Consider the following 57,671-nt stretch of genomic DNA (forward strand, 5'->3'; position numbering starts at 1 on the left):
GTCATACGACCCCCTCCGAAGCCCCGAACCCGTCCCGGACCACGCACCTGCGCGCCCACGCCCCGGCAGTCGCCCCCCGTCCGGCATGCCTCGCCCCCCGCGGGCCGTTCCCCGGGCCTCGGCTCGCCGCGCCGGACGGCCGCTTGCCGCCGCGCGGCGGGCGGTTGAGGCCCCGCCTCGACGGGGCGCGGAACCTGCGGGCCGCGCGGTGCGGCCCGGTGTCTCCTCTCCGCTTCGCTCCCGGCCCTGGCCGCCGGGCATACGGCGCTCCGCACCCCTTCGCCGGCCCGCCGCGCCGAACCTGCTCCCGATCTCGCGTCAGCGCCACGTGCCTGCTCCCTTCGCCGCCGCGATCGGCGCCCCCGCCCCCGCCACGGCCGCGGCGGCGCCCGTCAGCGGGACCGCCGCGCCGGCCGACCACGTGGTCAGCGGGCGGAAGCCCGCGTGGCCGAACTCGCCGAAGACCGTGACCGGGCCGCCCCCCGACACCGCGAGAAGCTGCCAGACGCTCGGACCGCGCCCCGCGGCCGGGTGGAACGGCAGCGCGCGGTCGCCCGTGCGCTCGGCCAACTGCCAGCCCTCGTCCCCCTCTGCCGGCACCGGGACCACGTCCGTCAGGACCGCAGGTATCCCCTCCAGCCAGGGGTCCGCCACCAGTGCCGCCCCGTACGCCGCGGCCACCTCCGCGATCCCGGCCCCCGGCGGCACGGCCCGCTCCTCCCGGCCGCCCCCCGCCGGGGCCCGCGGGCCCGCGTGAACCGTGCCCAGCGCCGCGCGCAGCGGATACGCGCCCGGGTAATAGGCCAGCTCCGCGTCCAGCACCAGTCCCGTCGGCAGCGACTGCTCCGGCGCCCGGCCCGCCGCCCCGTACGCGAGCAGCAGCGCCATCCGCTCCGTACCCACGCCCCACAGCCAGATGCGGCGCGTGACCAACTTGCCGTCGTCGGCGTCCTCCTGGGCCAGCACCAGCCAGTCGTCCCGCAGCGTGCCGCCGCGCAGCAGCCCCGCGGCGTCGACCGTCAGGCCCACCCGTGCCCGCACCGTCGCCGCCAGCGGCTCGGGCAACTCGTCCAGCCGCAGGAAGCCCTGGTCCAGCAGATGCAGCAAGCTGCACTCGGCGAGCAGCCGCGCCGGCCACCCGGGTCCCGAAGCCGGCAGCGTCCCCAACTCGCGCACCCGCGCCGCGAGACCGGGCGCCTGCGCGTCGACCATGCGCGCCGCGGTCTCCTCCCACACGGCACCCCGCGGCGCCGTCGCCAGCCCGTCGCGCAGCAGGTCCGCAAGCCGCTGCTCCAACTCCGCGGCCCCCGCCGCGATCCGCTGCCGCCGCTGCTCCGCCCGCCGCCGGGCCTCGGCCGCCGCCGCCGGATCCGGGGCCCGCTCCGCCGCGGGCCCGGCGGCGGCCTCACGCTCCGCCTTCTCCCGGCGGCTCGCCAGCCACTCGGCCGCCCACTGGGGGACCGAGGTGTCCGCCGGGGTCTCGGGCACCTCGCCCTGCGCCCAGCGCAACAGCAGCCCCAGCGCGTGCTTGCACGGGAACTTCCGGCTCGGGCAACTGCACTTGTACGCCGGGCCCTGCAGATCCACCGCCGTCTGATACGGCCTGCTCCCGCTTCCGCGGCACAGCCCCCACACCGCCTCGCCCGCGGCCCCGGACTCCGCCCACGGCCCGGCCGCGGCGAGCTTGCTTCCCGCCGTACGTGACGAGGTGTCAGGGGCCAGCCCCCACACCTGATCCACGCTCCACCGTTCGTTCAGCCCCTCCATGCCCACGACGCTACGACCCCCCACTGACAACGGCCCTGACCTGCGCTGTCCACAGGCGTGGGAGCGGTGTCAGTGCCGTGCGGCAAGGTGGTTTCCGCAGTCACCGCGGCGGTAGCGGCGGCGGCTGCGACCGAGTCGGCGAGGAGGGGACACGATGACGACCACCACAGGGGCGGGCGCGGCCATCGGGGGCAGCGGCGAGGCGGGCCGGTCCGCGGAGTCCGCGGGCACCGCAGGGTCCGCGGACGCGGACCACGCGCTGCGGCCGCACGCCGAACACGCCTTCGCGCATGAGCTGGCGGCCCTCGCCGCCGCGGACGACCGGCCCCGGCCGCCGCGCTGGCGGCTGTCGCCGTGGGCGGTGTCCACGTATCTCCTGGGCGGCACGCTCCCGGACGGCACGGCCGTCACGCCCAAGTACGTCGGCCCGCGCCGGATCGTGGAGGTGGCGGTCGCCACGCTGGCGACGGACCGGGCGCTGCTGCTCCTCGGCGTGCCCGGCACGGCGAAGACCTGGGTCTCGGAGCACCTGGCCGCCGCGGTCAGCGGCGATTCCACGCTGCTCGTGCAGGGGACGGCGGGCACGCCGGAGGAGGCCATCCGCTACGGGTGGAACTACGCGCAGTTGCTGGCCGCCGGCCCCAGCCGGGAGGCGCTGGTGCCCAGCCCGGTGATGCGGGCGATGGCGGAGGGCATGACGGCGCGGGTCGAGGAGCTGACCCGTATCCCGGCCGACGTGCAGGACTCGCTCATCACGATCCTGTCGGAGAAGACCCTGCCGATCGCGGAGCTGGGCGAAGAGGTCCAGGCGGTCCGGGGGTTCAACGTCATCGCGACGGCCAACGACCGCGACCGCGGGATCAACGAACTGTCGAGTGCCCTGCGCCGCCGCTTCAACACGGTGGTGCTCCCGCTCCCGGCGTCCCCCGAGGACGAGGTCGGCATCGTCACGCAGCGCGTCGCCCAGATCGGCGTCTCCCTCCAGCTCCCGCCGGTCCCCGAGGCGGTCGACGAGATCCGCCGGGTCGTCACGGTCTTCCGCGAACTGCGTGACGGGCAGACGGCCGACGGCCGGACGAAGGTGAAGTCCCCGTCCGGGACGCTGTCGACGGCGGAGGCGATATCGGTGGTCACCGGCGGCCTCGCGCTGGCGGCGCACTTCGGCGACGGGGTGCTCCGCGCGAGCGACGTGGCGGCGGGCATCCAGAGCGCGGTGGTCCGCGATCCGGCGGCGGACAGTGTGGTGTGGCAGGAGTACCTGGAAACGGTGGTCCGCGAGCGCGAGGGCTGGAAGGACTTCTACCGCGCCTGCCGCGAGCTCACGGCGTGATCCCACCGGAGTGCGGGACGTAGAAGAAACAAGGCGTGAGTGAGGGGGTGAGGGTGGCGGAAGAGGCGTACGTGGACGAGGAGTTCGCCGACGCGAAGCAGGACGACGCGGGAGACGTGGCCGGGGAGGCCGCGGGGCGCCTGACCGGGAGGAGCGCGGAATCCGTGGCCGGGAGAGTCACCGGGGGCGTAGCCGGGAGGGGGGCGGAGCGCTTGGGTGGGGGAGTCGCCGTCGTGGAGGGGGAGCGGTCCGTGGGCGGTGTGGAGGAGGGGCGCCGGCGGGGTACCGCGGCCGTCGAGCCGTTGCTGCTCGGCGTACGGCACCACGGGCCCGGCTCCGCGCGCGGGGTCGCCGCGGCGCTGGACGCGTACCGGCCGCGGGTCGTGCTCGTCGAGGGGCCGCCGGAGGCGGACGCGATCGTCGAGCTGGCCGCCGACGAGGACATGCGCCCGCCCGTCGCGCTGCTGGCGCACGCCGTGGACGAGCCGGCGCGGGCGGGGTTCTGGCCGCTGGCGCACTTCTCGCCGGAGTGGGTCGCGATCCGCTGGGCGCTGCGCCACGGCGTCCCGGTCCGCTTCATCGACCTCCCCGCCACCCACACCCTCGCGATGGCCGGTGCCGACCGACTGGCCCCGGGTGGGCCGGGGCCGGGCGACGAGCATGAGGCGGGGCGGCCCGGCGGCACGGACGGATCCGGAGGCGAGGAAGGGGAGGGGGCGGCGCTCGATCCCGAGGCGCTGCGCATCGACCCGCTGGCGGTCCTCGCGGAGGCCGCGGGCTACGACGACCCGGAGAGGTGGTGGGAGGACGCGATCGAGCACCGCATGCCGCACCGCGCCGAGCCCGCCGCTGCGTCGGACGCCGACGGCACCGCCGCCCTCGCGGACCCCCGCGGCCCGGACGCCTCTCCCGGCGACGCTGATGTCGCCGCGACGTTCGTGGCGTTGGCCGAGGCGATGGGCGCGCTGCGCGAGCGGTACGGGGACGGGGGGCACGACCGGGATCTGGTGCGCGAAGCGCACATGCGGCTGCGGCTGCGGGAGGCGCGGCGCGAGTTCGACGGGCGGGTCGCCGTCGTCTGCGGCGCGTGGCACGTGCCCGCGCTGCGGGCCCGTACCACCGTCACCGCCGACCGCCGGCTGCTCAAGGGCCTGCCGAAGGTCAAGACCGAGGTGGCCTGGGTGCCGTGGACCCACCGCCGGCTGGCGCGGCAGAGCGGCTACGGTGCGGGTATCGACTCCCCGGGCTGGTACGCCCATCTTTTCGAGGTCCCGGACCGGCCCATCGAGCGCTGGCTGATCAAGGTCGCCGGCCTGCTGCGCGCCGAGGGCCGGACCGTCTCGTCGGCACACGTCATCGAGGCCGTCCGGCTCGCCACCGCGCTGGCCACGATGCGGGGCCGGCCGCTCGCCGGGCTGGCCGAGACGCTGGATGCCGTACGGGCCGTGATGTGCGACGGCTCCGAGGTGCCGCTGGCGCTCGTCGCCGACCGGCTCGTCGTGGGCGACGCGCTCGGCGAGGTGCCGGAGTCGGCGCCCGCCGTGCCTCTGCAGCGGGATCTGGCCCGTACGCAGCGGGCGTTGCGGCTCAAGCCGACGGCCGAGGAGCGCGAGCTGCAGCTCGACCTGCGCAAGGAGACCGACGCGGGGCGCAGCCGCCTGCTGCACCGGCTGCGGCTGCTCGGCATCGACTGGGGCGTGCCCGCGGCCTCCCGGGCGAGCACCGGCACGTTCCGCGAGACGTGGAGCCTGCGGTGGGAGCCGGATCTGTCCGTACGCGTCGTGGAGGCGGCGCTCTGGGGCACGACGGTGGTCGCGGCGGCCACCGCGAAGGCCGAGTACGAGGCGGCGCAGGCCGGTTCGCTGGCCCAGGTGACGGCGCTGGCCGAGCAGTGCCTGCTCGCCGAGCTGACCGACGCCCTGCCGGTCGCCATGCAGGCACTCGCCGACCGCGCCGCGCTCGACACGGACGTCGGCCACCTGGCCGCGGCGCTCCCCGCGCTGGCCCGCTCCGTCCGCTACGGCGACGTCCGGGGCACGGAGACCGCGGCGCTCGCGGAGGTCGCCACGGGCCTGGCCGACCGCATCTTCGTCGGCCTCCCGGCCGCGTGCGCGGGGCTCGACACGGACGGGGCACAGGAGATGCGCACGCACGTCGACGCGGTACACGCGGCGGTGGCGTTGCTGGACGCGAGCCCGGGATCCGGGGGCGCCGGTTCGGAGGCGGACGCCTCCGGCGGTGCGGTGAACGCGGAGTCCGGAACAGCCGCCCCCGGCGATGACGGAATGACGGCAGGCGGCCGGCCCGCGGCAGCCGGTCCCGTCGCCGGTGGCGGTGCGGCGGCGGAGGAGGCGGTGCCCGCCGCGGCGGGTTCGCTGCGAACGCGGTGGGCCGGAGCGTTGCGGGTACTGGCGGGCCGGGATGCCGTGCCCGGGCTCATCCGCGGCCGGGCCGTGCGGCTGCTCCTGGACGCGGGCCGGATGCCGGCCGCCGAGGCGGAGCGGGTCATGGGCCTCGCCCTGTCCCACGCCGTGCCGCCCGCGGACGCCGCCGCATGGGTCGAGGGCTTCCTCGGCGGCGACGGCGGCATGCTCCTCGTCCACGACGAGCGGCTGCTCGCCCTGGTCGACGGCTGGCTGACCGGGCTGTCCGGCGACGCCTTCACGGACGTGCTGCCGCTGCTGCGGCGGACGTTCGCCGAGTACGAGCCGGGGGCCCGGCGCGCCATCGGCGAGTTGGTACGCCGCGGCGCCTCCACCGCGGGCCCGGCCGAGCCGGAGGGCCTGCCCGGCTTCGCCGACGAGATCGACACGGCCCGCGCCGCCGCCGTCCTGCCCACGCTCCGCGCACTGCTCGGCACCGAGGAGGAACGACCGTGACCCGGCACCAAGCCTCCCACGACCCCCAAGAGGAGCCCTCGATGTCCGCTCCCCGGCCCTCCGCGCATCGCACCGCCCCGCCCCCGCAGGCCACCGGCGCCGTCGGGTCCGGGTCCCCCTTCACCGATCCCGTGCCCTCGACTCCTGTGTCCCCGACTCCCGTGTTCCCGGCGCCCTCTGCGTCCGTGCCTCCCCATCCCCCCGCCCCCGTGTATCCCGCCTCGTCCGCCGTCCGCTCCGCGGACGCGACCCCGCCCGCCCAAGGCGACCCCGGCCCCACGACCCCGGCCCCCGCCCCCGCTGCCGCCTCCGTCCCCGGTCCGCCCGCCCCCGCCGCCCCCGGAGGGGAGCGGTTGCGGCGGTGGCGGCTGGTGCTGGGGGGCGAAGGCGGCGGGGACGGGACCGGGGCGGCGCTGGCCGGGGACGACGCCGGGATGGATCAGGTCCTGGCCGCTCTCTACGGGGGCGCCGACCAACCCGGAAACAGCGGTCGGCGGCGGGCCGGGCTCGGCGGGTCCGCGCCGCAGGTGGCCCGGTGGCTCGGGGATGTGCGGGAGTACTTTCCGACGCCCGTCGTCCAGGTCATGCAGCGCGACGCCATCGACCGTCTCGGCATCGCCTCGCTCCTCCTGGAGCCCGAGATGCTCGCCGCCGTCGAGCCCGACGTGCATCTCGTCGGCACGCTGCTCTCCCTCGCCAAGGCCATGCCCGACGAGGCCCGCGAGACCGCCCGTACCGTCGTCCGGCAGGTCACCGACGACCTGGAGCGCAAACTCGCCGCCCGCACCCGCGCCACCCTCACCGGCGCCCTCGACCGGGCCGCCCGCGTGCAGCGGCCCCGGCACCGCGACATCGACTGGGACCGCACCATCCGCGCCAACCTCAAGCACTACGTCCCCGAGCACCGCACCGTCGTCCCCGAGCGCCTCGTCGGCTACGCGCGCGCCGCGCGCTCCGTCCGCAAGGAAGTCGTCCTCGCCATCGACCAGTCCGGCTCCATGGCCGCCTCCGTCGTCTACGCCTCCGTCTTCGGCGCCGTCCTCGCCTCGATGCGCTCCCTCGCCACCCGCCTCGTCGCCTTCGACACCGCCGTCGTCGACCTCACCGACCAGCTCAGCGACCCCGTGGACGTGCTCTTCGGCACCCAACTCGGCGGCGGTACGGACATCAACAGGGCGCTCGCGTACTGCCAGCAGCGCATCACCCGCCCCGCCGACACCGTGGTCGTGCTCATCAGCGACCTGTACGAGGGCGGCATACGCCAGGAGATGCTGAAGCGGGTCGCCGCCATGAAGGCGTCGGGCGTGCAGTTCGTCGCGCTGCTCGCGCTCTCCGACGAGGGAGCGCCCGCGTACGACCGTGATCACGCGGCCGCGCTCGCCGCCCTCGGCGCACCCGCGTTCGCCTGTACGCCCGAGCTGTTCCCCGAGGTGATGGCGGCGGCGCTGGAGGGCCGCCCGCTGCCCGTCCCCGCGGCGACGTAGAGAGGCGACGCAGCGAGACCTGGAGAGCAGTCCCCCGGGCGCATCCGTACCCGCTCACACGGGAACCGCACTTGTGACCGTTCTCACCGCGCCGGTGTGACCCCGAATTTAGGCCGGGCAGTCAGGCAGGGCTAACCTGCAAGACGACCCTGCCATTACAACGCGACACGACTGAATCACAAAGGGACGGACGCGCGTGGATCTGTTCGAGTACCAGGCGAGGGATCTCTTCGCCAAGCATGGTGTACCGGTGCTGGCCGGCGAAGTCATCGACACGCCCGAAGCGGCGCGCCAGGTGACCGTGGAGCTCGGCGGTCGCGCCGTCGTCAAGGCCCAGGTCAAGACCGGCGGCCGGGGCAAGGCGGGCGGTGTCAAGCTCGCGTCCGACCCTGACGACGCCGTGGTGAAGGCCGGCCAGATTCTGGGCATGGACATCAAGGGCCACACGGTCCACAAGGTGATGCTCGCCCAGACCGCGGACATCGCCGACGAGTACTACGTGTCGTATCTCCTCGACCGCGCCAACCGCACCTTCCTGGCCATGGCCTCCGTCGAGGGCGGCATGGACATCGAGGAGGTCGCGGCCACCAAGCCGGAGGCGCTGGCCAAGATCCCCGTCGACGCCAACGACGGTGTGACCGAGGCCAAGGCCCGCGAGATCGTCGACGCCGCGCGCTTCCCCGCCGAGATCGCCGACCAGGTCGTCGAGGTCCTGCAGACGCTGTGGACCGTCTTCGTCAAGGAGGATGCCCTCCTGGTCGAGGTCAACCCGCTGGTCAAGACCGCCGACGGCACGGTCCTGGCGCTGGACGGCAAGGTGTCGCTGGACGCGAACGCCGAGTTCCGCCAGCCCGACCACGTCGCTTTCGAGGACAAGGCCGCCGCCAACCCGCTGGAGGCCGCCGCCAAGGCCAAGGGCCTCAACTACGTGAAGCTCGAAGGCCAGGTCGGCATCATCGGCAACGGCGCGGGTCTGGTCATGTCCACCCTCGACGTCGTCGCGTACGCGGGCGAGAAGCACAGCGGCGTCAAGCCCGCCAACTTCCTCGACATCGGCGGCGGCGCCTCCGCCGATGTGATGGCCAACGGCCTGGAGATCATCCTCGGCGACCCGGACGTCCGCTCCGTCTTCGTCAACGTATTCGGCGGCATCACCGCGTGCGACGCGGTCGCCAACGGCATCGTGCAGGCCCTCGAACTGCTCAAGAGCAAGGGCGAGGACGTCACCAAGCCGCTGGTCGTGCGGCTCGACGGCAACAACGCCGAGCTGGGTCGCAAGATCCTCAGCGACGCCAACCACCCGCTCGTCGAGCAGGTGGACACGATGGACGGCGCCGCCGACCGCGCCGCCGAGCTGGCCGCCAAGTAAGGACAGAGGGCAGAAGAAAACCATGGCTATCTTCCTCACCAAGGACTCCAAGGTCATCGTCCAGGGCATGACCGGCTCGGAGGGCCAGAAGCACACGCGGCGGATGCTGGCGTCCGGCGCCAACGTCGTCGGCGGGGTCAACCCCCGCAAGGCGGGCCAGAAGGTCGACTTCGACGGCACGGAGATCCCGGTCTTCGGGTCGGTCAAGGAGGCCATCGACACCACCGGCGCGGACGTCACCGTCATCTTCGTGCCGGAGAAGTTCACCAAGTCCGCCGTGATCGAGGCCATCGACGCCGAGATCCCGCTCGCGGTGGTCATCACCGAGGGCATCGCGGTCCACGACACCGCCGCCTTCTGGGCGTACGCGGGCGCCAAGGGCAACAAGACGCGCATCATCGGCCCCAACTGCCCCGGCCTGATCACCCCCGGCCAGTCCAACGCCGGCATCATCCCCGCGGACATCACCAAGCCCGGCCGGATCGGCCTGGTGTCGAAGTCCGGCACGCTGACGTACCAGATGATGTACGAGCTGCGCGACATCGGCTTCTCCACCTGCGTCGGCATCGGCGGCGACCCGGTGATCGGCACCACCCACATCGACGCGCTCGAAGCCTTCGAGGCCGACCCCGACACCGACCTGATCGTGATGATCGGCGAGATCGGCGGCGACGCCGAGGAGCGGGCCGCGGACTACATCGAGGCCCACGTGACCAAGCCGGTCGTCGGCTACGTCGCCGGCTTCACCGCCCCCGAGGGCAAGACCATGGGCCACGCCGGCGCCATCGTCTCCGGCTCCTCGGGCACCGCCCAGGCGAAGAAGGAAGCCCTGGAGGCCGCGGGCGTGAAGGTCGGCAAGACGCCGTCGGAGACGGCGCGGCTGGCCCGCGAGGTGCTGGCGGGCTGACGCGGATCACCGCGCGGGGCCCGGCAGCGGGCTCCGTGACGGAACGGGAGCGGACCCGCCCCGAGGGGCGGGTCCGCTCCCGCATGCCGGGGCGGGCGCGCGTCAACCCGGCCCCCCGCGGACGGGTCCCACGGACGGATGGTCCCGGCCGCCGGCGGGTGCGTCGGCTGGACCCGGGGCGTGGGGCACGCCGGGCGGGCGGTCGCCGGGCACGCCGGCGGGGCTCGGGGTGAGGGACCCCGGTGCGGCCGGGCCGCCCTGTCCCGGCGCGGGCGGCCAGACGGACCGGCCGGTCAGCCACGCGGGCGGCGCCGGTGACGTGGCTCTGTTGCGGGCCTGGACCTCGCCCACGACGGAGACGACCGCCGCGACCAGGAAGATGGCGGCGGCCAGCAGGGCGTAGCGGCGCAACTGCCGGTCCGTACGGCTCTCGCTGCGGTGGCGTGCCGCGCCCGGGGGCAGGGTGCGTATCGGCTGCGCGGCGGCGAACCGCCGCAGCCGGGCGCTCAGCTCCTCCGCCCGCTTGCGCTCCGGCAGCGCCCCCAGCTCCGGCACGGCCTCGGCCAGCGCCTCGTGTGCGTGGGTGACCCGCCCCGCGGCGGCCAGGGTGCTGGCCTCCAGCTCGGCGGCGGCCTCGGGCAGGTCGAGCCCGACGACGTCGTAGACGACGACGGCACTGCGGTACGACTGCGGCAGCGCCCGCAGCGCCGCGAAGACCCGCCGGTCCGCCTCCTCCCCGCACACCTCGTCGTCGGCCGGTTCCTCCCCGCGCCGCGCCCGGCGCCGCCACCGGGCGCGCAGCCACTCCCAGGGCTCCTGCACGTACGCGAACGCCGCCGCCCGCACCCAGCCCGGCGGATCCCGGTCGGAGGCCACCTCCGGCCACCGCTCCCACGCCAGGTGGAAGGCGTGCTCGACGGCCTCGCGGGTCAGGGCGTGGTCGCCGGTGAGCAGGTACGTGTGCCGGGTGACGTCGGTGGCACAGCGCTGGTAGAGCGCGTCGTACGCGGCCTCCGCGGCGGCTGCGGTGGCCTCGGCGGCCGCCGCGTAGTCCCGCGCGGCGGCGGCCCGCCGGCCGGCGCGGTACGCCCTGTTCCCGTACGCTCCGACCCGGTGCGCCCGGCCCGCCGCGGCCCGGTTCCGGGGCGTCCCGCCGGCCGGCCCCAGCCCGTAGGCTCCGGTCCCGGCATCCGTCCCCGTCCCGGCCCTGCGCACGACCGGGATCTCCTCGGTGTCGTCCAGCTCGGGCGACCACCCCCGCCCGCGCCGCCGCCGGCGTCTCTCCCGTGGCCCGAGCGGCACGGAAGGCCCAGGTGGCGGCGATATGTCAGGGTCCATATCACCATCGTGGCCAACACGACGGACAAACGCCCGTTACCAGGGCGAAACGGGTGTATTTGGCAGCATGGCGGCCGTGAGCCAATTGACCGACCTCGCCCCGTCGTTCTCGCCCCGGCCCCGGTCGCAGCGCGCCCGCAGCGCCGCCGTCGTCGCCGCGCTGGCGAGCGGGTTCCTCGCCGCCGGCCTCGGCCTCGGCCTCCTCGCCGTGCTCGTGCTGCTGCTGTGGATCACGTCCCCGTACCCCGACAGCGGCCCGGGCGGCGCCCTGCACCTCGTCGCCGACCTGTGGCTTCTCGCCCACGGGGCCGATCTCGTACGCACCGGGACACGCACCGGCGCACCCGCCCCCCTCGGCCTCACCCCGCTGCTGCTCACGGCGCTGCCCGTCTTCCTGCTGCACCGCGGCGCGCGCGACGCGCTCACCCCGCAGGACGGCAGGCCGCCGCTCACGCCGCTGGCCACCGGTGCGTGGGTGGCCTGCGCCTATCTCGCCGTCGCCGCCGGGGTCACCGGCTACGCGCTGGCCGGGCCGCTGCGGCCCGCGCCGCTCAGCGCCGCGGTCGTGGTGCCGCTGACCGTGGCGGCGGCCACCGCCGCCGGGGTGTGGTCCGCGGCCGGGACGCCCGCCGTGCTGCTGCCCCGGCGCTGGCACCCGGGCGCGGCCGACGCCCGGGCCGGGGCGGCGCCGCGCGCGGAGGCCGCCGCGCGGGCCGGCGCGGCGGGGGTCGTCGCGCTGCTCGGCGGCGGCGCGCTGCTGTGCGCGGTCGCCCTGGTCGCGCACGCGGCCGTCGCGCAGCAGAGCTTCCTCTCCCTGTCCACGACGGTCTCCGGCCGGTTCGGCGTCTTCCTGCTCGCGGTCGCGCTGCTGCCGAACGCCGCGATGTGGGCGGCGGTGTACGGGCTCGGGCCGGGGTTCGCCGTCGGGCCGGGGAGCACGGTGACGCCGCTGGGCGCCGCCGACCACCCCGTGCAGCCCGTCTTCCCGCTGCTCGCCGCGGTACCGGGCGAGGACCCGGGCGGAGGGCTGACCTGGGCCGCCGCGGCGGTTCCCGTGGTGGCGGGAATCGTCGTCGGGTGCTTCGCGGGACGCGCCGCGGCGCCGGTGGCGAGGGAGCGGGAGCGGAGTTGGCGGTGGTGGCCGACGGCGGGGGTGACGGCGCTGGCGGCGTTCGGCTGCGGCGCGGGCACGGCGGCGGTGGCGTGGCTCGCCGGCGGACCGCTCGGCACAAAGACGCTGGCGGCCTTCGGACCGGTGTGGTGGCAGGCCGGTGGTGCGGCGGTGGCGTGGACGGCGGTAGTGGGGGTGCCCGTGGCGCTCACGGTACGGGCCGTCCGGCTGCGCGGCGCGCCGCCGCTGCCGGTGTCCACGTCGGTGGCGGCGCCCGGCGGGCGTATGCGGGCGCGGCGGTGGACGTGGGGGCGGCAGGGCTGGCCGGTGTGGGAGCCGCGTTCGCGGCTGGCGGAGGAGTGGGAGGAGGAGCCGGGCGGCGACTGACGCCGTCCGCGAGGGAAGGGCGCCGTACGCACCGTGCCCGGGCGCACCGCAGGGGGCGCCCGGGCACGTACGCGACCGCTCTGCCGCCGGTGCCGCTAGCGCTCGATGAACGTCCGCAGCGGCTTGGGCAGTTCGTTGCTGCAGTGTTCCTTCGACGCCTCGGTGAGCGCGTCGCTGCGGCAGTTGAAGTAGTCGCGGTACGCGATCTGCACCGAGAACCCGACGAGCACGATGGACAGCGTGATGCCCGCCGCCACGATGCCGGTGATCGCCGCCGTGGTGTGCGGGCGGCCGCCCCGCGCCTGGCGCTGCACGGGCTGGCCGAAGGCGTCCGTGCCGCCGCCGTTGGCGCCTCCGTTGGCGCGGCCGTTGCCGCCCGACCCGTTGCCCGGCGTCCGGGACTTGCCGCGGAGCGCGTCGATGCCCCAGTAGAGGGCGAGCGAGCCGAGGAGCAGCGCCAGCGGCCACCAGTTGAACAGGGCGAAGAAGAAGCCCCACATGCCGGCGAGCAGCGCGTACCGCGAGCGGCGCTGCACCGGGTCGGTCGGGTCCCAGCGGAGGTTCTTTCCGGGGCCGCCGCCGTTGTCCCGGCCGTTGTCGCGGCCCGGTCCCGACCCGTCGCCGGAGCCGCCGGGGCCAGGGTCCTGTCCCGGGCCCTGCGGGCCGCCGGGACCCGGCTGGCCCTGGTCGCCGCCGCCCCAACCGCCGTGCCCGGGAGGCGGCTGGTGGCTGCTCCACTGGTTGCCCCACGGGGGCGGCGGCTGGTCCTGACCGCCGTTCTGCCCGTTGCCCTGCCCGTCCTGTCCGCCCTGGCCGCCGTGGTGCTGCCCGTCCTGCCCGCCACCGCCACCGGGCGACCCCTGCGGCGGCGCGTCCTGCGGCCCGGGTCCGTACTGCGGCGGACCCTGCGGCGGAGCACCGTGAGGCCCGGGCCCGTACGGCCCACCCTGCGGCTGCCCCTGGCCGCCCTGGCCGCCCTGGCCGCCTTGTCCGCCCTGGCCGTCCTGTCCGCCCTGCGCCCCCTGCCCGCCGCCCTCCGGCGGCGGCGCCGGCGCCTCGGCGTCCGACGGCGGCCGGGAGTCGCGGTACACGACGCCGCCTTGTCCGGGCACGAGCACGTCCCGGGGCGCGCCAAACCAGCCGGGGGGCTGCGAGGGGCCCCCGGCCGATGCGGGGACGGGGCGTCGGAGGGCCGCGCTGCGGCGTCGGTCCTGCTGCATCTGGACGGCGTCGTCTCCTCAGGTCGTCTGCCCGCGGGGCCGGGGCGCGTGCGCGGGCGCGCGTAACTGCTACCGGAGACGCTACCCCGCCCGGCCTGGCGCGGCCCCGCCAGGGGACGCCCGGTATGGTGGCAGACGTCCGCCGCCCCTCCCCGGGACCCCTGGCACCCCAGGGTCTCGCGGCCCGTACGGACACACAATCGCCCGCCGAAGAGAGATCCCCCGTGGTTCCGCATGCGCCCGCCCGCCTCGTCGTGCTCGTCTCCGGTTCGGGTACGAATCTCCAGGCCCTGCTCGACGCCGTCGCCGAGCAGGGGGCGGACGCCTACGGCGCCGAGGTCGTCGCGGTCGGCGCCGACCGCACCGCCGAGGCCGGCGCCGCCGGGCTGCTGCGCGCGGAGCGCGCCGGGCTGCCGACGTTCGTCTGCCGGGTCCCGGACTTCGCCACCCGCGCCGAGTGGGACCGGGCGCTCGCCGAGGCCACGGCCGCGTACGAGCCGGACCTCGTGGTCTCGGCCGGGTTCATGAAGATCGTGGGGAAGGAGTTCCTGGCCCGCTTCGGCGGCCGGTTCGTCAACACCCACCCCGCGCTGCTCCCCAGCTTCCCCGGCGCCCACGCCGTACGCGACGCGCTCGCGCACGGCGTGAAGGTCACCGGGTGCACCGTCCACTTCGTCGACGAAGGCGTCGACACCGGCCCGATCATCGCGCAGGGCGCGGTCGAGGTCCTTGAGGAGGACCACCGGGACGGGGGCGAGGCGCTGCACGAGCGCATCAAGGCAGTCGAACGGCGGCTGCTCGTCGACGTCGTGGGCCGGCTGGCCCGGGACGGGTACCGCGTCGAGGATCGAAAGGTTCGGTTCGGTGAGTGATTCAGGGTCCCCGGGCAAGGCAGGGTCCGCGTCGAACGAGGCCGCCGGGGCTGACGCCCGGCGGCCCGTTCGCCGCGCGCTGATCAGCGTCTACGACAAGACGGGCCTGGAGGAGCTGGCCCACGGACTCCACGAGGCCGGGGTCGCGCTCGTCTCCACCGGCTCGACGGCCGCGCGCATCGCGGCCGCGGGGGTGCCGGTGACGAAGGTCGAGGAGCTGACCGGCTTCCCCGAGTGCCTGGACGGCCGGGTCAAGACCCTGCACCCGCGGGTGCACGCCGGCCTCCTCGCCGACCTGCGCCTCGACGACCACCGGCGGCAGCTCGCGGAGTTGGGCGTCGAGCCCTTCGAGCTGCTGGTGAGCAACCTCTACCCGTTCGCCGAGACCGTCGCCTCCGGCGCCTCGCCCGACGAGTGTGTCGAGCAGATCGACATCGGCGGCCCGTCGATGGTCAGGGGCGCGGCGAAGAACCACCCGTCGGTCGCCGTCGTCGTCAACCCGGCGCGCTACGACGAGGTCCTCAAGGCCGTCGCGGACGGGGGCTTCGACCTGGCGCAGCGCAAGCGGCTCGCGGCGGAGGCGTTCCAGCACACGGCGGCGTACGACGTGGCCGTGGCCAACTGGTTCGCCGCGGACTACGCCCCCGCCGACGACGGCCCCCAGGACTTCGTCGGTGCCGCCTACACCCGGCTGAACCCCCTGCGCTACGGCGAGAACCCGCACCAGGCCGCGGCCCTCTACACCGACGGCTCCGGCACCGGCCTGCCCGGCGCCGAGCAGCTGCACGGCAAGGAGATGTCGTACAACAACTACGTCGACACCGAGGCCGCCCGGCGCGCCGCGTACGACCACGAGCGCCCCTGCGTCGCCGTCATCAAGCACGCCAACCCCTGCGGCATCGCCGTCGCCGACGACGTCGCCGAGGCACACCGCAAGGCGCACGCCTGCGACCCCGTGTCCGCGTACGGCGGTGTGATCGCCGTCAACCGGCCGGTGTCGAAGGAGCTGGCCGAGCAGGTCGCGGAGATCTTCACCGAGGTCATCGTGGCGCCGGAGTACGAGGACGGGGCGCTGGAGGCGCTGACGCGGAAGAAGAACATCCGCATCCTGCGCAGCGCCGGGACGCCGCAGCGGGGGCGCGAGTTCCGGCCCCTCGACGGCGGGCTGCTGGTGCAGGAGCGGGACGTCTTCCAGGCGGCGGGCGACGACCCGGCAGGCTGGCGGCTCGCCGCGGGCGCGGGCCTCGACGCGGCGGCCCTCGCGGACCTGGCGTTCGCCTGGCGTGCATGCCGCGCGGTGAAGTCCAACGCGATCCTGCTGGCGAAGGACGGCGCCACCGTGGGCGTCGGGATGGGGCAGGTCAACCGCGTCGACTCGGCGAAGCTCGCCGTGCAGCGCGCGGGCGCGGAGCGCGCGGCCGGGGCGTACGCCGCCTCGGACGCCTTCTTCCCGTTCCCCGACGGGCTGGAGGTGCTGCTCGACGCGGGGGTACGGGCCGTGGTGCAGCCGGGCGGCTCGATCCGCGACGAGCAGGTGATCGAGGCCGCGCAGAAGGCGGGCGTGACCATGTACCTCACGGGCGCGCGGCACTTCTACCACTGAGGACCCCGGGCACGGACGAAGGGAGCCCCGCCTTCGCCGGCGGGGCTCCCTTCGTGTACGAGACGAGGGTCACGGCCTGGGGCGGGAGAACCAGCGCCCGGAGTCGCGGTTCGCGACCATCACGATCGAGATGATGCCGAGCGCGACCCAGATGATGCCGAGCGGGAGCGCCAGCACACCGAAGAGGATGAGGAAACTCAGCCACACGATGCTGCCGACGCGCACGCCGCCCGCGCCCTTGCCGAACAGCGAGGCGAGGACGATGCCCAGGATCGCGTGCACCAGGTAGATGCCGGCGACCACGGCCACCGCCTCGGCCGGGACCTCGACGCCCGAGCCGTCCTGGAAGCCCTCCTCGAAGTCCTCCTTCGCCACCGCGATGCCGATGAGCAGCAGGAGGGAGAGCAGGGACTGCAGCCCGGCCGAGATGAACATCATGATGCGGGCGGCGGTCGCCTTGCCCGGGATGCTCGTCGGGTAGTCACCCCCGCCGTACGGGCCGGGGCCGCCCGGGTACGCCGGGTACGGCTGGCCGGCGCCGGGGTACTGCGGGTAGCCGTATGGCTGTTGCTGCTGCTGGGCAGGCTGCTGCGGTGCTTGCTGCGCCTGCTGTTGCTGGCCCTGGGGCCCGCCGTAGGGGTTGTTCTGGTCGGGGAGGCTCACGGTGCCCTTCTTCCGCGGTTTCGGACGTAGTGCCACACTGACCTGGCCCGAGGACGGCTGTCCAGACCGGCTGATTGGTCTGTTACCCGCGCCATCGGGGAGGATGGGCCCATGACCGCCCAGAATCTCGACGGCAGGGCCACCGCGGCCGCGATCAAGTCCGAGCTTGCCACGCGCGTGCAGGCGCTCAAGGGCCGGGGTGTCACGCCCGGCCTCGGTACTCTCCTGGTCGGCGACGACCCGGGCAGCCAGAAGTACGTCGCGGGCAAGCACCGCGACTGCGCCGAGATCGGCATCGCCTCGATCCAGCGCGAGCTGCCCGCGACGGCCACGCAGGAGCAGATCGAGGCGGTCGTCCGCGAGCTGAACGAGGACCCGGCCTGCACCGGCTACATCGTGCAGCTCCCGCTGCCCCGGGACATCGACGAGAACCGGGTGCTGGAGCTGATCGACCCGGCCAAGGACGCCGACGGGCTGCACCCCACGAACCTCGGCCGGCTCGTGCTCAACGAGCCGGCGCCGCTGCCCTGCACGCCCAACGGCGTCATCCGGCTGCTGCGCCAGTTCGGGGTGGAGCTCAACGGGGCGCACGTCGTGGTCGTCGGACGCGGTGTGACCATCGGGCGGTCGCTGCCGCTGCTGCTCACCCGCAAGTCCGAGAACGCCACGGTCACCCAGTGCCACACCGGCACCCGCGACCTCGCCGGGCACCTGCGGCAGGCCGACATCGTGGTGGCCGCGGCCGGCTCGCCGCACCTGATCAAGCCCGCGGACATCCGCCCGGGCGCGGCCGTCCTCGACGTCGGCGTGAGCCGCGACGAGCACGGCAAGATCGTCGGGGACGTGCACCCGGGCGTCGCGGACGTCGCGGGCTGGCTGTCGCCGAACCCGGGCGGGGTGGGGCCGATGACGCGGGCGATGCTGCTGGTCAACGTCGTGGAGGCGGCGGAGGCCGCGACCGGGGCGAACGGGGTCACCGGTGCCTCGGGTGCCGCCGGCCCGTCCGGGATGGGCACGGCCGCGCCGGCGGCCCCCTGATGGCCCGCCGCACGGCGTTCCCCACCCGCGGCACGGTCCGCCCCGAGGGCGGCGGCCGGGCGGCCTCCGGGCAGGCCCCGCCGCCGGTGCGGCAGTGGCCGATACTCCTGGTGCTGGCGATAGCGGCGGCCGGGCTGATCACGGTGGCCGCGGGCCCGTTCCGCGAGGGCACGCTGATCCTCGGCGGGGCGCTGCTCGTCGGCGGCGTGCTGCGCTGGGCGGTGCCGGAGGTGGGCATGCTGGCGGTGCGGTCCCGGTTCACCGACATCGTGACGCTCGGGGTGCTGGGCCTGGCGATGGTGCTGCTGGCGCTGGTCGCGATGCCGGACCCGTGGCTCGAAGTGCCGTTCGTGGAGGACGCGGTCCACTTCTCCGTACGCTGACGGGCGGGGCCCGCGGGGGGCGGGACCGTAACCCGGGATCTCCACGTCCGCGCTGGCAGATGCGATGCTGGAGCGGGAGCGCGGCACGGGGACCATGGGGGACGAGGGAGTAGCGATGGCTCGCTGGAAGGAGCTGCCGGAGGAGCTCGACCCGCAGATACGGGACTTCGCCGCGCACCTGCGCCGGCTGGTCGACAGCAGCGGCCTGACCGTGTCGGAGGTCGCGGACCGCACCGGTTACAGCAGGTCGTCGTGGGAGCGCTACCTCAACGGACGGCTGATGCCGTCACGCGAGTCGGTGGTCGCGTTCGCGGAGGTGACGGGCGCGCGGGACGACCAGCTCGTGACCGAGTGGAGCGCGGCGGACCGCGCCTGGAGCCGGGCGGAGCTGCGGAACGAGTCGTCGCTCCGCGCGCTGCGGACGGCCCTGCCGGGCCCGGACGACCCCCCGGCCCCGGAGACCGGCCGTCAAGGGCGGGGACTGCGCGGCGTGCTGGGCCGCGGCAGGGGGCGCGGCGAGGAGATACCCGGGGCGGCGGAGACGTCGCGTCCCGGGGGGAGCGAGGGTGCGGCGCGGGGTGCGGACAGGCCCGTACGCCCGGACGCGACGGAGCGTTCGGCGGTACGCCCCGGGCCCCCGCCACCGCCGGAGCGGCGGGCGACGGGGGCGGCGGGGGAGAGCGGACCCGGAGCGGGAACCGGCGCGGGAGCGGGTGGCAGACCCGGCACCGGGGCCGTGGCCGGAAGCGGAACCGGCGCAGGCGAGGGGGACGGTTCCGGTGGCGGTGCCGGTACGGGTACCGGTCCCGGCACCGGGAACGACGCCGCCGGCCCCGCCCGGGACACCGACGAGACCACCAAACTCCGCGCCCTCGCCCGCCCCACCCCGCCGCCCACGCCGGAGCCGGCCGGCGACACGGCCCGTACCCGCGCGCTATCCACCGCCCCCACCCCGCCCGCACCCGCGCCGGCGCAGGCCCGGAAGAACTGGCCCCTGCGCCGCGTGCTCCTCGCCGGGCTCATCACCCTCCTCCTCACGGGCAGCGGTGCCGGCGTCGTCTACGTCGGCCACGGTCTGATCTCCGACCCCGGGGTCGAGGAGCAGCAGAAGCCCCGCGGCGGCACGCCGCCCGACTCCCGTCCGACCGGCACGGCGTCGGGCTCCGGGTCCGGTTCGCCGTCCGGGTCCGAGGAGTTGCCCGAGGGCGTGGAGTGCCAGGGCGACGACTGCACGGGCAAGGACGCCGACGAGATGGGCTGCGGCGGCGACTTCGCCCGTACGACCACGGAGACGACCATCGGCGACATGGTCCTGGAGATCCGCTACAGCGAACCGTGCAAGGCGGCGTGGGCCCGGATCACCGCCGCGGAGCCCGGCTCGACGGTCACCGCCCTCGCCGAGGTGCCGGGCGAGGAGCCGGTCCGCGAGGACTCGTCGGCCGGGACCAGCGAGGGCTACACGGCGATGGTCGTGGCGGAGGAGCTGGACACCGTACGGGCCTGCGCGGAGCTGCCCGACGGCACCGCGGCCTGCACGAAGGGCACGCTGCCGTCGTAGCGTCCGGGGAGGGGGCGACCGCCCCTCCCCGCCCGTACGGACGGCAGCCGCTCCGCCCCCGCCGTGACCGGGCCCACACCGGCCACCCACGGGCACTCCGTGCCAGTCCGATAGATTGACCCCCGGGGGCACGGCTGCCCTTGGCCGCCCGGGCCCCGCCCGCCCGTACGTCGCGCCCCCTCATCGGAGAGATCACCATGACCCGCACTCCCGACAGCCCCGTCACCGTCACCGTCACCGGCGCGGCCGGGCAGATCGGCTACGCGCTGCTCTTCCGTATCGCCTCCGGCCAGCTCCTCGGCCCGGACGTGCCGGTCAAGCTGCGGCTGCTGGAGATCACCCCGGCCCTCGGCGCCGCCGAGGGCACCGCGATGGAGGTCGACGACTGCGCGTTCCCGCTGCTGCGCGGGATCGACATCACCGACGACCCGAACGTCGCCTTCGCCGGCGCCAACGTCGCGCTGCTCGTCGGCGCCCGCCCGCGTACCAAGGGCATGGAGCGCGGCGACCTGCTGGAGGCCAACGGCGGCATCTTCAAGCCGCAGGGCAAGGCCATCAACGACCACGCCGCGGACGACATCAAGGTCCTGGTCGTCGGCAACCCCGCCAACACCAACGCGCTCATCGCCCGTGCCGCCGCGCCGGACGTACCGGCCGAGCGGTTCACGGCGATGACCCGCCTCGACCACAACCGCGCGCTGTCGCAGCTCGCGAAGAAGACGGGCGCCGCAGTCGGCGACATCAAGAAGCTGACGATCTGGGGCAACCACTCGGCGACCCAGTACCCGGACGTCTTCCACGCCGAGATCGCCGGGAAGAACGCAGCCGAGGTCGTCAACGACGAGAAGTGGCTGGCCGACGAGTTCATCCCGACCGTCGCCAAGCGCGGTGCGGCCATCATCGAGGCGCGCGGCGCCTCGTCGGCGGCGTCGGCGGCCAACGCGGCGGTGGACCACGTGTACTCGTGGGTCAACGGCACGGCGCAGGGCGACTGGGTGTCGATGGGCATCCCGTCGGACGGCTCGTACGGCGTGCCCGAGGGGCTGATCTCGTCGTACCCGGTGACCTGCGCGGACGGGGCGTACGAGATCGTGCAGGGGCTGGAGATCAACGAGTTCTCGCGGACCCGTATCGACGCCTCGGCGAAGGAGCTCGCGGAGGAGCGCGAGGCGGTGCGCGGCCTCGGGCTGGTCTGAGCGCTCCCGCGTCTGTCTTCTGCCTGCCGCGGCGGGTCCTCCTGGGGGAGGACCCGCCGCGGTTTTGTATGGCGTGTTCCGTCTTCCGTGTTGCGTGTGGGGGACGGGGATATTCGGTTGCGGCCCGCCGGTTCCGATCCCTACGGTCGGGCGCATGGTCTCCGAGCCGGTCGACACACCCGAGGCGCACTAGCGCCCTCGCTCCGGCCCCGCGGGTAGCGGGGCTGCTTCGGCTTGCCCTGCTCGACCATCTCGTCTCCGGGACGTTCCCGTGCCTCAGTTGCCTTTCCCCTGCGTTCTCGTGCGGACGCACGCCTGTTCGCGTACGCGCATGTGGACGCGGACGTACACGCAGGCGTGTCCGTACGTGCATCCGGACACAGCCCTGGTTCTCCGGCCCCTGGTCGGGCGGGATCCCCCGCCCGCGTTCGCCGCACCGCAGCGAACGTCCACCGGAGGAAGGAAACCAGCGTGTCCAGCTCCATGTTCAGGAAGAAGTCGCGGGCCCGGGTCCGCCACCACCGCGCGCAGTGGCGCGGCCGGGTCTCCGTGCCCGCGCTGATGACGTGCCCGAACGCGGCGTGCGGTGAGCCCAAGCCGCTGCACACCGCGTGCCCGAACTGCGGGCAGTACAAGGGGCGTCAGGTCTCTCGCCCGTAGTGTGTGTGGGCACCCCGTCCGGGCTTGTTCGGCCTGGGCGGGGTGCCGTCTCTTTTCGGGAGGGGCGAGAGGCGAGGGGCGAGGGGCGGTCTCGGCAGGATGCCGGGCGGCGGGGGCGCGGGGGGCCGAGACCTCGGTACGGTTCGGTGTGCCGGCGGAGGGTGCGGTGCCGGGAGGGCGGTGGCTCTCGGGGACCTGGGGGACAGGAGACTGACATGAGCAGCGGGTCGTACGGGGACGAGGACGCGCAGCAGCGGCGGCAGGGACCGGAGGTCCCGCCCCCTCCGACGATCCCGCCGCGGCCGGCGGAAGTGCCGGGGGAGTCGCGGGTGGAGGCGCCGGAGGATGAGGCTCGGGACGGGCGGGATGTGCCTGCAGACCGGGGAACTCCCGATGACGCACCGCCGCGGCCGGAGTCGGAGGAACGGGCCGTAGGAGACGGGGCAGGGGAGCGGACGACACGCGCGGACGACTCGGAGGACGAGACTCCGGGCTCCGAGGCCGACGCGTCGGACGCGCCGCCGGAGGACCGGGCCCCCGGGGACAGGGTCCCCGAGGACCGGATCCCCGACTCGGCGGAGGAGCCGCGGGACCGGCGGGCGGACGACGGGGACGACGCGGACGAAGAGCCGACGGACTCCGTTACGGATGAGGCCCCTTCTCCGTCGACGGCGCGCGAGTGGTGGGAGGACCGGGCTGCGGACAGGTCGTCGGCGGCGCCGGACTGGGCGGCGGGAGCGAAGGCAGACGTACCCCCGCGGCCCACGGTGGCACCGGACGGGCCGGCGGACCCCGGTGCGGAGGCGGCGGCGTCGGCGGAGCGGGAGGTGCCGGCGGAGCCCGACGCCGCGGGGCCGACTGCCGCGGTGTCGGACCGGCCGGTGGATTCCGGAGCGGAGTTGCCGCGGTCGCGGGCGCCGGAGGAGCCGGTGGATTCCGGGGCGGAGCCGCGGGAGCCGAAGGTGTCGGGAGAGCAGGCGGGTTCCGGGGCCGAGCCGCCGGCGCTGAAGGTGCCGGAAGCGCCGGCGGGGCCCGAGATGGAGCCACCGGCGTTGAAGGTGCCCGACTGGTGGGCGGGGGCCGGGAGTCCGGTACCCCCGCCGACCGCGCCCGACTGGTCCGGAGCCCCCGGGCCCATCCCGCCGCCACCCGCCACCGCACCGGATTGGAGCGCGGAGCGCGGCCCCGCCGCGATGCCCCCGCCCCCCGAGGTTCCGACGCAAGCCGCCCACCCGCCGCCGCCCAACGCACCCGGCTGGGGCCCGGAACCCGTGCCCGGAGCGGTCCCGCCGCCTCCCGACCTGCCCACGCAGTCCGCGACCCCGCCACCGGGGCAGGCGTACCCGGCGCCGCCCGGGCAAGGGCACGGTCAGGCGTACGCACCGGCGCCCGGCCAGGCGCCCGAGCAGGCCCCCGGCCACGGGCATGACCCCTCGTACGACCACTACGCCGCCCCCTACACCCCGTACCCCGGCTTCGAACTCGGCGTCGAGCCCGAGCGCCCGCAGCGGCGCGGCGGGGTCATCGCCGCGGTGGTGGGGCTCGTCGTGATCGTGGCCAGCGGGCTCGTCGCGGGCGGCTGGCTGCTGTTCGGCGGGGACGACGACGGCGAGCAGGCAGCGAAACCGCAGCGCAGCGCCGCGGCGGAGCCCAAGTCGCCGAGGGAGGACCCGTCCCCGTCGTCCGAGCCCCCGTCGCCTTCGCCGTCGGAGCCTGCCGTACCGCCCGGTTACGTCCTCGCGACGGAGGACGGCTACCGGCTCGCCGTACCGGAGGACTGGGAGCGGCGTGTCGACGGGGTGTCCGTGTTCTACGAAGAACCGGTCGCGGGGGGTGCGTTCATCCAGGTGTACGAGGTGACCGAGCAGGTCAGTCCGTTTGAGGCGGTGCAGATCATCGAAAGCACCAAGGAGAACGCCGAAGGCTACCGGCGCAACGAAATGGCGGATCTGGGCTACGCCGCGGAGTACGACTACTCGTACACCGACGAACAACTCGGCCCGAGGCGCGTCTTGCTGCACGACCGGGAGACCGAGGACGGAAGGATGTACGCGCTGCTGGCGTCAGGCCCGGAAACGGACTGGCCTCGACAGCGGGAGGTCGTGGACGAGATGACGGCGTCGTTCTGCACGGGGCCGGATTGCGGAGACCTGGGCGGGGCCTGAGGCGGGGGCTTTGGGCTCTCGCTGCGGTTTGCCCTGAAGGCGGGCGGCCTGTGGGGTGGCCGGGTGGTTCGACGGGGCAGCGTCGTTCCGCGCGAGCGGCATCAGGGCTGCCGTGATGCACGGGCTGGGCCCGGCGCCGGTGTCGCCGCCGCCGGGTCCGGTGCCGGTGTCGCTGCGGGTCCGGTGCCGGTGTCGCTGCGGGTCCGGTGCCGGTGTCGCTGCGGGTCCGGTGCCGGCGTCGCCGCGCCCTCCCCGCTCCGCCAGCCACCCTCATCCCCCTCACGCCCGCCCAAGGGTAGGCGGGTGGTCTGACAGTGCGGGTGCGGCGGGGTGTTGAGCTGGTACGTCGCGTGGGTGGGGCGGGTGCGGGGGTACGGCGTCGGGCGGGCGATGGTGCGTGGGGCTGGCCCGCGTACGGGGGGTGCGGCGTCGGGGTGGGCGGTGGTGCGTGGGGTGGGGTCGCGTACGGGGGGTCCGTGAAGGGAGAAGGGTGTCGTGGGGGCTCCCCCCGGGCCACCCCGCTTTTGAGTGTGCGGGCCTGCGTCCGCCGTCAAGGGCGTCCCTCTCCGCTGCGCTGCGAGGGGCGTCGCTGCGCGATGGGGCTTCGCCCCACCCTTGACTGCGGACTCCGGCCCGTGACAGACCGGCGGCTATGGGTGGCCCGGAGGGAGCGGGCGCCCTCGACCGGCACTACGGAGGCGGAGCCCCGCGGACGGGGGCCGGACCGTCGCGAGTTGGATCCACCCCGATCCCGGATGGGCGCCGCACCGGGCAGGGGGGCCGGGCCCGGCCGGCTCGCGGACGGCCCCGGTGGACGGGGGTCGGGCCGGCGGGTCTGGGCTGGCGTGGTCGCCGATGTCTCCGGTGGGCGGGGTCGGGATGGCGGGTCTGGGCTGGCGTGATCCTTTGTCCGCGGGGTGGTCCGCCTTCGGGGGAGCGGCATCGGGGTGCCGGCGCGGCGCCGTGCGGGCGGGCGTAGTTCGGCGTCGGCCGGCCGGTGCGTGCGTGTCGATGGGCAGAAGTCGGCCTCCGGGGTCCGATTCGGGCCGGATCCAGGGGCGTTACCGCGAGTTAGGGCGTGCAGATCAATAACATGCTTCTTTACGCCTTGGTAGCGCCGACCTCGGTGCTTGCTGGATGCCACGTCGCTGCTGGCCAGTCGGTCGTAGCACAAGTCGCTGGCATAGAACCGGAATCGGCGTGTTGTTGATCTGCACGTCCTTACGGCCCAATCTCTCCGCTGGGGCGTTGCGAACGTGGTGACCGGGCTTCCGGGCGCCAGGTGCGTGTCGATGGGCGAAAGTCGGCCCGTGAGGGTGTTTTGCCCCGATTTCTTGAGGGTGTTGGCGTGAGTTTGCGGCAGTGGCGTTCATGCGGAGTGGCCGGGAGGCGGTTGGTGTGTCCGGGTGGGCGAATGTCGGGCCTGGTGGGTGTTTTGGGATGGTTTCGGGGGTGGGCTGCCGTGAGTTTGTCTCAGCGGCATTCGTCCGGGGCCGCCCGGGCGGCTGTTGGCGCGCGTGGCGGCCGGTCCGTGCGCCCCAGTGCGCGAAAGTCGGTGCGCGTGGGCGTTTTGGGGTGGTTTTGGGGATGGGTTACCGCCAGTTCGTCTCGGTGGCGACCATTCCGCGTGGCCGAGGCCGGGTGGCCGAGGCCGGGTGGGTGCGGCTGAGGGGGCGAAAGTCGGCGATCTTGGCCTGATTCGGCCCGGATCCAGGGGTGTTACCGCGGGTTGCGACCGATTTCCTCCGCGGGGGCAGCGGGTCGGCGGGTGATCGCCGGGCGGATGTACGTGGTGCGGTGGGGAGTTGGGCCTTGTGTCCCCGGGGGGTCTGGTGCCGGGGTGCGGGCCGGCCGGGGTTGTCGTGGGTGATCGCCGGTGGGTCGGCGCCCGGTTGTTCCGCGGAGCCGGCCTGCGTTCGAGGGGGGACCGATGCTCCAAAACCCACGTCGAGCGGTTCCCATCGGAGACCGCCCACCCCGACTCCGCACCCCCGGAGCCGGGACCATCCACCCGCCGGGCCCACTGCGTACCGGCCTGCCTCCCCGTCGTCCCGGGGCGCCTCCGTAGTCCGGGCCGCTCGGCTCCGGTTCCCGGCTCCCGTCGTCCGGCTCCGGTTTCCACCCCCCGCCCGGCTCCGGTTCCCGCCCCCGTCGTCCGGCTCCGGTTCCCGCCCCGCCCGGCTCCGGGTTTCGCCCCCCGACGCCGGTCCCTCTGCCGACCGGGCCCGCCCTCCGCCTAGCGCGGCCCTTCCGCCCAGCGCGGCCCCGTCGTCCCGACGCTTCCGTCGTCGAGTTCGGCCGACTCCGGCTTCTCCCCCCGCGCCCGGGGCTGTTCGTCCCCGGGCCCGCCTCTCGGGTGTCGGAGTTCGGCCCGACTCCGGCTCCCCGCCCCGAGCCCCGGGCTGTTTCCCCCTCCCCGGCCCGCCTCTGCGTCGGGGTCCCACCCCGGTTGCCCAGTGGACATACATGCATCCGGTCGGTCTACCTCCGGTCGGTCTACCTCCGGTCGGTCTACCTCCGGTCCCCCGGCCCTACCCCCTCCGCAGCTCCCTCGCCAACTCCCCCACCCCCCGCAGCGTCCTCTCCAGCAACCCGCCCCCGAACGTGATCCTGCTCGCCCCCAGCCTCCCCAGTTCCCCCGGCCCCGGGCCGTCCGGCACCGCCAGTGCGTTGACCGGCAAGCCGATCTCCTCCGCCAGCAGGCCCAAGTGCTCCGGCGGCGCCCCGATCGGGTACACCCCGTCCGCCCCCGCCGCCGCGTACAGCCTGCCCCGTTCCACCGCCGCCCCCGGGTCCGCCACCCCTCGTACGAACGTGTCCACCCGGGCGTTGATGAACAGCCCGTCCCCCGCCTCCGCCCTGACCTCCGCGAGGAACTCCGCCTGTTCCTCCGCGTCCCTCAGGGTCTTGCCCGGGTGCACCGTGTCCTCCAGGTTGCAGCCCACCGCTCCCGCCGCCAGCAGCCGTTCGACCAGTTCCCGCGGCGGCAGGCCGTATCCCGCCTCCACGTCCGCCGTGACCGGCACGTCCACGGCGCGGGTGATCCGCGTGATCGCCGCGAACATCTCGGCCACGGGCGTCGCCTCGCCGTCTCCGTAGCCCAGGGCCTTCGCGATGCCCGCGCTCGGCGTGGCCAGGGCCGCGAAGCCCGCGTCCGCGAAGACGCGGGCGCTCGCCGCGTCCCAGGGGCCCGGCAGCACCAGCGGGTCCGCCGCCTGTCTGCCGTGGTGCAGCGCTCGGAACTCCTCCACGCCTCCGGTCACTCCCTCACGCCCCCTGCTCGTACTGACCCGGCCGGTAGTCCCCCGCCTTCACCCTGCTCGTCACACACCACCGGTTCCACGCGTTGATCACCGTCAGCACCCCGATCAGCCGCGCCAGCTCCTGCTCCCCGAAGTGCTTCGCCGCCCGCTCGTAGACCTCATCCGGTACGAACCCGTCCGTCAGCACCGTCACCGCCTCCGTCAGCGCCAGCGCCGCCTGCTCCTTCTCCGTGTACAGGTGCGGCACTTCCTCCCAGGCGTTCAGGAGGTACAGCCGCTGCTCCGTCTCGCCGGCGGCGCGCGCGTCCTTCGCGTGCATGTCGATGCAGTACGCGCAGTGGTTGATCTGGGAGGCCCGGAGCTTCACCAGTTCGAAAACGACCGGGTCGAGGCCCTTCTTGGCCGCTTGCTCCACCCTGACCAGGGCGCGGTGGACATCGGGGGCGAGTGCGAAGAGGTCGAGACGCTGTGTCATGCCTCCCACGCTAGAACTTCATATCCCAGATGTATGGTCCATTTCCATGGCGGATTCCTGGGCCACTTCAACGGAGCTGCGTGACTTCCACCGCTCCCTCGACCTGCACGTCGACGTACGCGCCGGCACCCGCGGCGCCGGTGCCGCGCTCACCGGATCGCTGCGCGACGCGGTACGTACCGGCCGGCTCGCGCCCGGCACCCGGCTGCCATCGTCGCGGGCGCTGGCCGCCGATCTGGGCGTGGCGCGCAACACGGTGGCCGACGCGTACACCGAGCTGGTCGCCGAGGGCTGGCTGACCGCCCGGCAGGGCTCCGGCACCCGCGTCGCCGCCCGCAGCGAGCCGCGCAGGACCGGCGCGCGGGCGAAGGCCCAGACGCACGCCGGAGCCCGGACGCGAGCCCCGGCGCACGAGCCGCCGCCGCACCCCCTCGCCCCGCAGGTCACGTACAACCTCCTGCCCGGCGCCCCCGACGCCGCCCGCTTCCCCCGAGCCGCCTGGGCCGCCGCCGCGCGGCGGGCGCTGACCGCCGCGCCCTCGGCGGCCTTCGGGCACCAGGGGCCCGGCGGGCGGGGGGAGTTGCGGCGAGCGCTGGCCGGGTATCTGGCGCGGGCGCGCGGGGTGTACGCGGAGCCGGAGCGGATCGTGGTCTGCGCCGGGTTCACCGGCGGGGTGCGACTGCTGGCGGAGGTGCTGCGGGCCGAGGGCGTCCGGCGGGTCGCGGTCGAGCCGTACGGGCTCGGGCTGCACCGCCGCCTCCTCACCGACGCCGGGCTGCGGACGGTGCCGCTGCCGTACGACGACGAGGGCATCGCCACCGCCGCCCTGCCCGCGACCGGCGCCGGCGCCGTCCTCCTCACCCCGGCGCACCAGTTCCCCACCGGCGTCCCCCTCGCCCCGGACCGGCGCGCGGCGGCCGTCGACTGGGCGCGGGCGACCGGCGGGGTGGTGCTGGACGACGACTACGACGGCGAGTTCCGCTACGACCGGCAGCCGGTGGGGGCGCTGCAGTCCCTCGACCCGGAGCACGTCGCGCACCTGGGTACGGTCAGCAAGAGCCTGTCGCCCGCGTTGCGGCTGGGCTGGATGGTGCTGCCGGAGCGGCTGTTGCGCGGGGTGCACGGCGTGCAGTCGCTGAGCCGGACGCCGCCGGGGGTGGTCGATCAGCTCACCCTCGCCGAGTTCCTCGACTCCGGCGGCTACGACCGCCACGTACGCGCCGCCCGCCAGCGCTACCGCCGCCGCCGCGACCGCCTCGTCGCCGAACTCGCCCGGCGGGCGCCCCGGGTGACGGTCACCGGGATCGCCGCGGGCCTGCACGCCGTCGTTCGGCTTCCGCCGGGCACCGAGCGGCGGGTGCTGGCGCGCGCGGCGCGGGAAGGGCTGGCGGTGACCCGGCTGGGGGCGTACGAGTACGGCAACGCGGCGTGGGAGGAGGGCGGCGACTTCACGGCGCCGCGGCCGGCGGGGGAGGCGCCGGGGACGCAGGGGGAGGCGCTGGTGGTGGGGTACGGAACGCCGCCGGACCACCTGTACCCCGGTGCGCTGGAGGCGCTGTGCCGGGTACTGGAGACGGAGACGTAGGGGGTACGTGCCCTCCGGCGCCCGGCGCCCGGCGCTCCGCGTACAAGGCAGGGCAGGGCAGGCAGGCGCCGGCGTCCCTCGTACGCGTACGAGGGATCCCTCCCTCACGCCCCAGGCGACGCCAGCCGCACCATCGTGATGTCCGACGGCGCCCCCACCCGCACCGGCGGCCCCCACGCCCCCGCCCCGCGCGTGACGTACAACTGCGTGTCCCCGTAGCGCTCCAGCCCCGCCAGCGTCGGGTTCGCCGCCTCCGCGATGTACGTCACCGGCCACATCTGCCCGCCGTGCGTGTGGCCCGACAACTGCAGGTCGACGCCGTGGTCCACCGCGTCGTGGATCACGACCGGCTGGTGCGCCAGCAGCACCGAGGCGCGGGAGGTGTCGCGGTCGCCGAGGGCGCGCGCGAAGTCCGGCGCCCTGCCGACGTCCTCGCCGGAGACGTCGTTGACGCCGGCGAGGTCGAAGCCGGCCAGTTCGGTACGGGCGTTCTCCAGCGGGTGCAGGCCGAGTTCGCGGAGGTGGTCGAGCCACTCGGCGGCGCCGTCGGCGCCGGTGAAGTACTCGTGGTTGCCGGTGACGAAGTACGAGCCGTCGCGGGCCTCCAACTGCCCCAGCGGCTCCGCGGCCGTGCCGAGGTGGTCGACGGAGCCGTCGACGAGATCGCCGACGATGGCGACGAGGTCGGGACGCCGGGCGTTGATGGTGTCCACGATCCGCTGGGTGTGCCCGCGGCCGAGGACGGGGCCGAGGTGGATGTCGCTGACGACGGCGATGCGGTAGCCGTGGGCGGACGCGGGCAGCTTGGTCAGGGGGACGGTGACGTTCTTCACCCGGGGCGCGCGGCCCAGCACGCCGTACGCGCCGTACGCGACGGTCCCGGCGGCGACGGCGGTGGCGCCGATCGCGACCGTACGGGCGACGAAGAGCCGCCGCGACACGTCGGCGTCGGCCGGCGCCGCGGCGGGCTCACCGCTCCCGGCGGCACCGCCGTCCGCGGACGCCTCGGAAGCCGCGCCCCCGGCACCCCCGTCCCCGGCCGCGACGGCCGGGCCCAGCCGCAGCGGCGCCTTCGTCCCCGTACCGCCCCCGCCGCCACCGGCCTCCGCGGCCGACTCGTCCGCCGCCTCCGCCGTCGCGACCTGCTGCGCCAGGGCGGCGACGGCCGCCTCGCGCTCCGCCTCGGCCACCGGCGCCGGGGCCCCCGAACCACCTGCGGCACCCTGCGCCCGCCGCTCCAGCACCCGCAGCAGCACCGGCCGTACCAACTCGCCCACCGCCAGCGCCAGCAGCAGATACAGCAGCAACGCCAGCCACATCAGCCCCGGCCACCCCAGCGCCTGCTGCACCGGCATCGGCGCCCCGGCCCGCTCCGAGGCCACCGCCGCGAACGCCATCAGCGGCAGCAGCACCACCGCCGGCGTCGCGAGCCGCCGCGGCCAACCGCCGCGCCGCATGGTGTCCCGGACCAGCCGCCGCCACACGTACCAGTGCGCCCCGGCGACGAGCAGCAGCATCCCGATCGCGATCGGCACGAAGACCACGGCCCTACCTCCCGGCCCCGGCCGCCGCCTCGCGCACGTCCCCGCCCGCGCCTGCCGCTCCGCCGCCCCCGTCGTCGGCCCGACCACCGTCCGCCGGAGCCCCGTCGGCGCGCCGCGCCGCCCGTACGCCCCGCAGGCCCAGCCACCCGATCGTCGTCCCCAGTGCGAAGGACGTCACGGCCAGCGTGAGGTGCACCCAGAAGTACCCCGTGGGGTCGCCGTCCTCGAAGGCCAGCCCGCTGGAGTCCTTCCACAGATTCCGGACGAACGTGATCCAGATGAACCAGGACCACCCGCCGAAGGCGAGCAGAAACCAGGAGGCGCGGCGTGAGAGGTGCATGCGCCTAGCCTCGCACCCCTCCGCGAGCGGCGGCGTCCGGGGTTCCGAGGGGGCCCGGCGGGCCCCGGGTGCCGACCGCGTTTCGGGTACAGGGTCCCCGGTGACGCCGGGCGGAGCCCGGCCCGCCGTGTGAGGCTGCGGCTGGGGGGTGAGGGCATGCGGGCCGGACGTGCGGAGGCGATGTGGGTACCGGGAGGCAGGAGACGCCGCCGCACGGCGGAGATGACGGGCGGGTGCTGCGCCGGAGGACCTTGCTGAAGGCGGGTGCGGGGCTGGTCCCGGTGATCGCCGGTGCGTGTGATGGTCCTGCCCCGGACGAGGGGGGCGCGGGGGCCGCGCAGCGGCCCGAGGCGGAGCGGGAGCGGTCGGGGACGTCCGACTGGCGTATTCGCTCCCGGGGGTCCGCGGCGGCTGTGGCCGCGTATGCCGACCGGGTGAGCGTGACCCCGGGCGAGGAGTGCGGCCTGTATGTGTCGACGACCGCCCCGTCCTTCCGGGTGTCGGCCTTTCGTATCGGGTGGTACGGCGGGGCCGGGGCCCGGCGGGTGTGGTCGTCCGGGCAGGTGCGGGGCCGGGCCCAGTCCGGGCCGCGGCTGCTGGACGCCACCCGTACGGTGCGCACGCGGTGGCGGCGCACCCTGAGCCTCGACACCGAGGGCTGGCCGGAGGGCGCGTACCTGCTGCGGCTGGACACCCGCGACGGCCACCAGCGGTACGTGCCGCTGATCGTGCGTTCGGAGCAGGGCGAGGGCCGGACGGTGCTGATGCATGCGCCGGCGACCTGGCAGGCGTACAACCGGTGGGGCGGCTACAACCTGTACACGGGCCCTTCCGGTTCGTACGGGAAGCGGTCCCTGGCGGTGAGCTTCGACCGGCCTTACGACCGAGACGGTGCGGAGAAGTTCATGGTGTACGAGCGGCCGGTGGTGGTGCTGGCCGAACGGCTGGGCATCAAGCTGGCCTACACCACCGGGAACGACGTGCACCGCGACCCGCGGGTGCTGCACGGCGCCGCCGCCGCCATCTGCCTGGGCCATGACGAGTACTGGACGCCGCGGCAGCGCCGGCATCTCACCCAGGCCCGTGACGCGGGCACCAATGTGGCGTTCCTGGGGGCCAACACCTGCTACCGCCGTGTGCGCCTGGAACAGGACGGGCCGCGGCCCGACCGCACGGTGGTCTGCTACAAGTCCTCCTTCAAAGACGACCCCCTCTACGCCACCCACCCCTCCGCGGTCACCACCGACTTCCGCCGGTCCCCGGCCCCCGACCCGGAGTCCACGCTGACGGGCGTGCTCTACGAGGGCTACCCGACCGACGCCCCCTACGTCGTCCACGCGGCCGGGCACTGGCTGTACGAGGGAACCGGCGTACGCCACGGCGACAGCTTCGACCACCTGGTCGGCGTCGAATACGACCGGGTCGCCCCGGAAGCGCCCCACCCCGGGCCGATGGAGATCACCGCGCACTCCCCGCTGGTGTGCAACGGGCGCCGCAGCAGCAGCGACTCGGCGTACTACACCGCCCCGGGCGGCGCCGGGGTCTTCGCGACCGGCACCATGCGATGGGTCGAAGCCCTGACGGCCAGGACCCCCCACGCCGGCCGCGTCCACGGCATGGACGCCCGTACCCGCACCTTCGTCACCCGCACCACCGAGAACCTCCTCCACGCCTTCGCCGAAGGCCCCGCCGCCCGCCACCGGCCCGCACCCCACCCGAACCTCAAAGAGACGTACGAGAAGGGGAGACGCGGGACCCCCGTTCACGGCTGAGGGCCCGGCGCCGGGAGGTCGCACACCGGACGGGCGGGCAGGGATGTCCCGCGGTCCACTGGGGTCCGGACACGCGCGTGGTCGCCGCGACCAGACGATCGGCGGCCGTCCCAGCCTGGACATGCGCCACACCGTGCGCCACCGCATGGGCGTTTCCCGGCCGGCCGTGGTGTGTCGGCGGGGGGCGTCCGGGACGGGGAAGGGGCGGGTCCCGCCGGGCCTGCCGGTTCTGTCCGTTCCCCCTGTTCCGCCGGTCCCGTGGTGACGTTCCCCGGTGAGGTGGTGCCGGGGTTCCGTGCGGCCGTGGCCGGTGCCGTTGCCGGGTGCGTCGGCTCTGCCGCGTCCGCCGCGTCCGCCGCGTCCACCGGCTCCGCAGCGTCCGCCGCGGCCGGCTCCACCTCTTCCGCCGGCTGCCGGCCCGTAGCCGGCGGTGAGGGGACGTCGTGGTGGCGTGTGACCGCCTCGGGGAGCCAGGTGCCGGTACGCCGCAGCACGCCGCCCTCGGAGGCCGCCCGGCACAGGCGGATGACCTCGGCGGGCGAGGGCCGCTCGGCGGGGTCCTTGGCCAGGCAGCGGCGCAGCAGGGGCAGCAGGGCCTCGGGTACGCCCGCGGCCAGCAGCAGGACGGACGCGACGGGGAGCGTGCCGTGCCGGGAGACCGCCGCGGCGAGGGTGGGGCCCTGGACGAAGGCCATGGCGAGCCAGAGCGGAGGGTGTCGATCTCGCTGTCGATGACGGGCGCCGTGTAGAGGCCGTGCACCCGCCGCGCGGCGGCCACCTCCTGGCGGAAGCGGCGCCGGAAGTCCGGGTCGCCCGCCAGCTCCGGGCGGATCGCCTTGATGGCGACCGGCCGCCCGGCCAGGGTGTGCGAGAGGTAGACCGTCCCCATCCCCCCGGCCCCGAGCCGCGCCGTGAGGACGTAGTCACCTAACTCCGCGGGATCGTCCGCCTCCAGCGGCTGGAAGACGGAGCCCTGCGCAGACGCGCCCGGATCGGCTTCCTGTCCGGCCATGCCGATGGGTCCCCCTGGTTCGTCAACTCCACTGCGGTGCCGTGCGCGTGATCCTCACGGTCGCCCGGGGTCCCCGAGCCGCGGGCCGGGAAGCCCGACCGCGGCGGTCCACGCCCTGCGCCCGGCGCGGAAATCCGGTGGCGGGCCCGGTCCTCCCGGATGAAGATCGCAGCATGGCCACCTTCCTGGAGACCGAGCGTCTCATCCTGCGGCCGTTCACGGGGGCCGATGCCGACGATCTGGTCGCCCTGGACGGTGATCCCGCGGTCACGCGCTTCCTCAACGGCGGCCGTCCCACCAGTCGCGAGGCGGTCGAGACGCGGGTCCTGCCGCGGCTTCTCCGCGACCACCTGTGGGGGACCCGCGGGTACTGGGCCGCGCAGGAGAAGGGCACAGGGCTCTTTCTGGGCTGGTTCGAGTTCCGGCCGGTCGCGGAGGACAGCCCTGCCGTCGTCGAGCTCGGGTACCGGCTGAACCGGTCCGCCTGGGGGCGCGGTTACGCCACCGAAGGCTCCCGGGCGCTGATCCGCAAGGGGTTCACGGATCTGGGGGTCGAGCGGGTCACCGCCAACACGATGGCCGTCAACGCCGGTTCCCGGCGGGTCATGGAGAAGTCGGGGCTGTCCTTCGTACGGCACTTCACCGGCGACTGGCCGGAGGCGATCGAGGGCTCCGAGCACGGCGAGGTCGAGTACGCGCTCACCCGGGCCCAGTGGGAAGCGAGCGCCCGCCGCGGCCGGTGAGTCGACGGGGCAACCCATCAACGACGACCCGGACGGCGGCTACGCGCCGCGCGCGCTGTCGGCCGCCGAGACGAAAGAGGTCCTGCCCGGCCGGCAGAGCATGCCCGCCGGCTGGGAGGAGCGCAGCGCCCCGGCCTCGACGCGGGACTCCCCCTGCCGCCTCGGGGCGTCCGGGTACGTCCGGCGCCGGGATGGAGGACCACATGGCGGTCGTCGAGGAGCTCGTGGGAGTCTGCGTCGACGGGGCTCGCGAGGCGCAAACCGGGTAGTCGTACCCTCCAGTCACTTCCGGGGGCGCACATCGGCCGACTAGCGCACCTCGGTGTCCACATCGACGGCGACTCCAGGTAGGTTCGCGACGTGCCGACATCTCATGTGACTATCCGCGGCGCCGCGCTCGCCGCCGCCGCCACGCTCCTGTCGCTCGGGGGCGTCGCGCCCGCCGCGGCCCAGGACGACAAGCCGCGGCCGCCCGATCAGATGTCGAACGTCGGGGGCACCCTCCTCGGCCAGCCCGGCACCCACGTCGACCTCGGCACCGGCGCCCCCGAGCTGCCGAGGAAGCTCACCGGCCGGTCCTGGGTCGTCGCCGACGCCGAGAGCGGCGCGGTGCTCGCCGCGCACAACGCGCACTGGAAGCTGCCCCCGGCCAGCACGCTGAAGATGCTCTTCGCCGACACCCTGCTGCCCCTGTTCAACAAGGAGGAGAAGCACAAGGTCGCCGCCGAGGAGCTGGAGGGCATGGGCGAGGGCAGCAGCCTCGTCGGCATCAAGGAGGACCTCACCTACACCGTCCGCGAGCTGTGGCTCGGGGTCTTCCTGCGGTCGGGCAACGACGCCGTGCACGTGCTGTCGGCCATGAACGGCGGCGTCGACGCCACGGTGCAGGCCATGAACGACCGGGCGCGCGAGCTGGGCGCCGAGGACACGCACGTGGTCAGCCCCGACGGGTACGACGCGAAGGGGCAGACCTCCAGCGCGTACGACCTGACGCTCTTCGCCCGCGCCGGCATGCAGAATCCGGACTTTCGCGCGTACGCCGCCACCCCCCGGGCGAAGTTCCCCGGCGGGAAGAAGGGCAAGAAGCGCGAGTACTTCGAGATCCAGAACACCAACCGGCTGCTGACCGGCGACGTGGACGTGGACGTCTACAAGGGCATCGCCGGCATCAAGAACGGCAACACCACCAACGCCGGCGCCACCTTCACCGGGGTCGCCGAGCGGGACGGCCGGGTGCTCCTCGTCACCGTCATGCACCCCGACGAGGACGAGTCGAACGCCGTCTACAAGGAGGCCGGCAAGCTGCTGGACTGGGGCTTCAAGGCGGCGCCCGCCGTACAGCCGGTCGGCGAGCTGGTCCCGCCGGAGGGCATGCGGAACGAGGACGGCGCGGCCCGGGACTCCGGCGACAACGCCGACGGCACCGCGGGTTCCGGCTCCGGCGACCGGCCGTCCGCGTCCGACGGCGCCCGGCCCACCGCCGCGGACGACGAGGAAGGGGGCGGCGTCGGCACGGCGCTCGCCATCACGATCGGCTCAGTCGCGCTGCTTGCGATCGTCGCCTACGTCATCCACCGCCGCTGGCCCCTGCCCGACCTTGTCGGGCGTGGCCGTCCAGGCGGCGCAATAGAGCAGGAGGCGGGCCATGAAGTTGATCCAGATGACGAGCGCGACGGGGGCGCCGAAGGCGCCGTAGACGCTCCGTCCGGCGACGCCGCTGAAGTAGCCGCTGAGAAGAAGCTTGAGTAGCTCGAAGCCCACCGCCCCGGCGAGCGCCGCCTCCACCACCCGCCGCCGCGGCGGGTGGACGCCGGGCAGCCGCGTGAGGACGTAGACCAGCAGCAGGAACCCAGCGGTCACGGCGGCGCCGAACGCGGCCACCTCCAGCAGTGCGCCGCCCCAGCCGCCTTCCGTGATGCCGATCGCGCCGAGTACGGCGTCCGCGGCGGTCGTGGCCGTGATCGAGACGGTCAGCGAGACGAGCACCGTGCCGCCGAGACCGAACAGGATGAGGGCGTCCTTGCCCTTGCCGAGGAACAGGTTCTCGGAGACGTCCGATCGGTCCCACACCGCGCGCAGGGCGTCGCGCAGGGTGCTGATCCAGTTGATGCCGGTGAACGTCAGCAGGCCGAGCGAGATCAGCCCGACCGTGCCGGCGTTCTCGAAGAGGCTGCCCAGGTCGAGCCGGTCGGAGATGCCGGGCGCCTGCTCGGTGAGCCACCGCTCGATGTCCTTGCGCCGGCCGTCGCTGAGGACGGCCGCGGAGATCGCCGCGGCGGTGGTGATCAGCGGGAAGAGGGCGACGAAGCTGCTGAACGTCACGGCCCCGGCGAGCCGGCTCCAGTGCCGGGCCTGGACGTACGCGAAGGCCCGGTACGGGCGGGAGCGCATGAGCCGGGCGAGGTAGGGGCCGACGACGGGCAACCTGGTCAGCCACTCCACGTACGCTCCTGCCGTCGCGTCCCCCGAGCCGCCACCGGGCGCGCGGCGGCCGTACGAACCGGCGTCTGCCCCGGAAACGCCAGGTTATCTGTGGGGAGGGTGGGGAAAGCGGCGCGGCGCGCTGCGCCGGCCTCAGCCCGGCGACGGCGCCGGCTCGGAGCGCGTCTGCGCCGGCACCTCCAGCGGCGAGTCACCGCCGAAGCGGAACTCCCGCTGCAGCCGCCACACGCCCTCCGCGTCCTGCTCGTACAGCGAGAACCCGGCCACCGACCACGCCGCCTCGAAGTCCGCCAGCTCCGCCGCCGCCCGGTCCATCGACGCCTCGTCTATGTCGTGGGCGATCGTCACATGCGGGTGGTACGGGAACTGCAGCTCCCTGGCCAGCGGCCCGGAGGCGTCCCGGACCATCTTCTGCAGCCAGGAGCAGGCCGCCGCACCCTCCACGACCTGCACGAAGACCACCGGCGTCAGCGGCCGGAACGTGTCCGTACCGCTCAGCCGCATCGGGAAGGGCACCCCGCACTCGGCGATCTGCGCCAGGTGCCGCTCGATCCGCGGCAGCGCCCCGGCGTCGGCGGCGGTCGGCGGCAGCAGCGTGATGTGCGTCGGAATGCCGTGGGCCGCGGTGTCGCCGAAGCCGATCCGGCGCTGCTGCAGCAGGCTGCCGTACGGCTCCGGGACGGCGATCGATACACCGACCGTCACGGTCCCCACAAGCGTCTCCTTCCCGGCCCTCAGTGCTTGGCGGGCAGGAAGCCCACCTTGTCATATGCCTCGGCAAGTGTCTCCGCCGCGACCGCACGCGCCTTCTCCGCGCCCTTGGCCAGCAGCGAGTCCAGGGTCTCCGGGTCGTCCAGGTACTCCTGTGTACGGGTCCGGAAGGGCGTCACCCACTCGGTCACCACCTCGGCGAGGTCGGTCTTCAGCGCACCGTAGCCCTTGCCCGTGTACTTCTGCTCCAGTTCGGCGACGGCGGCGCCGGTGAGCGTCGAGTAGATGGTGAGCAGGTTGCTGACGCCGGGCTTGGCCTCCGGGTCGTAGCGGATCTCGGTCTCCGTGTCCGTCACCGCGCTCTTGATCTTCTTCGCGGAGGACTTCGGCTCGTCGAGGAGGTTGAGCAGGCCCTTGGGCGAGGACGCGGACTTGCTCATCTTCACGGTCGGGTCCTGCAGGTCGTAGATCCGGGCCGTCTCCTTGAGGATGTACGGCGCGGGGACGGTGAACGTCCGGCCGAAGCGGGTGTTGAAGCGCTCGGCGAGGTCGCGGGTCAGCTCGATGTGCTGACGCTGGTCCTCGCCCACGGGGACGGCGTCGGCCTGGTAGAGCAGGATGTCGGCGATCTGCAGGATCGGGTACGTGAAGAGGCCGACGGTGGTGTTGGCCGTGCCCTGCTTGGCGGCCTTGTCCTTGAACTGCGTCATGCGGGACGCCTCGCCGAACCCGGTGAGGCAGTTCATCACCCAGCCGAGCTGCGCGTGCTCGGGCACCTGGCTCTGCACGAACAGGGTGCAGCGCTCCGGGTCGAGACCGGCGGCGAGGAGCTGCGCGGCGGCCAGGCGCGTGCTCGCGCGCAGTTCCCCGGGGTCCTGGGGGACCGTGATCGCATGCAGGTCCACCACCATGTAGAACGCGTCGTGCGTCTCCTGCAGGGCCACCCACTGACGGACGGCGCCGAGGTAGTTGCCGAGGTGGAACGAGCCGGCGGTGGGCTGGATGCCGGAGAGCACGCGGGGGCGATGGGTCGGGGCTGCCATGCGGCTCATTCTCTCAGGTGCGGAACGCGTTTCGGCCCGGCGGTGTAGGGAGGGCGCGGGGTCCGGTGGCGGTGCCCCGGGCGGCGGACCCGGCGGCGGTCCGCGGGGGCGGGGCCGGTGGGCAGGGGAGGGGCGGCGATCAGCGGGGACGGTGCGGGTGAGGCGCGTCTGGTGGCGCGCGTACGCAACGGGGAGACCGAGGCGTACGCGGAGTTGGTACGCGCGCACGCGGAGACCGCACACCGGCTCGCGCTGCTGCTGGGGGCGGGCGCGGAGGCCGAGGACGTGGTGCAGAACGCTTTCATCAAGGCATATCGGGCGCTCGGCGGCTTCCGGGACGGGGCGGCTTTCCGCCCGTGGCTGCTGCGGATCGTGGCCAATGAGACCAAGAACACAGTCCGGGCCGCGGCCCGGCGCCGGGCGGCGACCGAGCGCGCGGGGGCGCTGGCGGGCGGGGCGGCGGAGGGCGGTGCCGGGGTGGCCGCGGGGGATCTGGCGGGGCTGGCGCTGGCGGCGGAGCGGCGGGAGGAGTTGGTGACGGCGCTGCGGGCGCTGCGGGAACGGCACCGGGAGGTGGTGATCCACCGGTACCTGCTGGACCTGGACGAGGCGGAGACGGCGGCGGCGCTGGGGGTGCCGCGGGGGACGGTGAAGTCCCGGCTGAGCAGGGCGCTGCGGGAGCTGGCGCGGCTGCTGGGGGAGGGGGACGGGGCGGCCCGTGAACCGGTTCGCGGGGCGCTGCGGGGCCGGGAGCGGGGGCTGCCGGGCGGGTCCGCGGCGGCGGGCGAGCGGGAGGGAGGTGGGCTCGGTGGGGCGTGAGCGCGACGGGCTGGACCGGCCGGCCGGGCTGGAGGAGGAGTTGCGGGCGCTGGGGGCGCCGCGGCGGTCGCAGGCCGGAGGCGGCGCCGGGTCGCCGGGCAGCGGCGCGGCGGCGACCGGGGGTGAGGCGGAGGGTCCGGCGGTGCCGGCCGGTGGGACCGGGCTGGACGTCGAGGGCGTCGTTGCGGGGGTGATGGGGCGCGTTGCGGGGGAGGCCGTGCCTGTTGCGGGGTGGCGGGTGCGGGTACGGCGCCGGGTGCGGGGGCGGGGCCGGGCGCTGCTCGCCGGGTTCGCGGCGGTGCTGGTCGGGCTCGTGCTGGCGCCCCCCGTACGGGCGGGGGTGGCGTCGCTGTTCGACTTCGGCGGCGTCGCGGTACGGGTCACGCCGTCGGCGACGCCGTCCGGCCCCGGCGCCCCGCCCCCCGGCGCCGTCCCGGGCTGCGGCGCGCTGAGCCTCGACGCAGCCGCCCGCCGCGCGGGTTTCCGGCCGCCGGTGCCGCGTGCATGGGGGGCGCCGGACGCGGCGGGCGTCTCGGCGGACGGCCGGATGATGTCCCTGTGCTGGGCGGCCGAGCGCGGGGCGGGGGGTCACGGCGCGGTGCGGCTGGACGCGTTCCGGGGGACTCTCGACCCGCTCGTCGGCAAGACGTCGCCGGTGCCCCCGGAGTGGGAGCAGGTCCGCACCGGCACCGCGCTGTGGTTCCCCGAGCCGCATCGCCTGGAGGTGCTCCTCCACGATCCGGCCGGCGGCACGTACACCCGTCCCGTCCGCACCGCGGGCCCCACCCTCCTGTGGCAGGGTCCGGACGCGCTGACCCTTCGCCTCGAAGGCGTCCCCGCCAAGCCGGAGGCCCTGCGCATCGCGAACTCCGTCTCGTGAAGGGGGCCGGGCGGAACCGGGGCACCGGCCGCGGTGTACGGAGGGCGGAGCCCGGTTCGTACGGGGAGCGGGGCCCGGTTCGTACGCCGCCGGCATCGGCCGGACACCGACCGGACAACGGAGCGACACCATGCGCAGACCCACCCACCGGCACACCCGCCGCCGCACCCGCCGCGTCACCACCGCCGTGGCCGCGGCCCTCGCCGCGCTCGGGCTCGCCCTGGGGCCCGCAGGACCCGCCGCCGCGGGCGGTCCGACGAGCGTCCTGATCGTCAACGGCGGCAGCGGCGACGCCGCCGCCCTCCACGCCACCGACCCCGACTACGCCGCGCTCGACAAGGCCATCGGCGGCACCGGCGCACGACTCGACCCGCTGCTCACCGAAGAAGATCTCGGCGGCGCGGACGCGCGGCAGGTCAGGGTGACGTGGCTGCAGCACGACGTCCACGTGTGGCGCGTCGACACCCTCTACCCCGACGCGCGCGGCGGCGCGGTGGTCAGCAGGGGCACCGGCGGGGACGCGGCGACGGCGCAGACCTGGCGGCGGGTGGAGCACCCGGGCCGGCTCGGTGCGCTGCTCGGCCGGCTGGGGGTCGCGGACCGGCCGGAGGAGCAGAGCGGGTGGTACATGCCGCCGCAGTTCGGCACCGGGGCAGCCGCCCCGGAGGCCGGGGGCAGCCAGCCGGAGCCTGCCTCCGGCGAGGGGGCGGACCCGGCGCGGGGACGGGCCGCCGCGGATACGGACCGGGCGGCCCACCGCGAGGCGAGCGCCGCCACCGCCCCGGGACCCGGTACCAACTGGTGGTGGACCCTGCCGGGACTGGCGGCCGGCGCCCTCCTGGCCACCGCGGCACCCCGCCTGTACCGCCGCCACCGGACGGCACCCGCCGAACGGGCCGACTCCCGCGGCGTACTCCTGGACCTCGACGACTGAGGCCCGCCGGGAACCGCGCGTGCCGGGTGCGCGAGCCCTCCGGCTCACGCACCCGGGGTGCGTACGGCCACGGGCGACGGCCGGTCCCGACGGACCGGCCACCGCCCCGTGCTCACGCCACCGCCAGCCCCGGTGCCGGGAACGCCCCCATCAGCTCCGCCACCTCGCCCCTGATCCCCTTCAGCGCCACATCCCCCTCCGTACCGCCGGTCCGCGCCGCCGCGACCCCCCGGTCGATCCACTCCGCCACCTGCGCCATCTCCGCCGTCCCCAGCCCGCGGGACGTCAGCGACGGCGTACCGAGCCGGATGCCCGACGGGTCGAACGGCTTGCGGGGGTCGTACGGGACGGTGTTGTAGTTGACCACCAGGCCCGCCCGGTCCAGGGCCTTCGCCGCCTGCTTCCCCGGGACCTCCTTGCCGGTGAGGTCGATGAGGATCAGGTGGTTGTCCGTGCCGCCGGAGACCAGCGAGAAGCCGCGCTCCGCAAGCTGCGCGGCCAGTTCCTTCGCGTTGGCGACGACCGCCGCCGCGTACTCCCGGAACGACGGCTGCGCCGCCTCGTGCAGCGCCACCGCGATGGCCGCCGTCGTGTGGTTGTGCGGGCCGCCCTGCAGGCCCGGGAAGACGGCGCGGTCGATCGCGCGCGCGTGGTCCGCGCGGGTCAGGATCATCGCCCCGCGCGGCCCGCGCAGCGTCTTGTGCGTGGTCGTCGTGACGACGTCAGCGTGCGGGACGGGCGAGGGGTGCGCGCCGCCGGCGATCAGCCCGGCGATGTGCGCCACGTCGGCGACGAGGACCGCGCCGACTTCGCGGGCGATCTCGCCGAAGGCGGCGAAGTCGATGGTCCGCGGGATGGCGGTGCCGCCGCACATGATGATCTTCGGGCGTTCGGCGCGCGCCAGGTCCCGGACCTCGTCGAAGTCGATGCGCCCGTCCTCGCGCCCCACGGTGTACTGCACGCCGCGGAACCACTTGCCGGTCACCGACACGCTCCACCCGTGGGTGAGGTGCCCGCCGTGCGGCAGGGACATGCCCATCACGGTGTCGCCGGGCTCGGCGAAGGCCAGATAGGCGGCGAGGTTCGCGGGGGAGCCGGAGTACGGCTGCACGTTGGCGTGCTCGGTGCCGAAGAGGGCGTTGGCCCGGTCCGCGGCGAGGGTCTCGATGGGGTCGATGTTCTGCTGGCCCTCGTAGTAGCGCTTGCCGGGATAGCCCTCGCTGTACTTGTTGGTCAGCACGGTGCCGGTGGCTTCGAGGACGGCGGCGGAGACGTAGTTCTCGCTGGGGATGAGCCGCAGCGTGTCGGTCTGGAGCTGCTCCTCGGCGGCGACGAGGGCGGCCAGCTCGGGGTCGGTCCGCGCGAGGGCGGGGTGGGCGGGCGCGGGGTGCGCGGGGGCCATGACGTACCTCCGGGTCGAGTCTGCGTCGGACCCGGGGCACCCAGGCGGGCGGCACCACTCGGCTGCTGCGCCGCGCGGCTCCCCCGTGGTCGGTTCCACGTTCGCCAGTCGCCGCACGTGGTTTCCACCCTAGCGGGCACGCCCGCCGGTGATGGATCCTTCGTGCATCAACCGAGCGAAGATAGAAACAGGGGCACCACCCCTGCCCCGCCCGCACCGCCCTTCACGGCGCAACGGAACGGAGATCCCGTGACGCGAACCGACGCAGCCATCGCCGCGGCCGACGCCCACAGTGCGCACAACTACCACCCCCTGCCCGTGGTCGTCGCCACCGCCGAGGGCGCGTGGATGACCGACGTCGAGGGCAACCGCTACCTGGACATGCTCGCCGGCTACTCGGCCCTCAACTTCGGCCACGGCAACCCCCGCCTCCTCGACGCCGCCCGCGCCCAGTTGGACCGGGTGACGCTCACCTCGCGCGCGTTCCACCACGACCGCTTCGCGGAGTTCTGCGCCCGGCTTGCCGAGATGTGCGGCAAGGAGATGGTGCTGCCCATGAACACGGGCGCGGAGGCCGTCGAGACCGCGGTGAAGACCGCCCGGAAGTGGGGCTACCGCGTCAAGGGCGTGCCCGAGGGGCGCGCGAAGATCGTCGTGGCGGAGAACAACTTCCACGGCCGTACGACCACCATCGTCAGCTTCTCCACCGACCCCGAGGCCCGCGCCGACTACGGTCCGTACACGCCCGGCTTCGCCGTCGTCCCGTACGGTGACCTGGCCGCCCTGGAGGCGGCCGTCGACGACGACACGGTCGCCGTGCTGCTGGAGCCGATCCAGGGTGAGGCGGGCGTGCTGGTGCCGCCGCCGGGCTATCTGGCGGGCGTACGGGAGCTGACCGCGGCCCGGAACGTGCTGTTCATGGCCGACGAGATCCAGTCGGGGCTGGGCCGCACGGGCCGTACGTTCGCGTGCGAACACGAGGGCGTGGTGCCCGACGTCTACATCCTCGGCAAGGCCCTGGGCGGCGGCGTGGTCCCGGTCTCGGCGGTCGTCGCCGACCGCGCGGTCCTGGGCGTCTTCCACCCCGGCGAGCACGGCTCCACCTTCGGCGGCAACCCGCTGGCGTGCGCGGTGGGCCTGGAGGTCATCGCGATGCTCCGCACCGGCGAGTACCAGCAGCGCGCGACGGAACTCGGCGACCACCTGCACCGCGAACTGGGCCTGCTGACGGGCACGGGTGCGGTCCGGGAGGTACGCGGCCGGGGCCTGTGGGCGGGCGTCGACATCGACCCGGCCCACGGCACGGGCCGGCAGCTCTCGGAGAAGCTGATGGCACGGCGCGTGCTGGTGAAGGACACCCACGGCTCGACGATCCGGATCGCCCCGCCCCTGGTGATCACGAAGGAAGACCTCGACTGGGGCCTGGAGCAACTCCGCGAGACCCTGGCGGGCTGACGGGGCCGCGGCGACCGCGGCGCGGGGGGCGCGGGTTCAGCCGAGGGCTTCGATGGCCTTCAGGATCAGAGCCCGCGCCTCGGGGCCGTAGACGGCGAGTTGCCGGAGTCTGTTGAATTTTTTGAGGTAGAGGGCAATCTCAGAGGGTTGAACGATGTTGACCTCTGCCGATACCAACTCAACGGACACCAGTGTGTCGTCGTAGACGTGGAAGGTTTCGGTTGGGGAGATCGGGCGGGCCGGTGTGCAAAACGGGATCACACCCAGCGATACGCCCGGTAGTGCGCCGGCTGTCAGCAGGTAGTCCAGTTGACCGGCCATGGCGCCGGTGTCTCCGATCCGGTGGCGGAGCACGCCCTCTTCGATGAGCAGGATGACCTCGTGGCCCGGCTCGTGAATCACCTGCGAACGCCGCACACGGGCGGCTGCCGCGTCGGGGCCGTCGTTCGGGATCCCATGGAACTCCGCGATTCCGGAGAGCAGGGCCGCCGCGTAACCCTCCGTCTGGACCATGCCGGGTACCAGCGTCGAGGAGTAGACGCGGAACAGCCGCGTGTCGTGGAAGAGCTGCACCAAGTCTTCTTGCAGTGGCTTGAGGCCGCCGCGCTGACCGTGCCGCCACTCGTTGTACGTCGTCTCGGTGTGTGACTTTGCCATCAGATCCTCCGACTCGCCTTCGCCTCTACGGTCTGTCCGATGTCTTTCACGTCAACGGATCTCGTCTGCCTCGTGCGGGATGGCCCGCTGCCAGACGGCTTCGAAGGCCGTGGTGCACAGTTCCGCGGCGCCCGGGTCGTCGCTCAACTCGTGGCCGCCCGATCCTCCGTCCCCGGTGAAGTGGTTCCAGCGGATCAACTGCCCGTCGAAGAGCCAGAAGTCGTTGCCCTCAGGGCGATGTCCGACGCCTGTCGGCGCGGCAGCCAGCGGACCTGCTCTCCGGCGGCGACGTTGGTGAAGGTGCCCGAGTGGTCATACCGGATGTAGTCCGTGACGGGCTCGCTGACGATACGGGCGCGGCGTACGACGACACCTCGGCCCACCGTCTCGGCGATCGGGTCGAGCCACGGCCGCCACCACGAGTCCCGGTCCGTCGGGTCGTGTCGGAAGCCGTTCTTCCAGGCGGCGAACGTCTCCTTCTCCTGGTCGATCCCGTAGACATCCCGCATCTCCAAGTGCACGGCCGACTGCCTGGCGCCGGCCATCAGCTCATTGAACGTTGGCATGGGTGCCTCCGGTTTGGTGCGGCGAGTCTCGGCCGCGTCGTCCGGCGAGGTCAGTCGAGGGCTTCGATGGCCTTGAGGATCAGTGCCCGCGCTTCGGCGCCGTAGACGGCGAGCTGCTGGAGTCGGTTGAACGCCTTGAGGTAGAGGGCGATTTCGGAAGGCTGCACAATTCTGACCCGCGCCGACACCAACTCTACGGATACCAGCTTGTCGTCGTAGACGTGGAAGGTCTCCCGGGGATGCATGGAGCGGGCGCGGGTTGCTCTCGGGATTACGCCCAGCGACACCGCGGGTAGCGCGCCGGCCGTCAGCAGGTAGCCCAGTTGACCGGCCATGGCGCCGGTGTCTCCGATCTGGTGGTGGAGGACGCCTTCTTCGACGAGGAGCGTGAATCTGTGACCTGCTTCGTTGATCACCTGCGAACGCCGCACACGGGCCGCTGCCGCCTCCGCGGCGTCGTTCGGGATCTCCTGGAAGTCCGCGATCCCGGACAGCAGCGCCGCCGCGTAACCCTCCGTCTGGAGCAGGCCGGGTACCAGCGTCGAGGAGTAGACGCGGAAGAGGCGCGTGTCCTGGAAGAGCTGAATCGAACCTTCCTGTAGGGCCTTGAGCCCTCCGCGAATCTGGTCCCGCCACTCGGTGTACATCGACTCGGCATGGAGTGACTGCGCGATCAGATCCTTGGCCTGGTCTTCCACCCCGCAGGCGAGGCACCAGGCCCTTATGTCCTTCGCGGACGGCGCCGTGTGTGCGTTCTCGATACGGGAGGTCTTGGCGTGATGCCAGTGGCATCGGGAGGCCAGCTCGACCACCGTCAGCCCGGCGCCCTTGCGCAGGTTGCGCAGCCGCTGAGCGACAGCTTCGCGCGCGGCTTGGGCGGAGGAGGACGGAGAGATAGGCAATGAGCTGGCCTGTCCGATGCCCTTCTACGTCAGCGGATCTCGTACTCGTCGTGCGGGATGCCCCGCTGCCACACGGCTTCGAACGCCGTGGCGCACAGTTTCGCAGCGGCCGGGTCGTCGCTCAACTCCGGCCCGCCCGACCCGCCGTCGCCGGTGAAGTGGTTCCAGCGGATCAACTGCCCGTCAAAGAGCCAGAAGTCGTTGCCTGGCAGGGCTAGGTCCGACGCCTGCCGACGCGGTAGCCAGCGGACTTGCTCCCCGGCGGCGACGTTGGTGAAGGTGCCCGAGTGCTCGTACCGGATGTAGTCCGTGACCGGTTCGCTGACGATACGGGCGCGGCGCACGACGACACCGCGGCCGACCGTCTCGGCGATGAGATCGTGCCATGGCCGCCACCATGAGTCTCGGTCCGCCGGGTCGTGTCGGAAGCCGTTCTTCCAGGCGGCGAACGACTCCTTCTCTTGGTCGATCCCGTAGACGTCGCGCATCTCCAGGTGGACGGCCGACTGCGTGCAGCCGGCCATCAGCTCATTGAAGGTCGGCCTGCCCGAGGGCATCGCATGCCTCCTTGACCTTGTCGACCATGCGGGCGGGGATGCGCACCACGGCCTCGCTGTCCGGGATGCCCTGCGCGTGCCCGGGGACCGTGGTCGCGGCACACTGCGCTTCGAGTTCCGGACCGGGCTTCCACCCCTGGAGGACGAGTTCCCTGGCGTCGGTGTCGACCCACACAGTAGGGCTTTCGTCCTGGCCCGTGTTGGGGTCGATGCCGACGAAGACTAATGGCATGGGTGCCTCCCGTAGTTCTCGTGCAGTTCTGTGCATCAGGGTCCTGCCCTGAAAGTAGGCCGTCAAGTCACTCTTTTGGGTCTGACATGCAGTTCGCAGAAATCTGCACATCGTTGGCCAGGTGCCCGAACGACTCCCTAGCGTCGACGCCATGGCGACCCAGCCCGGTGCCCCCACCCCGCCCCTCCGACCGCTGCTGACCCTTCGCGTCTCCCGGACCAGTGGCCGCACCTGGGGGCCGACACGGCGGTACTTCGCGGGGGACTGCGCTCCGCTGCTCACCTCCGAATGGCCGCCCTGCGGCTGTCCGCGGTGTCGCGGGGTCCGGGGGCGGGGCTGGTGAGGAACGACGGCTCCCGCCCCGGCCGCCGGGCTTGGACGGCGGGCCGCACAGGGCGGGCCAGAACCCCGGGGCGACGGGGTTCTGCGGGCAACACGGCGCGAGGAGACGCCTCGTGCCGCGGACCCGACAGGGGGTCACCATGCGGCACCTTCCCGATCCGGTCAAGGCGGAGCCGGAAGACGACGACGGCGAGTCCGCCGGCGGCTGTGGTGACGGAGACGGCTGCGGCCGTCAGTAACGCAAGACAGGTGAGGGGCGGCCGTGCCGCCCCTCACCCCGTGTACGGCGACGAGGTGTCCCGGTGAGCGACCACCACCACGGCTACGTCTGGCTCGGCAGCGGACGCGAGTTGGCCAAGGACGGCCCGCGGCGCCCCGTGCACAGGGAGTTCGCCGTGAGCCGCGTGCCGCCTCTGGAACTGGCGCACTGGCTGCTGAAGCCCGCCTCCTGCGTGGAAGGCACCTGGCGCGATCCGGACGAGGCCGCGGCCTGGTGGGGCGGACGCGTACGGGCACAGGCCGACGCGCTGCTACCGCACGACCGGCAGCAGGTGCCCGACCGCACCGAGGCCGCGGCGTGCGCGGTCGCGGGCGGAGAGGACGTCGCGGGCGGGTGGTGGCTCGCCGGGGGACGCTTCCTCTCCGTCTGCCTGATCGGCTGCTCCCCGCATCGGTTCCGACCCGAGTGCCGCTGCCCGATCGGCTGACCGGGTCGCCTGCTGGGGTTGCGGGCGTGACCTACCGCCGCGTCACGCGGCGGCGTTGCGGGCGTAGGCGACGAAGGCGGCCCAGGCGTCCGGGGTGAAGGTGAGGTGGGGGCCGGTCTTGTCCTTGGAGTCGCGGACGTGGACGGCCTCGGGGCAGGCGGCGACCTCGACGCAGTCGCCCGACTCGCTGCTGCTGTAGCTGGACTTGTGCCAGTCCACGGCTACTTCGATGCAGTCGCCAGAACTGCCGCTGCTGTAGCCGGACTTGTGCCAGGTCAGGTTCGAAGTGCTCATAGCGCTCCTCGCATCCGTTGCAGCAGGCTCGCGGAATCCTCGGGGCTGAGAGCCTGTGCGCACATCCTGGCATAGCGCCGCTGGAGCACACTGACCACTTTCGGATCGGTGATCAACTGGCCGCTTTCCTGGCTCTCGTTGTAGCCGTACCAGCAATTCTCCGGGGTTTCCAGTAGCTGCATGGGACCGGCCGTTCCAGCGTGCGTCTCCCGTACCAGCGGCATCACCTGCACCTCCACGTTCCGCAGCCGCGAGACCTCCAGCACATGGTCGATCAGGCCCCTCGTCACCTCCTCGCCGCCCATCCTCCGCACGAACTGGTGCTCCTCCACCACGAAGCTGAACGCCGTGTGCGTCCGTTCCGCGAGCATCCGTTGGCGTTCCGACCGGGCCGCCCACTGGGCCTCGATCTCCTCGTCGTCCAGCGGCGGCAGCCGGTGCCCGAACAGCGTCCGCGCGTACGCCTCCGTCTGCAACAGCCCCGGGATCAACCGACACTCGTACGTATAGAGGCTGATCGCCTCCCTCTCCAGCCGCGCCCACTCCCGGAACCACCGCGCCAGCCCCGGCTTCCGCACCACATGCGGCACCGACCGGCGCAGCACACCCGTGTCCCCCAGCACCGGGTCCGCCCGCTCCACGAAGTCCGGCGGCGGCAGCCGGCGGCCGACCTCGATCGACGCCACCATGTGTTTCGAGTACCGCACATGCTCCCCGAGCTGCTCCCGGCTCAACCCCGTGTGTTCCCGCAGCGCTTGGACCATCGCGCCGAACGTCCGCATGCTGTCCGACGGTTCCGGCTCACCCACACCACCCGTACCCGCGACCATCTCCGCCACCTCCCGTTGCGTGCGCTCCATGCTTACGGAAGGTGATGAGTACTGTCCACTCTCTGTGTATGTACGCATACAGTTTGTACACGTCCCGCTTCTCACAGGGAACTCGCAGAATCGCGCCCGCCGTGGGCCTGACCGCCGCCCGATACTGGGGCCATGGGCGGTGCGGCGGAGCGAAGTGCGGTGGGGCAGTCCGTTCTCGTGGTCGAGGACGATCCCGGGATCGCCGACATCCTCCAGATCACCCTGCGCTTCCACGGCTTCGCCGTGCGCGCCGCCCCCACCGCCCGGCGCGCCCTCGAACTCGCCCGCGCCCACGCCCCCGACCTCGTCCTCCTCGACGTCATGCTCCCCGACGGCAGCGGCTGGCAGGTCTGCCGGGAGCTGCGCGCGTACGGGGACGAGCCCGCCGTCATCTTCCTTACTGCCCGCGACGCGCCCGCCGACGTGCTCGGCGGACTCGCGCTCGGCGGGGACGACTACATCACCAAGCCGTTCAACGTCGACGAGGTCGTCGCCCGCGTACGCGCCGTGCTGCGCCGGACCCGGGGGCGTGCGCCCGCGGGCGGGGTGCTGCGGCACGGGGACGTGGAGCTGGACGAGGCGACGTTCACCGTACGGCGCGGGGGTGCGCCCGTGGAGCTGACGCCGACCGAGTACAACCTGCTGCGCCACCTCATGCGCAACGCCGGCCGCATCCTCACCAAGGAGCAGTTGCTGCGCCACGTCTGGCAGTTCGACACCGCGGTGGAGTCCACCGTCGTCGAGACGTACATCAGCTACCTGCGGCGCAAGCTCGACCCCCTCGGCCCGCCGCTCATCGAGACCCGCCGCGGCGTCGGCTACGGCCTGCGCCCCGTAGGACCGGCAGGACCGGAAGGATCAGCAGGACCGGCAGGCCCCGAGGATTCCGCAGCCCCCGCCGGGCCGCCGCCGTGAAGCGTTTTCCCCGTTCCCTGAGCAACCGGCTCTCCGTCACCAACGTCGTCATCCTCGCCGTCGGTCTCCTCGCCGCCGCCTGCGCCAGCCTCTTCGGCACGTACACCCTCCTCGTCGGCGAAGTCGACGCCACCGTGCGCCAGAGCCGCGACACCCTCGCTTCCGGGCCGGTCAGCAGGGCCGCCCTGGTGCGGGTGTGCCAGATCGCCGAGACCTTCGGCGTCCGCGAGGACAAGGGCGTCGCGGGCTCCGCCAAGGACGAGCCGTTCGTCCTCCTCGACGCCGCCGGCGAACTCCGGCCCACCTGCGTGCTCTTCGGCGGCGACAACCGGCGGCTCTCCCGCGACATAGCCGCCTCCGTCGACGACCCGGGCGCCCTCGCCGACTCCGGCGACGTCACCAGCATCGTGGCCGGCGGCCACCACTACCGCGCCGCCGTCACCCGCCTCGACGACGGTTCGTACGCCATCAACACCACCCGCTACGACGGCGTGCGCAACGCCGTACGCAAGCTCTTCGTCATGGAAGCCGTCTTCGGCGCCCTGCTCCTGCTGCTCCTCGCCGTCGTCTCCTCGCACGCCGCCCGCCGCCGGCTGCGCCCCCTGGAGGACATGGTCGAGACCGCGTCGGCGATCTCCGAGGGCGACCTGTCGCGCCGCGTCGACACCTCGCCGCCCGGCGGCAGCGAGGTCGAGCAGTTGCGCGACGCGCTCAACGCCATGCTGCAGCAGGTCGAGGGCGCCATGGCCAGCCGCGAGGAAGCCGCCGCGCGGCAGCGGCAGTTCCTCGCCGACGCCTCGCACGAGCTGCGCACCCCGCTGGCGACCGTGCTCGGCTACCTCCAGCTCTACGACAAGGGCATCCTCGACGACGACGAGGCCGAACGCGCCCTGACCCGCGTCGGCGCCGAGGCCGAGCGCATGAGCCGCCTCGTCGACGAACTCCTGGCCCTCGCCCGCCTCGACCAGCACCCCGCCCGCGACCGCGCCCCCGTCGACCTCGCCGCCCTCGTCCGCGACGCCGCCGCCGACCTGCGCGCGCAGCAGCCGCACCGCCCCGTGACGGCCGACGCCGCGGCGCCCGCGGTCGTCGTCGGCGACGAGGCCCAGTTGCGCCAGGTCCTCGGCAACCTCCTCGCCAACGTACGCACCCACACCCCGGAAGACGCCGCCTGCACCCTCTCCGCCGCCACCGGCGACGGCGCCGCCGTCCTGCGCATCGCCGACACCGGGCCCGGCATGCGCCCGGAGGACGCGGCGCGCATCTTCGACCGGTTCTTCCGCGCCGACCCGGGACGCGCGCGGGTCGCGGGCGGCAGCGGCCTGGGCATGTCCATCGTGCGGGCGGTGGTCGAGGCGCACGACGGCGACGTCGCGCTCGACACCGCGCCCGGTGCGGGCATGGCCGTCACCATCCGGCTGCCGTTGCCCGACGCGCGAGTTGAGAGTTCGGTGTGAAGCCCCTGCGGGATCCCTGAGGGCCCTGGGTACGCCCCGGCCGCGCGGCGACGCTGACACACACGCTGCAACCCGCGTCACCGTCGCCGACCCGAGGAGTCCCGCCGTGGCCGCACTGGCCCGATTCTGTTTCCGCCACCGCTTCGTCGTCCTGCTGCTGTGGGTGTGCGCCCTGCTCGGCACCGCCGTCGCCGCACAGGCGGCGGGCAGCCGCTGGGCCAACGACTTCGAACTGCCCGGCACGGAGTCCGCCGAGGCGGTCGACCTTCTGCGCGCATCCTTCCCGCAGACCTCCGGGGACACCGACAGCGTCGTCTGGCGGGCACCGGAGGGCGCCTCGGTACGCGACCCGCAGATCCGCGAGCGGATGACCGCGGCGCTGGCGGGCATCGCCGACGTGCCGCAGGTCGGCCGCATCGTCGGCCCGTACGCGCCGGAAGGCGGCGCGCAGATCAGCGGGGACGGCCGGATCGCGTACGCGCAGGTGACGTTCACCGAGCAGGCCATGAACCTGGAGAAGGAGAACGTCGAGGAGGTCGTCGACACCGCCCAGGCCGCGGCCGACGACGTCGACGGGCTCCAGGTCGAGCTGGGCGGCGAAGCGATCCAGGCGGTACAGGGCGCCCCCGGCGGTCTCGCGGAGGTGACGGGCATCGTCGCGGCGGCGGTCATCCTGTCGATCGCCTTCGGCTCGCTGTTCGCGATGCTGCTGCCGATCGTCTGCGCGGTCTTCGGCATCGGTACGGGTCTCATGACCGTCACGCTGCTCAGTCATACGACGGACTTCGCCGAAGCCACCACCCTCCTCGGCAGCCTCATCGGCCTCGGCGTCTCCATCGACTACGCGCTGTTCATCGTCACCCGGCACCGCACGGGGCTGCGCCGCGGCATGCCGGTGGAGGACTCCGCGGTACGGGCCCTCGACACCGCCGGGCGCGCGGTGCTGTTCGCCGGGGGGACGGTGTGCGTGGCGCTGCTCGGCATGATCGCGCTGGGCATCGGGTTCCTGAACGGGGTGGCGATCGCGGCGTCGCTCACGGTGCTGCTGGGCGTCGCGGCGTCGGTGACCCTGCTCCCGGCGCTGCTGGGCATCCTGCAGACCCGGGTACTCAGCCGCCGCCAGCGCCGCAGGCTCGCGGAGCGGGGCCCGGAGCGGGCGCCGGAGCCGGGGGAGCCGGGTCGGCCGGCGGCCGGGGAGGCCGCGGGCCGGGCCGCCCGCTGGGCGCTGCTGGTGCAGCGCCGGCCGCGCCTGCTGGCGTCACTCGCGGTCGCCGCCATCGCGATCGTCTCCCTCCCGCTGCTCTCCCTCCGCCTCGGCACCACCGACCAGGGCAACCACCAGGAGTCCAAGACCACGCGCCAGGCGTACGACCTCCTGGCCGAAGGCTTCGGCCCGGGCTTCAACGGCCCGCTCCAACTGGTCGCGGAAACCCCGGAGAAGGCGGACACCCCGGCACTGAGCCAACTGATCACCCGCGTGTCCCGGACCGAGGGCGTGGCAGAGGTAGGCACCCCCGCCCCGGCCCCGGACGGCAGGATCACGGTCGTCCAGGTCATCCCGGACAGCGCCCCCCAGGACGAGGCGACCGACCGGCTCATCGACCGGCTACGGGACGACGTCATCCCGGCGGCGCGGGCGGGCACGTCGCTCGACGTCCACGTCGGCGGGGTCACGGCGATCAACAAGGACTTCGCCTCCGTCATCACCGGCAAGCTGCCGCTCTTCGTCGGCATCATCGTCGCGCTGGGCTTCGTCCTGCTGCTGGTCGCGTTCCGCTCGGTGGTGGTGCCGCTGACGGCGGCGGTGATGAACCTGCTCGCCGCGGCGGCTGCCTTCGGCGCCCTGGTCGCGATCTTCCAATGGGGCTGGGGCAGCGACCTCTTCGGCCTCGGCCGGGAGGTGCCGATCACGGCGTTCCTCCCGGTGATCACGCTGGCGATGCTCTTCGGACTGTCGATGGACTACCAGGTCTTCCTGGTCAGCCGCATGCACGAGGAGTGGGTCCACCACCGCGACAACGCCCGCGCGGTCCGCGTGGGCCTCGCGGAGTCCAGCCGGGTCATCAACGCGGCGGCGCTCATCATGATCTGCGTCTTCAGCGCGTTCGTCCTGAGCGGCGACCTGGAGGGCGTGATGGCGGGCATCGGCCTGGCCGGCGCGGTGGCCCTGGACGCCTTCGTCATCCGCACCATGCTGGTCCCCGCCCTGATGCACCTGATAGGCCCCGCCAACTGGTGGCTCCCCGCCTGGCTCGACCGCCACCTCCCCCACCTGGCAGTGGAACCCCACACCACTCCCACCGACCCGCAAGACGAGCCACGCCCACAGGAACTGGCGAAGACGGGCGGCGGCCGTGAAGGGCGGTGACGACAACCCGATGGTTACGGACAGTAGTCAATTGGGCTCTTTCAGTGGTACGCTCCGTGCGTTGTTTCACATGCGGAGGGGACCATGGACACGAGGTGGGAAGCCGACCCGGCGGCGGCGTTCGCACGGCGCTTAGGGAAGTCGTCGCATGAACTCGGGCAGACCTCCGGTGACGTCAGTTGCCCGGATGTGTGGGAGCTGGAGAACGGCGATGTCGCTGTCATCGGCACCGACCTGACCACCGACTACCGGGGACGGCTCCCCGAAGGGGTGAGCGTCGACCCCGGTGAGCGCCTGGTCGTCATCCCGCGGGCGACGGTCATCGCGGCGAAGACGGATATCCCGGATGAGTAGCCTGCTCGACGGCGCGACGAGCGAGCGTATGCCCCTCGCCCCCTACTACGCAGACTTCGAAACGCACTACTGGCGCAGTGCCGACCTCGGGTTCTGGAAGCTGGAGCGGCAGCAGACGTTCCAGGAGCCGGGGTACGACAGTTGGGAGGCCTTCGCCCGCGGTGACTGGAAGGAATCCTTGCGGTTGCTGGAGGCGGGCCGGGAGGAGTTGACGCGGTATCACCAAAAGGGGAAGCAGCACGGCTTCACTTCCCGGCGGATCCGGGTGGTGGAGGAGCCGCTGAGCCCGTATATGCAGTGGGAGTTGCACGCCCTGCGGGTCCGTGCCGAGTCCGGTGGGCTTATCCACGTCATCGACGCGGACAAGGTCGTGCAGTATGAGTCCGACGGCCCGCTTCCCGAGATCTACACCCTCGGTGAACACGTGATGTACGAGGCCGTGTACGACGAACGGGGCATTCTGGAAGCCGCGCGGAAGTTCGTCGACCGTGATCTCATCCTGCGCTGCCAGAGCTTCATCCAGGAGCTCTACCAAGCCGGGGAACCCCTGCTCGACCGGTTCGACGGGCATGTCGCGCACCTGCCGCCTCCACCCGCCCAGACGTAGCGATGGGCGGTGACGGTGCGCCGGGGCACGTCAACCGGGTCGGGGGCGAGACCGTCGCCCACGCCGTCGTCCAGGCCCGGGACATCAGCGGCGGGCTGCATCTGCATCAGCACGGGCAGGCGACGCCGGCCATCGTCCCGCATCAACTGCGCGGCGGCGTCGGACACTTCGTCAACAGGTCCCGGGAGCTCGCCCGGCTGGACTCCCTCCTCGCGGACGACGCGGCCCGGCCGCGGCCGTCGCGTGTGGCGGCGCTCACCGGTACCGGCGGGGTCGGCAAGACCTCGCTCGCGCTGCACTGGGCCCATGCCGCGCAGGAGCACTTCCCCGGCGGGGAGCTGTACGCCAACCTGTGCGGCTATGCCGCAGAGGCCCCGGCGGCCCCGGAGCAGGTGCTCGGTCACTTCCTTGAGGACCTGGGCATTCCCGCCGCGCAGGTGCCCGCGGTACGCGAGCGGCGCGAGACCCTCTTCCGCTCGCTGGTGGCGGGCCGCCGCATGCTCATCTTCCTCGACAACGCCGCGCACAGCGCCCAGGTACGGCCCCTGCTGCCTGGCACCGCCGCATCGCTCGTCCTCGTCACCAGCCGGGACGACCTCACCGGCCTGGTGACCCACGGTGATGCCGTACGCATACGGGTGCCGACGTTCCCGGCGGACGACTCCGTCACCCTGCTGCGTGCCACCACAGCCGACGAGCGGACCGGCGACCCGGGCGGAGGCCGGCGAGGCGGAGGCGCTGGAGAGCCTGGGCAAGGCCGAGTTCCAGAGACTGCGGCTGGCGGAGGCCGAGGAGTGCCACCGGGGTGCGCTGGCCATCCGGCGGCGGCTCGGGGACGTCCACGGCACGGCGGTGTCCACCAACGCCCTCGGCCTCCTCGGGCTCCGGCGCCGCCGCCTGGACGAAGCCGAACTCCGTTTCGCCGAAGCCGCGGAGACGTTCCGCACTCTCGGCGAACGCCGCTGGACGGCCCTGATGCGTACCAACCTCGCGGAGACGCTGTGCGACGCCGGCCGTCCGGGCGAGGCGTGCGAAGTCGTGGAGCAGGTGCTCGCGGACTTCCGGGATCTGGACGACCACTTCGGGGTGGGCAACGCACTGTGGCTGCTCAGCCGGGCCCGGCGGGAATCCGGCGACCCCGGGGCAGCCGCGCGGGCGATCGCCGAAGCGCTGTCCCTGGCCGCGGCGGAGGACAACCGGCTCTGGCAGGGCCACTGGCTGGCCGAGTCGGCCCGCGTCGAACTCGCGCGCGGCCGCGCGGCGGAAGCCCTGCGACTGGCCCGCGAGTCGGCGGCCGTGCAGCAACGCCTCGGCGACACCGCTCGCGAGGCCGCCGCGCTGGACATCGCGGGCGAGGCGTGCGGTGCGCTCGGCCGCCTGGAGGAGGCGGCCGGTCTCCATGGCGAGGCCATCGAACGGTTTCGCGAGGCCGATGCCCACTGGCAACTCGCGCATGCGCTGGTGAACCTGGCGGAGGTGCTGGGGCGGCTGGGGGAGCCGGCCCGTACGGTCTGGGAGGAGGCGGCCGGCGAACTGGGCCGGTTCGACGACCCGGAGGCGAGCGCGCTGGCGGAGCGGGTGGCCGCGCGGCTCGAAGCTTCCTGAGGAAGGTCCCCGTGGTGCGGAGCTACTCCGCGGGTGCGGACTCGGCGATCCACAGGGGCCCGTCCGCACAGTCCAGGCGGGGGCCGTCGGCGGGGGTGAGGCTGGTCCGTAACACCTTCATGCGCTGTCCTCCGACGGTCGCGACCGGGCCCCGGCCCGGGCCGATGTACCGGTGAGTCCGCACCTGGTTGTGCACCGCACGAGAAGTGTGCGCGGTGTCGACGACGGAGAACGCCTCCTCCATGAGCCCCGCGTAGGTCGCTCCGATGGCGGACTGCGGCTCACCCGCGGACGGGTCCGTGGCACGCTCCAGCGCGACGGCGAGCACCCGTCGGAGCGACGCCGCGAGCGCGGGCCACAGCGCCTCGGGGGTCGCGTCGTCCGGGATGGGGACCGTGCGCTCCTGGGCGAGGACGGGACCGGCGTCGAACTCCTCGTTCATGCGGTGGGCCGTGACGCCGAGCCTCGGATCGCCGTTCCGGATCGCCCACAGCACGGGGGCGGGCCCGCGGTACTCGGGCAGCATCGAACAGTGGACGTTGACGACCCCGTATTGCGGGATCGAGAGGACGGCCGGGGGCAGCCGCCACGAGAAGCCGAAGCAGACGAGGAGATCGAGACCGTATCCGCCGAGGGCTGCCCCGAGCCCCGCGGAGCTGCCCGGTAAGAGCAGATCCATCCCCGCGGGCAGCGCGGCGGTGATGCGCCCCGCGGTGTCGGCGGCGGCTGGATCGGTCACCGATCTGGGGCGCATGGAACGGGAGTAGGCGTAGACGACGGGGGTGTGGCCGCCTTGCACGCAGACCTCGTGCAGGGTGGCGAACTCCCGGGCACCGAATGAGATCAAGCCGACACGCATGGCAACGCTCACCGAGGCAGCATAGCGAGGCACCGGGCC

General features: G+C 74.0%; 46 protein-coding genes, 4 pseudogenes and 1 riboswitch. Of the genes and pseudogenes, 29 read left to right on the top strand and 21 right to left on the bottom strand.

Going from position 1 to position 57,671, the window contains the following annotated elements:
• Positions 1 to 318 precede the first annotated feature (318 nt).
• Positions 319 to 1,767, bottom strand: coding sequence for an SWIM zinc finger family protein (locus tag ABGA99_RS05100; protein WP_347582226.1), 1,449 nt, complete (start codon positions 1,765 to 1,767; stop codon positions 319 to 321).
• Between the two features lie 154 nt (positions 1,768 to 1,921).
• On the opposite strand from ABGA99_RS05100, the gene ABGA99_RS05105 reads away from it, so the two are divergent.
• The 5 genes from ABGA99_RS05105 (at position 1,922) to sucD (ending at position 9,736) form a co-directional block, all read left to right on the top strand.
• Positions 1,922 to 3,097, top strand: a complete 1,176-nt coding sequence (locus ABGA99_RS05105; RefSeq protein ID WP_347581087.1) for an AAA family ATPase — start codon at positions 1,922 to 1,924, stop codon at positions 3,095 to 3,097.
• Positions 3,098 to 3,357: 260 nt separating this feature from the next.
• Positions 3,358 to 5,976 carry a DUF5682 family protein gene (locus tag ABGA99_RS05110; RefSeq protein ID WP_347582337.1) on the top strand — a complete coding sequence of 873 codons (2,619 nt, stop codon included), beginning with the start codon at positions 3,358 to 3,360 and terminating at the stop codon, positions 5,974 to 5,976.
• A gap of 353 nt (positions 5,977 to 6,329) precedes the next feature.
• Entirely contained in the window at positions 6,330 to 7,460 is a 1,131-nt protein-coding gene (locus ABGA99_RS05115) for a VWA domain-containing protein (protein WP_347582338.1), read from the top strand.
• Between the two features lie 196 nt (positions 7,461 to 7,656).
• Positions 7,657 to 8,829 carry an ADP-forming succinate--CoA ligase subunit beta gene (sucC, locus tag ABGA99_RS05120; RefSeq protein WP_347582227.1) on the top strand — a complete coding sequence of 391 codons (1,173 nt, stop codon included), beginning with the start codon at positions 7,657 to 7,659 and terminating at the stop codon, positions 8,827 to 8,829.
• A gap of 22 nt (positions 8,830 to 8,851) precedes the next feature.
• Complete coding sequence (gene sucD, locus ABGA99_RS05125; RefSeq protein ID WP_347581090.1) at positions 8,852 to 9,736, top strand: succinate--CoA ligase subunit alpha; 885 nt, start codon at positions 8,852 to 8,854, stop codon at positions 9,734 to 9,736.
• 102 nt (positions 9,737 to 9,838) lie between these two features.
• Here the strand turns inward: sucD and ABGA99_RS05130 are convergent, their stop codons facing one another.
• Positions 9,839 to 11,074 (bottom strand): hypothetical protein, encoded by a 1,236-nt coding sequence (locus tag ABGA99_RS05130; RefSeq protein ID WP_347582228.1) that lies wholly within the window; start codon positions 11,072 to 11,074, stop codon positions 9,839 to 9,841.
• A 76-nt stretch (positions 11,075 to 11,150) separates the two neighbouring features.
• Between ABGA99_RS05130 and ABGA99_RS05135 the strand changes: the two genes are divergently transcribed.
• A complete protein-coding gene (locus ABGA99_RS05135) occupies positions 11,151 to 12,572 on the top strand; it encodes a DUF6350 family protein (protein WP_347582229.1) in 1,422 nt (473 codons plus the stop codon).
• A 95-nt stretch (positions 12,573 to 12,667) separates the two neighbouring features.
• Here the strand turns inward: ABGA99_RS05135 and ABGA99_RS05140 are convergent, their stop codons facing one another.
• A complete protein-coding gene (locus tag ABGA99_RS05140) occupies positions 12,668 to 13,663 on the bottom strand; it encodes a hypothetical protein (RefSeq protein ID WP_347582230.1) in 996 nt (331 codons plus the stop codon).
• A 353-nt stretch (positions 13,664 to 14,016) separates the two neighbouring features.
• On the opposite strand from ABGA99_RS05140, the gene purN reads away from it, so the two are divergent.
• Both purN and purH read left to right on the top strand, forming a co-directional pair.
• Positions 14,017 to 14,664, top strand: a complete 648-nt coding sequence (gene purN / locus ABGA99_RS05145) for a phosphoribosylglycinamide formyltransferase (RefSeq protein WP_347581094.1) — start codon at positions 14,017 to 14,019, stop codon at positions 14,662 to 14,664.
• Entirely contained in the window at positions 14,657 to 16,267 is a 1,611-nt protein-coding gene (gene purH / locus ABGA99_RS05150; RefSeq protein WP_347581095.1) for a bifunctional phosphoribosylaminoimidazolecarboxamide formyltransferase/IMP cyclohydrolase, read from the top strand. Before purN ends, purH begins: the two co-directional genes overlap by 8 nt.
• Before the next feature lie 69 nt (positions 16,268 to 16,336).
• On the opposite strand, the gene ABGA99_RS05155 is transcribed toward purH, so the two are convergent.
• On the bottom strand, positions 16,337 to 16,930 hold the full coding sequence (locus tag ABGA99_RS05155) for a hypothetical protein (protein ID WP_347581096.1): 594 nt from the start codon (positions 16,928 to 16,930) through the stop codon (positions 16,337 to 16,339).
• A 111-nt stretch (positions 16,931 to 17,041) separates the two neighbouring features.
• On the opposite strand from ABGA99_RS05155, the gene ABGA99_RS05160 reads away from it, so the two are divergent.
• The 6 genes from ABGA99_RS05160 to ABGA99_RS05185 all read left to right on the top strand — a co-directional run bounded on the left by ABGA99_RS05160 (position 17,042) and on the right by ABGA99_RS05185 (position 23,930).
• Positions 17,042 to 17,968, top strand: a complete 927-nt coding sequence (locus tag ABGA99_RS05160; protein WP_347581097.1) for a bifunctional methylenetetrahydrofolate dehydrogenase/methenyltetrahydrofolate cyclohydrolase — start codon at positions 17,042 to 17,044, stop codon at positions 17,966 to 17,968.
• On the top strand, positions 17,968 to 18,351 hold the full coding sequence (locus tag ABGA99_RS05165; protein WP_347581098.1) for a DUF3017 domain-containing protein: 384 nt from the start codon (positions 17,968 to 17,970) through the stop codon (positions 18,349 to 18,351). Before ABGA99_RS05160 ends, ABGA99_RS05165 begins: the two co-directional genes overlap by 1 nt.
• A 115-nt stretch (positions 18,352 to 18,466) precedes the next feature.
• Complete coding sequence (locus ABGA99_RS05170) at positions 18,467 to 19,909, top strand: DUF2690 domain-containing protein (protein WP_347582231.1); 1,443 nt, start codon at positions 18,467 to 18,469, stop codon at positions 19,907 to 19,909.
• 197 nt (positions 19,910 to 20,106) lie between these two features.
• Positions 20,107 to 21,105, top strand: coding sequence for a malate dehydrogenase (locus ABGA99_RS05175; RefSeq protein ID WP_347581100.1), 999 nt, complete (start codon positions 20,107 to 20,109; stop codon positions 21,103 to 21,105).
• A gap of 483 nt (positions 21,106 to 21,588) precedes the next feature.
• On the top strand, positions 21,589 to 21,765 hold the full coding sequence (gene rpmF / locus ABGA99_RS05180; RefSeq protein ID WP_347581105.1) for a 50S ribosomal protein L32: 177 nt from the start codon (positions 21,589 to 21,591) through the stop codon (positions 21,763 to 21,765).
• Positions 21,766 to 21,980: 215 nt separating this feature from the next.
• Entirely contained in the window at positions 21,981 to 23,930 is a 1,950-nt protein-coding gene (locus ABGA99_RS05185; RefSeq protein WP_347582232.1) for a hypothetical protein, read from the top strand.
• Positions 23,931 to 26,461: 2,531 nt separating this feature from the next.
• Here ABGA99_RS05185 and ABGA99_RS05190 read toward each other — a convergent pair.
• Complete coding sequence (locus ABGA99_RS05190) at positions 26,462 to 27,193, bottom strand: isocitrate lyase/phosphoenolpyruvate mutase family protein (protein WP_347582233.1); 732 nt, start codon at positions 27,191 to 27,193, stop codon at positions 26,462 to 26,464.
• A gap of 4 nt (positions 27,194 to 27,197) precedes the next feature.
• Positions 27,198 to 27,668: a carboxymuconolactone decarboxylase family protein gene (locus tag ABGA99_RS05195; protein WP_347581037.1), complete on the bottom strand. Its 471-nt coding sequence runs from the start codon at positions 27,666 to 27,668 to the stop codon at positions 27,198 to 27,200.
• Positions 27,669 to 27,714: 46 nt separating this feature from the next.
• Between ABGA99_RS05195 and ABGA99_RS05200 the strand changes: the two genes are divergently transcribed.
• On the top strand, positions 27,715 to 29,253 hold the full coding sequence (locus ABGA99_RS05200; protein WP_347581036.1) for a PLP-dependent aminotransferase family protein: 1,539 nt from the start codon (positions 27,715 to 27,717) through the stop codon (positions 29,251 to 29,253).
• A 104-nt stretch (positions 29,254 to 29,357) separates the two neighbouring features.
• Here the strand turns inward: ABGA99_RS05200 and ABGA99_RS05205 are convergent, their stop codons facing one another.
• The gene (locus ABGA99_RS05205) at positions 29,358 to 30,797 is read right to left on the bottom strand and encodes a metallophosphoesterase (RefSeq protein WP_347581035.1); all 1,440 of its coding nucleotides are present in this window, start codon (positions 30,795 to 30,797) and stop codon (positions 29,358 to 29,360) included.
• A 4-nt stretch (positions 30,798 to 30,801) separates the two neighbouring features.
• The gene (locus ABGA99_RS05210; protein WP_347581034.1) at positions 30,802 to 31,137 is read right to left on the bottom strand and encodes a hypothetical protein; all 336 of its coding nucleotides are present in this window, start codon (positions 31,135 to 31,137) and stop codon (positions 30,802 to 30,804) included.
• A 434-nt stretch (positions 31,138 to 31,571) separates the two neighbouring features.
• Between ABGA99_RS05210 and ABGA99_RS05215 the strand changes: the two genes are divergently transcribed.
• On the top strand, positions 31,572 to 32,909 hold the full coding sequence (locus ABGA99_RS05215) for a N,N-dimethylformamidase beta subunit family domain-containing protein (RefSeq protein ID WP_347581033.1): 1,338 nt from the start codon (positions 31,572 to 31,574) through the stop codon (positions 32,907 to 32,909).
• Positions 32,910 to 33,217: 308 nt separating this feature from the next.
• On the opposite strand, the pseudogene ABGA99_RS05220 reads toward ABGA99_RS05215, so the two are convergent.
• A pseudogene (locus tag ABGA99_RS05220) lies at positions 33,218 to 33,921 on the bottom strand (hypothetical protein); the annotation flags it as partial.
• Positions 33,922 to 34,094: 173 nt separating this feature from the next.
• Between ABGA99_RS05220 and ABGA99_RS05225 the strand changes: the two are divergent.
• Together ABGA99_RS05225 and ABGA99_RS05230 are read left to right on the top strand one after the other, a co-directional pair.
• Complete coding sequence (locus ABGA99_RS05225; protein ID WP_347581032.1) at positions 34,095 to 34,664, top strand: GNAT family N-acetyltransferase; 570 nt, start codon at positions 34,095 to 34,097, stop codon at positions 34,662 to 34,664.
• Between the two features lie 375 nt (positions 34,665 to 35,039).
• Positions 35,040 to 36,413, top strand: a complete 1,374-nt coding sequence (locus ABGA99_RS05230) for a serine hydrolase (RefSeq protein WP_347581043.1) — start codon at positions 35,040 to 35,042, stop codon at positions 36,411 to 36,413.
• Here the strand turns inward: ABGA99_RS05230 and ABGA99_RS05235 are convergent.
• From ABGA99_RS05235 to trpS, 3 genes and pseudogenes are all read right to left on the bottom strand, one after another.
• Positions 36,330 to 37,055 (bottom strand): annotated as a pseudogene (locus ABGA99_RS05235) (YihY/virulence factor BrkB family protein); the annotation flags it as partial. The gene ABGA99_RS05230 and the pseudogene ABGA99_RS05235 sit on opposite strands and share 84 nt — an antisense overlap.
• Before the next feature lie 183 nt (positions 37,056 to 37,238).
• Positions 37,239 to 37,820 (bottom strand): 2'-5' RNA ligase family protein, encoded by a 582-nt coding sequence (locus ABGA99_RS05240; RefSeq protein ID WP_347581031.1) that lies wholly within the window; start codon positions 37,818 to 37,820, stop codon positions 37,239 to 37,241.
• 20 nt (positions 37,821 to 37,840) lie between these two features.
• Positions 37,841 to 38,860 carry a tryptophan--tRNA ligase gene (gene trpS, locus ABGA99_RS05245; protein WP_347581030.1) on the bottom strand — a complete coding sequence of 340 codons (1,020 nt, stop codon included), beginning with the start codon at positions 38,858 to 38,860 and terminating at the stop codon, positions 37,841 to 37,843.
• 171 nt (positions 38,861 to 39,031) lie between these two features.
• On the opposite strand from trpS, the gene ABGA99_RS05250 reads away from it, so the two are divergent.
• The 3 genes from ABGA99_RS05250 (at position 39,032) to ABGA99_RS05260 (ending at position 41,493) form a co-directional block, all read left to right on the top strand.
• A complete protein-coding gene (locus ABGA99_RS05250; protein ID WP_347581029.1) occupies positions 39,032 to 39,679 on the top strand; it encodes a sigma-70 family RNA polymerase sigma factor in 648 nt (215 codons plus the stop codon).
• Positions 39,669 to 40,559 carry a hypothetical protein gene (locus ABGA99_RS05255; RefSeq protein ID WP_347581028.1) on the top strand — a complete coding sequence of 297 codons (891 nt, stop codon included), beginning with the start codon at positions 39,669 to 39,671 and terminating at the stop codon, positions 40,557 to 40,559. The genes ABGA99_RS05250 and ABGA99_RS05255 overlap by 11 nt, the downstream gene beginning before the upstream one ends.
• A 130-nt stretch (positions 40,560 to 40,689) precedes the next feature.
• Positions 40,690 to 41,493, top strand: coding sequence for a hypothetical protein (locus tag ABGA99_RS05260; RefSeq protein ID WP_347581027.1), 804 nt, complete (start codon positions 40,690 to 40,692; stop codon positions 41,491 to 41,493).
• A gap of 112 nt (positions 41,494 to 41,605) precedes the next feature.
• On the opposite strand, the gene glyA is transcribed toward ABGA99_RS05260, so the two are convergent.
• The gene (glyA, locus tag ABGA99_RS05265) at positions 41,606 to 42,895 is read right to left on the bottom strand and encodes a serine hydroxymethyltransferase (protein WP_347581026.1); all 1,290 of its coding nucleotides are present in this window, start codon (positions 42,893 to 42,895) and stop codon (positions 41,606 to 41,608) included.
• 31 nt (positions 42,896 to 42,926) lie between these two features.
• Positions 42,927 to 43,017: riboswitch (ZMP/ZTP riboswitch) on the bottom strand.
• A gap of 127 nt (positions 43,018 to 43,144) precedes the next feature.
• Here glyA and rocD point away from each other — a divergent pair.
• Positions 43,145 to 44,350: an ornithine--oxo-acid transaminase gene (rocD, locus tag ABGA99_RS05270; protein ID WP_347581025.1), complete on the top strand. Its 1,206-nt coding sequence runs from the start codon at positions 43,145 to 43,147 to the stop codon at positions 44,348 to 44,350.
• 36 nt (positions 44,351 to 44,386) lie between these two features.
• Here rocD and ABGA99_RS05275 read toward each other — a convergent pair.
• From ABGA99_RS05275 to ABGA99_RS05295, 5 genes and pseudogenes are all read right to left on the bottom strand, one after another.
• A pseudogene (locus ABGA99_RS05275) lies at positions 44,387 to 45,022 on the bottom strand (DUF5753 domain-containing protein); the annotation flags it as partial.
• Positions 45,023 to 45,058: 36 nt separating this feature from the next.
• Positions 45,059 to 45,573, bottom strand: a pseudogene (locus tag ABGA99_RS05280) (DUF6879 family protein).
• A gap of 50 nt (positions 45,574 to 45,623) precedes the next feature.
• Positions 45,624 to 46,475, bottom strand: coding sequence for a helix-turn-helix transcriptional regulator (locus ABGA99_RS05285; protein ID WP_347581024.1), 852 nt, complete (start codon positions 46,473 to 46,475; stop codon positions 45,624 to 45,626).
• Between the two features lie 29 nt (positions 46,476 to 46,504).
• The gene (locus ABGA99_RS05290; RefSeq protein ID WP_347581023.1) at positions 46,505 to 47,032 is read right to left on the bottom strand and encodes a DUF6879 family protein; all 528 of its coding nucleotides are present in this window, start codon (positions 47,030 to 47,032) and stop codon (positions 46,505 to 46,507) included.
• Positions 47,004 to 47,264 carry a hypothetical protein gene (locus tag ABGA99_RS05295; RefSeq protein WP_347581022.1) on the bottom strand — a complete coding sequence of 87 codons (261 nt, stop codon included), beginning with the start codon at positions 47,262 to 47,264 and terminating at the stop codon, positions 47,004 to 47,006. Before ABGA99_RS05295 ends, ABGA99_RS05290 begins: the two co-directional genes overlap by 29 nt.
• A gap of 644 nt (positions 47,265 to 47,908) precedes the next feature.
• On the opposite strand from ABGA99_RS05295, the gene ABGA99_RS05300 reads away from it, so the two are divergent.
• A complete protein-coding gene (locus ABGA99_RS05300; RefSeq protein WP_347581021.1) occupies positions 47,909 to 48,313 on the top strand; it encodes a hypothetical protein in 405 nt (134 codons plus the stop codon).
• Positions 48,314 to 48,355: 42 nt separating this feature from the next.
• Here the strand turns inward: ABGA99_RS05300 and ABGA99_RS05305 are convergent, their stop codons facing one another.
• Positions 48,356 to 48,607 carry a DUF397 domain-containing protein gene (locus ABGA99_RS05305; RefSeq protein WP_347581020.1) on the bottom strand — a complete coding sequence of 84 codons (252 nt, stop codon included), beginning with the start codon at positions 48,605 to 48,607 and terminating at the stop codon, positions 48,356 to 48,358.
• Positions 48,604 to 49,467, bottom strand: coding sequence for a helix-turn-helix transcriptional regulator (locus ABGA99_RS05310; protein ID WP_347581019.1), 864 nt, complete (start codon positions 49,465 to 49,467; stop codon positions 48,604 to 48,606). The genes ABGA99_RS05305 and ABGA99_RS05310 overlap by 4 nt, the downstream gene beginning before the upstream one ends.
• 132 nt (positions 49,468 to 49,599) lie before the next feature.
• Between ABGA99_RS05310 and ABGA99_RS05315 the strand changes: the two genes are divergently transcribed.
• The 6 genes from ABGA99_RS05315 to ABGA99_RS05340 all read left to right on the top strand — a co-directional run bounded on the left by ABGA99_RS05315 (position 49,600) and on the right by ABGA99_RS05340 (position 56,773).
• Complete coding sequence (locus ABGA99_RS05315; RefSeq protein WP_347582234.1) at positions 49,600 to 50,382, top strand: response regulator transcription factor; 783 nt, start codon at positions 49,600 to 49,602, stop codon at positions 50,380 to 50,382.
• On the top strand, positions 50,379 to 51,839 hold the full coding sequence (locus tag ABGA99_RS05320; protein ID WP_347581017.1) for a HAMP domain-containing sensor histidine kinase: 1,461 nt from the start codon (positions 50,379 to 50,381) through the stop codon (positions 51,837 to 51,839). Before ABGA99_RS05315 ends, ABGA99_RS05320 begins: the two co-directional genes overlap by 4 nt.
• A 106-nt stretch (positions 51,840 to 51,945) precedes the next feature.
• A complete protein-coding gene (locus tag ABGA99_RS05325; RefSeq protein ID WP_347582235.1) occupies positions 51,946 to 54,207 on the top strand; it encodes an MMPL family transporter in 2,262 nt (753 codons plus the stop codon).
• Between the two features lie 84 nt (positions 54,208 to 54,291).
• Positions 54,292 to 54,561, top strand: coding sequence for a hypothetical protein (locus ABGA99_RS05330; protein ID WP_347581015.1), 270 nt, complete (start codon positions 54,292 to 54,294; stop codon positions 54,559 to 54,561).
• Positions 54,554 to 55,168, top strand: coding sequence for a DUF6879 family protein (locus ABGA99_RS05335; protein ID WP_347582236.1), 615 nt, complete (start codon positions 54,554 to 54,556; stop codon positions 55,166 to 55,168). The genes ABGA99_RS05330 and ABGA99_RS05335 overlap by 8 nt, the downstream gene beginning before the upstream one ends.
• 678 nt (positions 55,169 to 55,846) lie before the next feature.
• Entirely contained in the window at positions 55,847 to 56,773 is a 927-nt protein-coding gene (locus tag ABGA99_RS05340) for a tetratricopeptide repeat protein (protein ID WP_347582237.1), read from the top strand.
• A gap of 22 nt (positions 56,774 to 56,795) precedes the next feature.
• Here the strand turns inward: ABGA99_RS05340 and ABGA99_RS05345 are convergent, their stop codons facing one another.
• Positions 56,796 to 57,620 carry a formyltransferase family protein gene (locus ABGA99_RS05345; protein ID WP_347582238.1) on the bottom strand — a complete coding sequence of 275 codons (825 nt, stop codon included), beginning with the start codon at positions 57,618 to 57,620 and terminating at the stop codon, positions 56,796 to 56,798.
• Between the last annotated feature and the right edge of the window lie 51 nt (positions 57,621 to 57,671).

It is taken from the genome of Streptomyces sp. B5E4 (genome assembly GCF_039871555.1).
Lineage (GTDB): Bacteria > Actinomycetota > Actinomycetes > Streptomycetales > Streptomycetaceae > Streptomyces.

Coding starts and splice junctions, on each gene's coding strand:
- ABGA99_RS05100 (WP_347582226.1), bottom strand. CDS start 1,767: ATGGAGGGGCTGAACGAACGGTGGAGCGTGGATCAGGTGTGGGGGCTG.
- ABGA99_RS05105 (WP_347581087.1), top strand. CDS start 1,922: ATGACGACCACCACAGGGGCGGGCGCGGCCATCGGGGGCAGCGGCGAG.
- sucD (WP_347581090.1), top strand. CDS start 8,852: ATGGCTATCTTCCTCACCAAGGACTCCAAGGTCATCGTCCAGGGCATG.
- ABGA99_RS05130 (WP_347582228.1), bottom strand. CDS start 11,074: ATGGACCCTGACATATCGCCGCCACCTGGGCCTTCCGTGCCGCTCGGG.
- ABGA99_RS05160 (WP_347581097.1), top strand. CDS start 17,042: ATGACCGCCCAGAATCTCGACGGCAGGGCCACCGCGGCCGCGATCAAG.
- ABGA99_RS05165 (WP_347581098.1), top strand. CDS start 17,968: ATGGCCCGCCGCACGGCGTTCCCCACCCGCGGCACGGTCCGCCCCGAG.
- ABGA99_RS05170 (WP_347582231.1), top strand. CDS start 18,467: ATGGCTCGCTGGAAGGAGCTGCCGGAGGAGCTCGACCCGCAGATACGG.
- ABGA99_RS05175 (WP_347581100.1), top strand. CDS start 20,107: ATGACCCGCACTCCCGACAGCCCCGTCACCGTCACCGTCACCGGCGCG.
- rpmF (WP_347581105.1), top strand. CDS start 21,589: ATGTTCAGGAAGAAGTCGCGGGCCCGGGTCCGCCACCACCGCGCGCAG.
- ABGA99_RS05185 (WP_347582232.1), top strand. CDS start 21,981: ATGAGCAGCGGGTCGTACGGGGACGAGGACGCGCAGCAGCGGCGGCAG.
- ABGA99_RS05195 (WP_347581037.1), bottom strand. CDS start 27,668: ATGACACAGCGTCTCGACCTCTTCGCACTCGCCCCCGATGTCCACCGC.
- ABGA99_RS05200 (WP_347581036.1), top strand. CDS start 27,715: ATGGCGGATTCCTGGGCCACTTCAACGGAGCTGCGTGACTTCCACCGC.
- ABGA99_RS05210 (WP_347581034.1), bottom strand. CDS start 31,137: ATGCACCTCTCACGCCGCGCCTCCTGGTTTCTGCTCGCCTTCGGCGGG.
- ABGA99_RS05225 (WP_347581032.1), top strand. CDS start 34,095: ATGGCCACCTTCCTGGAGACCGAGCGTCTCATCCTGCGGCCGTTCACG.
- trpS (WP_347581030.1), bottom strand. CDS start 38,860: ATGGCAGCCCCGACCCATCGCCCCCGCGTGCTCTCCGGCATCCAGCCC.
- ABGA99_RS05260 (WP_347581027.1), top strand. CDS start 40,690: ATGCGCAGACCCACCCACCGGCACACCCGCCGCCGCACCCGCCGCGTC.
- glyA (WP_347581026.1), bottom strand. CDS start 42,895: ATGGCCCCCGCGCACCCCGCGCCCGCCCACCCCGCCCTCGCGCGGACC.
- ABGA99_RS05290 (WP_347581023.1), bottom strand. CDS start 47,032: ATGCCCTCGGGCAGGCCGACCTTCAATGAGCTGATGGCCGGCTGCACG.
- ABGA99_RS05295 (WP_347581022.1), bottom strand. CDS start 47,264: ATGCCATTAGTCTTCGTCGGCATCGACCCCAACACGGGCCAGGACGAA.
- ABGA99_RS05305 (WP_347581020.1), bottom strand. CDS start 48,607: ATGAGCACTTCGAACCTGACCTGGCACAAGTCCGGCTACAGCAGCGGC.
- ABGA99_RS05310 (WP_347581019.1), bottom strand. CDS start 49,467: ATGGAGCGCACGCAACGGGAGGTGGCGGAGATGGTCGCGGGTACGGGT.
- ABGA99_RS05315 (WP_347582234.1), top strand. CDS start 49,600: ATGGGCGGTGCGGCGGAGCGAAGTGCGGTGGGGCAGTCCGTTCTCGTG.
- ABGA99_RS05330 (WP_347581015.1), top strand. CDS start 54,292: ATGGACACGAGGTGGGAAGCCGACCCGGCGGCGGCGTTCGCACGGCGC.
- ABGA99_RS05335 (WP_347582236.1), top strand. CDS start 54,554: ATGAGTAGCCTGCTCGACGGCGCGACGAGCGAGCGTATGCCCCTCGCC.